The following is a 57,671-nucleotide window of genomic DNA, read 5'->3' on the forward strand; positions in this document are numbered from 1 at the left end:
AGCATCTGCCCAATGGCAAGCCAAGGTCTTCGGTGATGGCGATTACTCGCGAAGAGGCCCGGGCAGACACCAACACCCTTCGCGCCGCCATCTGCGCTACCATGCCGAGCCGGACGCAGCAGCCTGCTGCGCGCAGGAGTCAGCATGGCCCACCCGTTTGAAACCCTCACCCCCGATCTCGTCCTGGATGCCGTTGAAAGCATCGGTTTCCTCAGCGACGCGCGCATTCTGGCGCTCAACAGCTACGAAAACCGGGTGTATCAGGTCGGTATCGAAGACTCCGAGCCGCTGATTGCCAAGTTCTATCGTCCGCAGCGCTGGACCAACGAGGCCATAATCGAAGAGCACCAGTTCACTTTCGAACTGGCCGACATCGACATTCCGGTGGTAGCGCCGCTGATTCATAACGGCGAAACCCTGCATGAGCACGCCGGCTTCCGCTTCACCCTGTTCCCGCGTCGTGGTGGCCGGGCGCCGGAGCCGGGCAATCTTGATCAACTCTATCGCCTTGGCCAGTTGCTCGGGCGCATGCATGCGGTGGGCGGCACCAAGCCGTTCGAGCATCGCGAAGCCCTCGCAGTGCAGAACTTCGGCCATGCCTCGCTGAACACTTTGCTCGAAGGCAATTTCATTCCCAAGAGCCTGCTGCCGGCTTACGAGTCGGTTGCCCGCGACCTGCTCAAACGCGTCGAAGACGTCTACGCCGCCACGCCGCACCAGAACATCCGCATACACGGCGACTGCCACCCCGGCAACATGATGTGCCGCGACGAGATGTTCCACATCGTCGACCTCGACGACTGCCGCATGGGCCCGGCGGTGCAGGACATCTGGATGATGCTCGCCGGCGATCGCCAGGAATGTCTCGGGCAGTTGTCGGAATTGATGGACGGCTACAACGAATTCCATGATTTCGACCCGCGCGAGCTGGCGCTGATCGAACCGTTGCGCGCCTTGCGCCTGATGCACTACAGCGCCTGGCTGGCGCGGCGCTGGGATGACCCGGCGTTCCCGCACAGCTTTCCGTGGTTTGGCACGGAGCGGTATTGGGGCGACCAGGTGCTGGCATTGCGTGAGCAGTTGGCGGCACTGAATGAAGAACCGCTGAAACTCTTCTGATTCAAACCTGAACCCTGTGGGAGCGAGCCTGCTCGCGAAGACGTCATTTCAGGCAACATCGATGTTGAATGTCAGACCGCGTTCGCGAGCAGGCTCGCTCCCACAAGATCGCTGTTCACAATTCTATGAACATTGGTCTACGACATTCGCGGACAAATCTCCTTACAATCCCTCCTTTGTCAGCTGCCTGAGCAAGGATTCTGCATGCAAGCCGCCAACCCGCGTCGCGGGTATATTCTGGGCCTGAGCGCCTACATCATCTGGGGCCTTTTCCCGATCTATTTCAAAGCCATTGCCGAAGTCCCGGCCGTCGAGATCATCATCCATCGGGTGCTGTGGTCGGCGCTGTTCGGTGCGTTGCTGCTGATGGTGTGGAAACACCCGGGCTGGCTGCGCGAGTTGCTCGACAATCCCAAGCGCCTGGCGATTCTTGCCTTGAGCGGCACGCTGATCGCGGCCAACTGGCTGACCTACGTGTGGTCGGTGAACAACGGTCGCATGCTCGAGGCGAGTCTGGGTTATTACATTAATCCGCTGGTCAACGTGCTGTTGGGCATGGTGCTGCTCGGCGAACGACTGCGGCGCATGCAGTGGGTGGCGGTCGGGCTGGCTGCCATCGGCGTGGCGCAGCAGGTGTGGCAGGTCGGCAGTCTGCCATGGGTGTCGCTGGCGCTGGCGCTGACCTTCGGTTTCTACGGCCTGATCCGCAAGCAGGCGCCGGTCAAGGCGCTGCCGGGGCTGGTGGTGGAAACCTGGATGCTGGTGCCGATCGCAATTGCGTGGTTGCTGTTCAATCAGACTGCCACGAGTGTGCAGCCGGCCTTCTGGACCACCTCCGAAGCCTGGTGGCTGGTGGCTGCCGGGCCGGTGACGCTGGTGCCGCTGGTGTGTTTCAACGCCGCCACCCGCCACTTGCCCTATACCACCATCGGCTTCCTGCAATACATCGCGCCGACGCTGGTGTTGCTGCAAGCCGTGCTGCTGTTTGGCGAGCATTTGTCGTCCAGCACGCTGGTTGCGTTCATGTTTATCTGGGCTGGTCTGGCGGTGTACAGCGTCGATGCGTGGATAAGTCTGCGCCGGCGCGCCTGATCAAAAAACGCACAAACCTCCGCAGGCCACGGTTCTCGTGGCCTGCATCGTTCCTTCCCAAGCTTATCCACAGCGTGATCCCCGCCGTTTGTGCGCAAGTCACTGAATGTTGACGGTTTTTTGATCAACCTGCGCAAAGCCACGGCCGGCGTGGCGTGGCGGTCTGTCTCTACAGGTTATCCACAGGCAGGTGCACGTTAAACCTGAATAACCCTGTCTGCGCTAAACCTCTGTGCGTAACACCAGTTCGACCATCAGATCATCGGCCAGGGTTTCCAGGCGCGCCTGCAGAACGTCGAGCGACAAGGTGAGTGGCACCGCCAGAATCGCCTCGGCGTGAAACAGCGGCTCGCTGCTCATCGGCGCCGGGCGCACCTCAGTTACCAGTCGCTCCAGGTTCACACCCTGCTCGCTCAACAGCCGAGTGATATCGCGGACGATACCCGGTCGGTCATTGCCGACCAGTTCCATAGTGATCGGTTTCCACGTGCAGGACTGCTCCACTCCGCTTTCGGCTATCAGTACCCGAATGCCATGGGCCGACAGCGCTTGCAGGGCATCGACCAGTTCGTCGTAAGCCTCCGCCGGCACGCCCACGCGCAGAATCCCGGCGAACTGCCCGGCCATGCGTGACATGCGGCTTTCCAGCCAGTTGCCGCCGTGCTCGGCAATGCATTGGGCGATGCGCTCGACCTGCCCGGGCTTGTCCGGGGCGAAAACGGTGAGTACGAGATGGTCCATGGCGCAGCCCTCTTGTCATGACTTTTGTTATCGAAGGGCAAGTATAGGCAAGCGGATTGATTCAGCCTGACCCAGTGCTGGCAGATGATGACCTGTGGCGAGGGGATTTATCCCCGTCCGGCTGCGCAGCAGTCGTGAGTCCTGCCAATTGGGTCTGCCAGCCGGACCGCAGGGGGCGGCTTCGCCACCCAACGGGGATAAATCCCCTCGCCACAAATCGTTACACCCAAATTGCTCCTTAGCAGGCCCACAGTAATTATGTGTACAACTTTCGATATTTAACTGGAACAATCCAATGCTTTTTTGAGAACATCCCGTTCCGCGACGTGACCGCAATGCGTCATGAGGTCGCAGAACGACGTAATTAGTCTGATTTTCACAAGCGCAACTCATCATGTAGTATGCCGCAGCGCGCACTACATAACGCTGGATCGATGTCTGCCCAAGGCCCTTCGCAATCCTGAAAGCCCCGTCAGCAAGGCCTCCAAGCCGTTGATTGGTCCTAGCCCAGCCGCCAGTAATGGCATGTACTGGTCCGCAGGTTTGCGGTTTAAATGGCCAGAAGCTTCATTGTTAAATTGACGAGCTGAAAAGCGAAATAGCTGAGCAGAGTGAGGCAAGCAATGACTGAACACGTTCAAGTCGGTGGCCTGCAGGTCGCCAAAGTCCTGTTCGACTTCGTGAACAACGAAGCCATTCCCGGTACCGGCCTCACCGCCGAACAATTCTGGGAAGGTGCCGACAAGGTCATTCATGACCTGGCGCCGAAGAACAAAGCCCTACTCGCCAAACGCGATGACTTCCAGGCGCGCATCGATGCCTGGCATCAGCAGCATGCCGGCCAGGCGCACGACGCCGTGGCCTACAAAGCTTTCCTGCAAGAGATCGGTTATCTGCTGCCAGAAGCGGCTGATTTCCAGGCGACGACGCAAAACGTCGACGATGAAATCGCCCGCACCGCCGGCCCGCAACTGGTCGTGCCAGTAATGAATGCGCGCTTTGCGCTCAACGCCTCGAACGCCCGCTGGGGCTCGCTGTACGACGCCCTCTACGGCACCGACGCGATCAGCGAAGACGGCGGCGCGGAAAAAGGCAAAGGCTACAACAAGGTGCGTGGCGACAAAGTCATCGCTTTCGCCCGTGCCTTCCTCGATGAAGCCGCACCACTGGCCGCTGGCTCCCACGTCGATTCGACCGGCTACAAAATCGCTGACGGCAAACTGGTCGTCACTCTGAAGGGCGGCAGCAACAGCGGCCTGCGCGATGACGCTCAGTTGATCGGCTTCCAGGGCGACGCCAACGCGCCGATCGCGGTGCTGCTCAAGCACAACGGCCTGCACTTCGAAATCCAGATCGACGCCAGCACCCCGGTCGGCCAGACCGACGCCGCCGGCGTCAAAGACATCCTCATGGAAGCGGCGCTGACCACGATCATGGACTGCGAAGACTCCGTGGCCGCCGTTGATGCCGACGACAAAGTGGTGATCTACCGCAACTGGCTCGGCCTGATGAAGGGCGACCTCGCGGAATCCGTGTCCAAGGGCGGCCAGACCTTTACCCGCACCATGAACCCGGATCGCACCTACACCGCGCCCAATGGCGGAGAAGTGACCCTGCACGGTCGTTCGCTGTTGTTCGTGCGCAACGTCGGCCATCTGATGACCATTGATGCGATCCTCGACAGCCAAGGCAACGAAGTGCCGGAAGGCATTCTCGACGGTCTGGTGACTTGCCTGGCAGCAATGCACAACCTCAACGGCAACACCTCGCGGCGCAATACCCGCACCGGTTCGGTGTACATCGTCAAACCGAAAATGCACGGCCCGGAAGAAGCGGCGTTCACCAACGAGCTGTTCGGGCGCATCGAAGACGTCCTGCGCCTGCCGCGCAACACCCTGAAAGTCGGGATCATGGACGAGGAGCGCCGCACCACGGTCAACCTCAAGGCTTGCATCAAGGCGGCCAGCGAGCGTGTGGTGTTCATCAACACCGGTTTCCTCGACCGCACAGGCGACGAAATCCACACCTCCATGGAAGCCGGCCCTGTCGTGCGCAAGGCGGACATGAAGACCGAGAAGTGGATCGGCGCCTACGAGAACTGGAACGTCGACATCGGTCTGAGCACCGGCCTGCAAGGTCGTGCGCAAATCGGTAAAGGCATGTGGGCGATGCCGGACCTGATGGCCGCGATGCTTGAGCAGAAGATCGCTCACCCGCTGGCCGGCGCCAACACTGCCTGGGTCCCTTCTCCAACCGCCGCTGCGCTGCACGCCCTGCACTACCACAAGGTTGACGTGTTTGCGCGTCAGGCCGAACTGGCCAAACGTGCCCGCGCCTCGGTGGACGACATCCTGACCATTCCACTGGCAGTGAACCCAAGCTGGACACCAGAGCAGATCAAGAACGAACTGGACAACAACGCCCAGGGCATTCTCGGTTACGTGGTGCGCTGGATCGACCAGGGTGTCGGCTGCTCGAAAGTGCCGGACATCAACGACGTCGGCTTGATGGAAGACCGTGCGACGCTGCGTATCTCCAGCCAGCACATCGCCAACTGGCTGCGCCACGGTATCGTCAGCCAAGAGCAAGTGATGGAAAGCCTCAAGCGCATGGCGCCGGTGGTCGACCGTCAGAACGCCAACGACCCGCTGTATCGCCCGCTGGCACCGGACTTCGACAGCAACATCGCCTTCCAGGCGGCGGTCGAACTGGTGATCGAAGGCACCAGGCAACCGAACGGCTACACCGAGCCGGTGCTGCACCGTCGTCGTCGCGAGTTCAAGGCCAAGAATGGTCTGTGACTTGAGTTGATGGTTGGAATGAAAAAGGCCCTGATCGAGAGATCAGGGCCTTTTTGTTTTTGAGGTGGATTGATCGTTCCCACGCTCTGCGTGGGAACGATCATCTGCTGGGCAACGGGATGTATCTTAAGGCTCGATGCCCAATTCATGCTTCACCAACTCAAGCAGCTTCCCCGTATCAATCGGCTTGAGCAGAAAATCCACCACGCTCAAGTGCATCGCTTCGATCGCATCTTTCACGTCGGCATCGCCGGAGACGATGATGATCGGCATCGCTGCCCGTACCGATTCACGCACCTGGCGAATCAGCTCGAGGCCGTCGACATTGCCCATGCGCAGGTCGGTAATCACAAGGCCGATCGAAGGCTTTTCATCGAGCATTTTCAGCGCGGTTTCACCGCTGGCTGCGGTCATGCAGCGAATGCCGTACAGCGCGAGAATCTCCGACAACAGCTCGCGGGCGTCCTTGTCGTCGTCGACGATCAGGACACGCTGCGGCGGCAGATCAGGTTCGAGCATCACTGCGCTGAGCGCTTCCCGCTCGGCGTCGCTCAAAATATCGTGGTCGGACATGGCGCTCTCTAAATGTTCAAACAATCCCTGGCAAGTCGTCAGACATCACCGGACAGCGCTTCAATGTGCACTTCGTCGGAATTTTTTCCAAGTGGCTAGCGCAAGCTTTTCCGAGCTTTTGCGTAGGTTATTTCCGAAAATCGGCCAATGGTGGCAAAACCTAGACTTACGTCCAATGGGCACCCTGCCCGCCGGGGCCGACCATGGTCGCAACGATCCGACAACAACAATTCGAAAAAGACTGCGGTAATGGTTATGAGCAAAGCGGACGCCTTCACCCAGGCAGGGAAAACCGCGGTGTTGCAGAACATTCAGGGCACCCTGCAATTCCTCCAGCGCTTCCCGCCCTTCAATCAGATGGAACATGCCCACCTCGCCTATCTGGTGGAGCAATGTCAGCTGCGTTTTTTTGCCCAGGGCGAAAGCATCATCAAACCGGCCGACGGCCCGGTGGAACACTTTCATATCGTCAAACAGGGGCGAGTGGTCGGCGAACGCCAGCACATCACCAAACCCGGCACCGAGACCACCTTCGAAATCACCACCGGCGAATGCTTTCCGCTGGCCGCGCTGCTCGGTGAACGCGCCACACGCACCGAGCACCTGGCGGGCGAAGACACCTTTTGCCTGCAACTGAACAAACTGGCGTTCATCAAACTGTTCGCCCTCTCCAGCGCCTTCCGCGACTTCGCCCTGCGCGGAGTCAGCAGCCTGCTCGATCAGGTCAACCAGCAAGTCCAGCAAAAAGCCGTGGAGACCCTCGGCACCCAGTACTCGCTGAACACCCGTCTCGGTGAACTTGCGATGCGCCATCCGGTGACTTGCAGCGCCGAGACGCCGTTGCGTGAAGCGGTGAAGCTGATGCACGAGCAACAGGTCGGCAGCATCGTCGCGGTGGATGAGCACAAGGCGCCGCTGGGGATTTTCACCCTGCGCGATTTGCGCCATGTGGTCGCCGAAGGTGTCGGTGATTTCAGCGACGCCATCGAACAGCACATGACTCGATCACCGTTTTATCTGTCGCCGGATCACAGCGCCTTCGATGCGGCGATCGCCATGACCGAGCGGCACATTGCTCACGTCTGCCTGGTCAAGGATCAACGCTTGTGCGGCGTGGTGTCCGAGCGTGATCTGTTCTCCCTGCAACGGGTCGATCTGGTCCACCTCGCCCGGACCATCCGCAGCGCGCAGCGAGTCGAACAACTGGTGACCTTGCGCGGCGAGATCGGCCAACTGGTCGAGCGCATGCTCGCCCACGGCGCGTCTTCGACGCAGATTACCCACATCATCACCCTGCTCAACGATCACACGGTGTGTCGGGTAATTGAACTGACCCTCGCGGAAAAGGGCGACCCGGGCGTGCCGTTCATCTGGCTGTGTTTCGGCAGCGAGGGCCGACGCGAGCAGACGCTGCACACCGACCAGGACAACGGCATCCTGTTCGATGCTCGCGATGCGGCGCACGCAGCAGAAATACGCGGCAAGCTGCTGCCGATTGCCCAGCAAATCAACCAGAGCCTGGCGCAGTGCGGTTTCACTCTGTGCAAGGGCAACATCATGGCCGGCAATCCCGAGCTGTGTCTGTCGCGGGCCGAATGGGCGCGGCGCTTTGCGGCGTTCATCCGCGAAGCCACGCCGGAGAACCTGCTGGGCTCGAGCATTTATTTCGACCTGCGCGTGGTCTGGGGCGATGAGCAAGGCTGCGAGCAATTGCGCCGGGGCATCCTCGATCAAGTCGCTGACAATCGTCTGTTCCAGCGCATGCTCGCCGAAAATGCGCTGCGCAATCGCCCTCCCGTTGGGCGCTTCCGTGAATTCGTGCTGGCCCGCAAGAACGGTGAGAAGGCCACGCTGGATCTGAAAATCCAGGGCCTGACGCCGTTCGTGGACGGCGCCCGTCTGCTGGCGCTGGCCAACGGCATCGACGCCAACAACACCCTCGAACGCTTTCGCCAACTGGTCGATAAAGAGGTCATCGAGCCGCTCGACGGCGCGGCGTATGAAGAGGCCTATCACTTCATTCAACAAACGCGCATGCAGCAGCATCAGTTGCAAACCCGGGAAAATCAGCCGTACTCCAACCGCGTCGATCCCGACAGCCTCAATCATCTCGACCGGCGCATCCTGCGCGAATCCCTGCGCCAGGCGCAGCGCCTGCAAAGCAGCCTGACCTTGCGGTATCAGCTATGAGCCTGTTCTCCTGGCTACGCCCGGCCAGCCCCGTGGTGTCGGCGGACTCGCAGCAGCGGCTGGCGAAGCTGCCGGCGCTCGCCGAGCTGAACGAATGCAGCCTGCGCGGGCAGCGCTGGGTGGTGCTGGACCTGGAAACCACCGGCCTGAATATGAGCAAGGATCGGGTCCTGTCGATCGGCGCCGTGGTGATCGAGGACGGCGCGATCGATTTCAGTCAGCAGTTCGAGCGCACGCTGCAATGTCGCGAGCTGAAGCTCAGCCCCAGCGTACTGATTCATGGCTTGGGGCCGAATGCGATTGCCGCAGGCAGCGACCCGGCGGAAGCGTTGCTGGAGTTGCTGGAGTTCATCGGCGACAGCCCGGTGCTGGCGTTTCATGCGCCGTTCGATCAGCACATGCTCGGGCGTGCAGTGAAGGAGCACTTGGGGCATAAGCTGCAGCATGTGTTTCTGGATGTGGCGGACATTGCGCCGCTGTTATGTCCGCAGGCGCAGATTCGCGAGGCCGGGCTGGATGAGTGGATCGAGTGGTTCCGGCTTGAAGTGTTCGAGCGGCATAACGCGAGTGCCGATGCGCTGGCCACGGCGGAGTTGGCATTGATTCTGTTCAGCCGGGCGCGGGCGCAGCAGATTTACAGTCCGTTGCAGTTGCAGCAGCGGTTGAGCCAGTGGAAGCGGCGGCAGCAAACTCACTCTTTCTAGCGCTACCCCTGTAGGAGCTGCCGCAGGCTGCGATCTTTTGATTTTATAAACAGCAAGATCAAAAGATCGCAGCCTTGGGCAGCTCCTACAGAGGCATGCAGCCCTATCACCTGACCAGTGGCCAATTGCTAACCATTCCCACCTCTGCCAGAATCGCGAACTATTCTCGTTAGTTAACATTTCCCAATCGGTGATGTCCGGTGTCGTCAGTGCCCAACCCCCACAGTGAGCTCGTCGGTGCGATGTATCGCGACCATCGCGGTTGGCTGCTGGCGTGGTTGCGGCGCAATGTGGCGTGTCCGCAGCGTGCCGAAGACCTGAGCCAGGACACCTTCGTGCGCTTGCTCAACCGCGACGAACTGCTTACGCCGCGCGAACCTCGGGCGTTTCTGGTGGCGATCGCCAAAGGCCTGTTGTTCGACTACTTCCGCCGCGCCGCGCTGGAACAGGCCTACCTCACCGAACTGATGCTGATCCCCGAAGACGAGCAGCCTTCGGTGGAAGAACAGCAAATGATCCTCGACGACCTCAAAGCCATCGATCGCCTGCTCGGCAAGTTGTCGACCAAGGCCCGCGCGGCCTTCCTGTATAACCGCCTCGACGGCCTCAGCCACGCCGAAATCGCAGACAAACTCGGTGTCTCGGTACCGCGCGTGCGGCAGTATCTGGCCCAAGGCCTGCGCCAGTGCTACATCGCCCTGTACGGTGAGCCGACATGACGGCGGCCAGTTCGCGCCCGGTGCCGGCGCATGTGCTGGACGCGGCGATTGCCTGGCAATTGACCCTCGATTCGAGCACCGCGCTGGAGCGTGAAGAATTCGCTAAATGGCATGCCGCCCATGAAGAACATGCCCGTGCCTGGCGTCAGTTGGGCATGCTCGATCAGCGCTTCAGCGTCGCCAAGGGCCCGGCCCGAAGCGCGTTGCTGCAATCGCGCGAAGGCATTCGCCGGCGCGTGCGCAAACTCGGCAGCGGGCTGGCCAGTGTCGTGGTGATGATCGGTCTGGGGCTGTTTGTCAGCGAGCGCTACCTGCCGCTGGATTACTGGCTCGCCGATCAGCGCACCGCCACCGGTGAACAGCGCACCGTGCGCCTGTCCGACGGCACTCTGCTCAACCTCAATACCCACAGCGCGGTCGACGTACGCTTCGATGACGAACGCCGCTTGATCGTGTTGCAGGAGGGCGAAATCCTCGTCGAGACCGGGCATGGCGACGCGCGGCCGTTTATCGTCGAAACCCGCGAAGGCAGCATGCGCGCGCTGGGCACGCGGTTTCTGGTCAAGCGCGAGGACGATGGCACACGCCTGAGCGTGTTGCAGTCGGCGGTCGCGGCCCATGCCCAGGCCAACCCGCAAGAACTGGTTCTGCGCGAAGGCCAGCAGGTGCTGTTGCGCAGTGACGGGCTGGGCTCGATTGCCGCCCTCGCCCCCGGCGCCGATGCCTGGACGCGCGGCATGCTGGTGGTGGACAACGCACGGCTGGGCGATCTGGTGCATGAGCTCGGGCGCTATCGTCGCGGGCATCTGGGCGTGGCGCCGGAAGTGGCCGATCTGCGCATTACCGGCAGTTTTCCGTTGCATGACATCGACAAGGCCCTGAGCGCTTTGCTGCCGACCCTGCCGGTGCAGATCGAGCGGCATACGCCGTATTGGGTCACCGTGGCGAAGGCGGAACCCTCCGCCCCTTGACATGATCGTTCCCACGCTCTGCGTGGGAATGCAGCCCGGGACGCTCTGCGTCCCTGCCGAAGCGGACGCAGAGCGTCCATTGAGGCATTCCCACGCGGAGCGTGGGAACGATCAGTGTGGGAGCGAGCCTGCTCGCGAAGGCGCCATCAGCCGCACAACCATTTCCCGCAAAAAAGAATTTCCACCCAGCCCTATCACTTTTCCAATCTCGTCCGGCACACAGGCAATTGAGAAATATTTCCATTCAGGAGCCGCCGTATGTCCCGTTCGCCAGACACCTTGTTGCGCCCCAGTCTGCTGGCTTTTGCCATCGCTTTCGGCACGCCGCTGATCAGCAGTCCGTTGCTCGCCGCTGAGCAAGCGTCCAGCGTGCGCGCCTACAACCTGCCGGCGGCGCCGCTGTCGACCACCCTGAACCAGATCGCCAGCCAGGGCGGCCTCGCCCTGTCGCTCAATCCTGCGCTGGCCGCCGGCAAAACCTCGGCGCCGGTCAACGGCCAGTACGACGCCGCCGGTGCCCTGCGCGCGGCTTTGCGCGGCACCGGTCTGCAGCTGGAACAGAGCAGCGCCGGCACTTACACCCTGGTGGCCGTGCCGGAAGGCACGCTGGCCCTGCCGGAAACCTCGGTCATCGGCGTGGAAAACTTCGAAAGCGCCTGGGGCCCGGTCGAAGGCTACACCGCGACCCGCACCGCCGCCGGCACCAAGACCGACACCGCGCTGGTCGAAGCACCGCGTTCGATTTCGGTGGCGACCCGTCAGCAAATGGACGACCGCAGCGTGCACAGCCTCGATGATGCCGTGCGCTACATGCCGGGCATCACCGCCAGCAGCTACGGCAGCGACACCCGCGCCGACTGGCTGCGCGTGCGCGGTTTCGAGCCGACCCAATTCCTCGATGGCCTGCCGCTGCCCAAAGGCGTGTACGCCAACCCGAAACAGGAAACCTGGAACCTCGACCGCCTCGCCCTGCTGCGTGGCCCGGCCTCGTCGGTGTACGGCCAGACCCCGCCGGGCGGTTTGCTCGACATGGTCAGCCGCCGCCCGAGCGCTGAAGCCAGCAGCGAAATCCAGTTGCAATACGGCAGCGACAATCACCGCCAGATCAACTTCGCCAGCACCGGCAAGATCGATGACGCCGGGCAGTTTCTCTATGGCCTCAGCGGCGTGGTGCGCGACAGCGGCACCCAGGTCGACCACGTCGACAACAAGCGCTACAACATCGCGCCGAGCCTGACCTGGAACATCGATGACGACACCAAACTCACTCTGCTGAGCCAGTTCACCCGCGACGACACCGGCATCACCAGCCAGTTTCTGCCGATCCAGGGCACGAAGATCAAATCGCCGCTCGGTGATATTTCCCATCACAAGAATCTCGGCGATCCGGATTGGGAATACTACGACCGCACCTACTACGCGTTGGGTTATGCCTTCGAACATCGGTTGAACGATGTCTGGCAGTTCAAACAGAACCTGCGCTACACCAAGTCGGACCTGTCTTTCCAGTCGCTGACACCCGGTTCCTACCCGTTCACCACCGTGGATGCAGAGGGCAACGTCGGCCGCACCAGCACCAGCGTCGACGAAGACATCAGCCAGTTTGCCGTGGACAACAACTTCCAGGCCGACTTTGCCACCGGCGACATTCGCCACACCTTGCTGCTGGGTCTGGATCACCAGCGCAGCAACACCAACTACACCTCGATCTTTGGCGATGGTCTGCAAACCAACGTCATCAACCCGATCTACGGCCAGCCGATCGTACGTCCGGCGCGCTCCACGGCGTTTTACGACTACAACCAGAAGACCTACCAGACCGGTCTCTACGTGCAGGACCAAATGGCTCTCGACCAGTGGCGCCTGACCCTCGGCGGCCGTGAAGACTGGGTCCACACCAGCACCCAATTCATCAACCAGAGCGACGCCACCAACACCCAGCGCGACAAGAAATTCAGCGGCAACGCGGCGCTCAGTTACGTCTTCGATAACGGTTTCGTGCCGTACCTGTCCTACGCCGAATCCTTCCAGCCGACCACGGGTGCCGATGCCACCTCGACCGGCTCGCTCAAGCCAACCGAAGGCAAGCAGTGGGAACTGGGCATCAAATACCAGCCTCCGGGCAGCAAGACCCTGCTGACCGCCGCCGTGTATGACCTGACCCAGAAGAACGTCGCGGTGAACACCTTCGTCAACAACGTCTCGGTGACCAGCCAGACTGGCGAAGTGAAGGTCAAAGGCCTGGAGCTCGAAGCCGTGTCGGATGTGACCGACAACCTCAAAGTCATCGCCGCCTACACCCTGGCCAAGTCCGAAGTGCAGAAAGGCGTCGACAAGGGCAACCGCCTGCAACTGATGCCCAACCAACAAGCCTCGCTGTGGACCGACTACACCTGGCACGCCGGCGTGCTCGACGGTTTCGGTATCGGTGCCGGCGTGCGCTACACCGGCAACACCTACGGCGACAAGGCCAACACCTGGCTGGGCAAGGCCGATGCCTATACCGTGTTCGACGCCAGCGTGCATTATGATCTCGGCCGTCTGGACAACAGTCTCAAAGGTGCATCGCTGGCGGTGAACGCGACCAACCTGTTCGACAAGGACTACATTTCCACCTGCGACAGCTTCTACTGCTACTACGGCGACCAGCGCAGTGTCGTCGCCAGCGCCACTTACAAGTGGTAAGCCAGTGAGCTGAAACAGGCCCTGTTCCCAGGCCGTCCGTACCGGACGGCTTTGGTGTTTTTGAAGGTCATGCAATGAAAAGTAAAACCATCCGCCGCTGGTCGTTCATCCACACCTGGACCAGCCTGATCTGCACGGTGTTTCTGCTGATGCTAGCGCTGACCGGTCTGCCGCTGATTTTCAGCCACGAGATCGATCACGCGCTGGGCAACGCCCCGGAACTGCGCGAGATGCCGGCCGACACGCCGCAACTCGACCTGCAGCAACTGGTCGATGCCGCGCAGAAACATCGCCCGGGCGAAGTCATGCAGTACTTCGGTTATGACGACGAAGAGCCGAACGCGGCGTTCGCGATCATGGCCAGGACGGCCGACACCGAGCCGAATTCTTCGCACACCTTCATGCTCGATGCGCGCACTGGCGAAGCGCTGGAAACCCCTTCGGCCAACGGTGGCTTGATGCTGTTCATCCTGCGCCTGCACGTCGACATGTTCGCCGGGCTGCCGGGCAAGCTGCTGCTGGCGTTCATGGGTCTGTTGTTTGTCGTGGCGATCGTGTCCGGCACGGTGCTGTACCTGCCGTTCATGCGCCGCTTGAAATTCGGCACCGTGCGCCAGGACAAATCGACAAGACTGCGCTGGCTCGACCTGCACAATTTGATCGGCGTCGTCACTTTGACCTGGTGCCTGGTGGTGGGCGTGACCGGAGTGATCAGCGCCTGCGCCGACCTGCTCATCGCTGCCTGGCGCAACGACGCGTTGACCACGCTGATCGCGCCGTATCGCGATGCGCCGCCGCTGACCCAACTGGCGCCGGCTACGCGGCTGCTCGACATCGCCGAGGAAGTCGCACCGGGGATGAAGCCGGATTTCATCGCCTTCCCCGGCACCCGTTTTTCCAGCGAGCACCATTACGCGGTGTTCATGAAGGGCGGCACGCACCTGACCTCGCATCTGCTGACGCCGGTGCTGATCGATGCCACGACGCTGCAAGTCACCGCCGTGGCCGAACGGCCGTGGTACATGGACGCCATGGGCATGTCGCAACCGCTGCATTTTGGTGACTACGGCGGCATGCCGATGAAGATTCTCTGGGCAACCCTGGATGTGCTGACAATCATTGTGTTGGCCAGTGGCGTTTACCTTTGGGTAGTGCGGCGCAAGGCGGCCAAGCCTGTTCTGGAAACGGCGGAGGCCTCGGCATGAAGCCGCGTCAGTCGAGTTTCTGGAAGGTCTTCAGCACACCGATCGTGATCGCCCTGCTCAGTGCGGCGGGGCTGTTTGCGGCGTTGCTGGGGGATGGAATCTGGGATGCCTTGAGCTGGGTCGGGCTTGGCGTGCCGGCATTTCTGGCGATAAGAGGTTTTCTGCCGCGAAGCTGAGAATCCCTTGTGGGAGCGAGCCTGCTCGCGAAAGCGCCCGGACCCTCAACATCAAAGTCGACTGTCACGACGCCTTCGCGAGCAGGCTCGCTCCCACATGGGTTCTGCGCCGGACGCGAGCAGGCTATGCTGCCCGATCATTGTCCTGATCGAGACCTTGCCCATGTCCGCCCCCAGCATGACCCTGTACCACAACACCCTGTCGCCCTTTGTCCGCAAGGTCATGGTGCTGCTGCACGAAACCGGTCAGCAGGATCGTGTCGCGCTGCAGGACTGCGTGCTCAGCCCGGTCAGCCCGAACCCGGAGCTGATCGCCGACAACCCGTTGAGCAAAATCCCCGCCCTGCGCCTGGCCGATGGCAATGTCATCCATGACAGCCGCGTCATCCTCGAGTACCTCGACCAGCAGCACGTCGGCAATCCGCTGATCCCCCGTGAAGGTGCGGCGCGCTGGCGGCGCCTGACCCTGGCGTCGATGGCTGACGGGATCATGGATGCCTCGGTGATGGTGCGTTATGAAACCGTCCTGCGCCCGGTGGAAAAACACTGGGACGAATGGCTCGACGCCCAGCGCGACAAGATCCGCCGCGCCCTCGCCGTGCTGGAGAGCGAAGCGATTGCCGAGCTGACCAGCCACTTCGATGTCGCGGCGATCAGCGTGGCCTGCGCTTTGGGCTATCTGGATCTGCGCTTCCCGGACATGGACTGGCGTGCAGCCAATCCGCAACTGGCCAACTGGTATTTCGAGGTGAGTCAGCGACCGTCCATGGTGGCGACGATGCCCAAGCCTTAGATCTGGGCTGCCTGTTCCGGCCTCTTCGCGAGCAGGCTCGCTCCCACAGTTGACCACATTCCAATGTGGGAGCGAGCTTGCTCGCGAATGCACCAACTCGGTTTCGGAGGTAGTGACGCAATAAGCAGCGTCACCAAAACCTCCGCTTCCCGCTGTTCCTCGCGTAACCCAAGCCACCCGCTCATTGCATCGCCTCCACGTCAAACTCCAGCGGCCTGGCCGGCTTCAAACCAATCCCGTACCAGTCCAGTTTGCGGGTCAGCACCATGAACACCCCGAGCAGACCGAACAACATCAGCGAGCCCATCAACAGCGCGTAATCCTCGGCGCTGAGCAAGCCGTACAGCAGGCCATACAGCGCCGCCAGCCCGGCCGAGAAACTCAAGCCATGCCGCGCGCTGCGCAGGACGTGGCTGACATAGAAACCGATCAACAACACGCAGCCACTCGCCGACAACAGATACGCCAGCGCAAAACCGATGTGTTCCGACAGCGACAACAGCAGCAGGTAAAAGAACGCCAGCGCGACACCGACCAAGGCATATTGCACCGGGTGCACCGCCAGGCTCTTGAGCACTTCGAAGAGGAAGAAACCGGCGAATGTCAGGACGATGAACAGCAGCGCATATTTGATCGCCCGATCGCTTTTCAGGTACTGATCCACCGGATCGATGAAGCTCACGCCGAAGCTGCGGCCGTTGAGTGCATCACAGTCGCCAGCGACGCAGCGCTCCATCGCCTCTTGCAGGTTGGTGGAGAAAAACGAGGTCTGCCAGTCGGCGCTGAAACCCTGATCGTTGATCTCGCGCTTGGCCGGCAGGAAGTTGCCGACGAAGCTGGGGTGCGGCCAATTGGCGGCGAGGCTGACGCTGCTGGTCTTGCCCACCGGCACCACCCGCAGCGAGCCGGTGCCTTGCAGGCGCAGGTCGAAACCGAAGGTCAGTTGCGTGGCTTTGCTGGCGTCCAGTGCCGGTAGCGTCACGTGTACGCCCTCGCCGATCCAGGCCACTTCGCTGCCGGGCACGAAGTCCAGTTGCTGGCTGCCTAGCTCGAGTTTCAGCGCGTTTTCGATGCCGCGAATATCGCTGATACCGACGGCAAGGAACGGCGCGTCGAATTGGTAATCGGCAAAATTCTCCTTGATGCCCAACTGCGCCGGCAGGGAAAAATGCCCATCGATGCGGTTGTCGGCGTGGAACAGCCGTGCCTCGTAAATGCCGCGTTTGCGCAGTTCGGTTTGTACTTGCCCGTCGAGCTCGAAACGCTCCGGCAGAAAGTACAGACGCCCGCGCGCTTCGCTGACTTCTTCGTAGCGCTTGTTGGTTTTCTCGTTGGTTTTCCAGGTGCGCACCACCTTGCGATACGGCACTACCATCACCGGCCCGGTCAGTTGCTGGCTGTAACTGGAGCTGCGCGCGATGTCTTCGAGCACACCGTCGCGCAGTTGCTGACGCTCATCGATGATGCCGTCGATCATCAGCAACGGGATCAGCAACAGCAGGATCAACAAAGCAATCGCGCCGAGTTTGATGGTCAGATTCTTGTTCATGGGACTCTCCCTGTTTGGATGGGAGGAGTCTGCTGATGCGGTGTGGTGGCAGTGTGGGGGGAATATGGAGATTGTGTGGAGAATGCATTCCCTGTGGGAGCGAGCCTGCTCGCGAAGGCAGCAACGGGGTCTCACGGCAAGCGCAATACCACCTCAACCCCGCCCTCGACATTGCCAATGCGCATCACCCCGCCATGCAGCTTGACCACTTCTTCAACGAAGTTCAGCCCCAGCCCGGTGCTCTTACGTCCGCTGTCCGGGCGCGGCAACGAGTAGAAGCGTTCGGTCAAACGCGGCAAGGCGTAATCGGGAATCGGCGCGGTCTGGTTGAACAGGCGGAACTCGATCAGCTCGCCAACCCGCTCGGCGCTCAAGCGCAACAGCCCCGACGTCGGGGTGAAATCGAGTGCGTTTTCCAGCAGATTGCCCAACGCCTGGCGCAGCAGAAACGGCTCGCCAATCAACAGCAGATCCTCGCCGATCAATTGCTCGACACGCAGTTGTCTGCCCTCGATTCGCGCGGCCTGCGCCTTGAGCAGTTCTGCGACCAACGGCGCCAGCGGCACTGCCACCCGTTCTTCCAGCCCTTGGCGTTGTTCGACTTGCGCCAGGTTGAGCAGGCGCTCGATCAACTGCTGCATCCGCGCGCTTTCGCTGTCGATGTTGCTGACAAAGCGCAAACGCTGGACGGCCGGCATATCACTTTGCAGCAGCTCCGCTGCGCCCCGGATCGCCGCCAGCGGACTTTTCAATTCATGGGTCAGGGTGTGCACGTAGCGCTCGACGTAGGCCTTGCCTTCGAGCTGCGTGCGCATCTGCTCCACCGCAGTCGCCAGTTGCTCCAGTTCGCCGCCGCGATAATGCGGCACTTCCACGCGCCGGCCTTCGCTCACCGCTTGGGCATAACCGGTCAAACGGTGCAGCGCGCGGCTCAGCCACCATGAGAGCAAAGCACCGAACAGCAGGCCGAGGCCGATCAGTCCGGCGCCGTAAAACAGCAAGCGCCGCTCGGTGCGATCGACGTAGGGTTGCAGCGAACTGTTGGGCTTGGCCACGGTGACCACGCCGATGATCTTGCCGTTGTCGCGGATCGGCGCGCCGACGTGCATCACTGAAGAGCTCGGATCGTCAGGATCGCTACGGCTGGAGCGCGCGCCGTACTCGCCGCGCAGGGTCAGGTAGACGTCGTTCCAGCGCGAATAATCCTGGCCGACTGCGACGCCGCTGGAGTCGAGCACGACGATGCCCTTGGCGTCGGTGACGTAGATGCGGTGGTTTACCTGGTTTTTCGGCAAGCCCCAGATGGTCGCTTGCGGCTGACGCTCGCCATAGGCACGGAGCAATTGCGGCCAGCGGTTCTCGCTGAGGGTGCCGGCCTTGAAATCGTCGCGCAGGATTTCTGCCATCAGGTTGGCGGTGTCCACCAGCGTCTCTTCGGTGGACTGACGCACGCCGGGGCGGATTTCTTCCATCACCGTGTTGAGGACGAAATAACCGGTCAGGCCGACAAACAGCACATACACCAGAAAGATTCGCAGCCCCAGCGACATCAGCTGTGCCCCGGGCTGTAGCTGTAACCGAGGCCGCGATGGGTCTGGATCGGCTCGGCCTCGGCGCGCACCAGGCGCAACTTGGCGCGCAGGCTTTTGATGTGGCTGTCGATGCTGCGTTCGTAACCGGCGTCTGCCGCTACGCCCAGCGCATCGAGCAATTGCTCGCGGCTGAACACCCGCTCAGGTTGTTCGAGCAGGCATTGCAACAAGCGGAATTCATGGCGGGTCAGGCTCAGCGGCTGGCCGCGATAGCTGATCTGCACGCGTTCAGCATCGATGCGAAACAGCGTTGAGCCTGCTTCCAGGGTTGCGCGCGGCGCCATGCGCTTGAGGATGGCTTTGACCCGCGCCGCCACTTCACGCGGGCTGAACGGCTTGACCACGTAATCGTCGGCACCGATCTCCAGACCCACCACGCGGTCGATCTCGGCGTCGCGGGCGCTGAGAAACAGCACCGGCACTTCCGTGAAGCGCCGCAATTGCTTGCAGGTTTCGAAGCCACTGATGTCCGGCAGACCGATATCGAGAATGATCAGGTCGGCCGGGGTTTGCCGCTGATGCTCCAGCGCCGCCGCGCCGAGGTTCAGCCACGTGATGCTGAACCCCTCGCCCTGCAAGGCAAAAATCAATGTGTCGGCAATCGCCGCTTCGTCTTCGACAATCAGGATGTGCGGCATGGCGTCCGAGCCCGTGGCAGTGAGTGCGCGAACGGTGCCCCAAGCCCGGGGTTACGTCAATCAGACCACTTAGCAGTCAGGCTTGTCGGCGGTGTAACGCCGCGCCGGATTGACCGCCGCGCCGAACTCGCGTAAGGCCTTGGCGCCGATCAGCAGCGGATAGTTGAAGTGGCTGCGGTCGGTCAGGTTGACCTCGACGGTGCGCTTGACGTTGCCCAGGCACAGTTCCAGATCGACCACCGGACGCTTGGCGACATCGCTACTGTCGCGCTCATCATCGTCCTCGTCGGAACGGCTTTTGATCTTGCTGATGCGCGCGACCTTGTGCTCGAAAACCTTGTTGCTGGCATCTTTGGTGGCGAGGCGGAAACGCACCCAGTCTTCGCCATCGCGGGTGAAGGTCTCGATGTCCTTGGCCGACAGCGAGGCGGTCAGCGCGCCAGTGTCCATCTTGGCCTTGAGCACTTCGCCACCGATTTCCGGCAGCGCGATGTATTCGTAGCGACCGTACAGCGTCGGCTCGGCGGCCATGACCGGCAGCGCAACGAGGGCAAACAGAGCAAGGAGGGATTTCACGTAAGGGTTTTCCTTGGGAGGTTGGGCAACGGGATTTTAGACCGTCGCACGGTTGATCGTTCCCACGCTCTGCGTGGGAATGCATCCAGTGACGCTCTGCGTCACAGGGGACGCGGAGCGTCCCGGGCGGCGTTACCACGCAGAGCGGGGGAACGATCAGGTTAACGGGACTGAAGTGAAACATTCGTCAGCGCCGATTTGGCCTGCTGCGCGAAGCTGCTTATCATGGCTCGCCCCTGCCACTTCATAGAGTTGCTTATGCGCCGCCTGCTCACCGGCTGTTTCGTCACCCTGTTGCTGTTGCTCAACACCCTGATCCTGATCGGGCCGTTGATGGTGTTCGCCCTGCTCAAGCTGGTTGCACCCGGGCGCTGGCGGGATTACGCATCGGGGGCGGTGATGTGGATTGCCGAGACTTGGGCCGAGATCGACAAGCTGATCTTCCGGCTGTGCATCCCGACGCAGTGGGACATTCGCGGCGGCGACGATCTGCGCCGCGACACCTCCTATCTGGTGGTCAGCAACCATCAATCGTGGGTCGACATTCCAGCACTGATCCAGACCCTCAACCGGCGCACGCCGTTCTTCAAGTTCTTTCTGAAGAAAGAGCTGATCTGGGTGCCGTTCCTGGGCTTGGCGTGGTGGGCGCTGGATTACCCGTTCATGAAGCGCTACACCAAAGCCTTTCTGGCAAAGAACCCCGAGCTGGCGGGCAAGGATCTGGAAATCACCAAAGCGGCGTGCGAGCTGTTCAAGCGCCAGCCGGTAACGGTGGTGAATTATCTGGAAGGCACGCGCTACACCCTGGCGAAAAGCACCCAGCAGGAATCGCCGTTCAACCACTTGCTCAAACCCAAGGCCGGCGGCGTGGCGTTCGTGCTGGCGGCGATGGGTGAACAACTCGACGCGATGCTCGATGTGACGGTGGTGTATCCGCAGGAAAAAATTCCGGGCTTCTGGGATCTGATCAGCGGCAACGTGCCGCGAGTAATCATCGACATCAGGACCCGCGAACTCGACCCGGCGCTGTGGCAAGGCGATTACGAGAAAGATCCGGCCTTTCGCCAACACGTCCAGAACTGGGTCAACCAGCTCTGGACCGAGAAGGATCAGCGCATCGTCGAACTGCGCAATGAGCGCGGCTGACTCAGGTGCCCGTGCCGACACCCCAGATGCTGCCCAGGCTGCTCAACAGCGAACCGCCGACGCCCTGCTGACCGAGGTATTGCAGCAGCACCGGGGCAAACTGGCCGATCATGCCGCTGTCCATGCCCAGCGCGCTGAACGCGTTGTTCAGATCGTTGGTGTCTTTGACATTGCCCAGTGCATTCTCAAGACCTGCGGACTTGCCGGACGAACCGAGCAACGCCCCGAGCGCCGCCAGATTGCCGCTGCCACCGGACAACTTGTCGATGCCCGGCACTTCCTTGGCCAGTTGCGAATAGTCGGTGCTGCTCAACTGATTCTTCGCCAGCCCAAGCATCGCGCTGGTGCCGCCAACGGCCTGCTCCGGCGTGACGTCCAGCGCACTCAGCGCACTCAACAAACCAGCGGTCTCCGAGGTCGGCGCCGCAGCGGCCGCCTTGTCACCACCCTGCATCCCCGCTACCGCACCGGCCACGTCGTTCAAACTGAAACCGGCAAACACCGGCCCGGCGGCCAGAGTCAGGAGCGATGCCAGGGCAAAACCGCGTGAAATCTTCATTCAGACATCCTCTTATTTCTTGGGCTCCATCAACAGGCGGAGCTGCGCCTTTTGACCGGAGACTCAATGAGCTGTTCCAGAACCGGGAAATGATATTAGTCCGGCCGACCACTGCTCGCGATAAAACCCACCCGATTCATTCCTAATGGTTCTCATAAACTGTCATATATGACAGTAGTCGTCGCAATTCTTCCGGGGCATGGTTGACCTTCAACTCGCCAAGGAAATGGAATCATGCGTATCGCAAGACTATTCACGCCGCTCTGTTTAGCAGTTACTGCAGGCCTCGCACAGGCAGACACCTGCCCCGTGCTTTCAGGCATGCAAGAGGCCAGGGATGGTTCTGAGCTCAAGGACAGCTTCGGTAGAATCTGGAAGGTGGCGAATCCGAACGAGCTGAAAATCAACAGGGGCACTGAGTTTGAAAGCGTTACGCACATTACCGAAGACGAAGACGAAACCGGTCCAATCCTGGTCAATCAGATAAGTTGCCGTTATGGAAACATTGCCTTGGTAGCAGATGTCGCTCACTTCGAATCGACATCCAGCGATTGGACGAAAACCGGTCAATGCACTGTTTCGTTAACTCAGTGCTCCTTTAGCACGAATGAATAACGATTAGCGGAAATGAAAAAGGCGGCATTTCGGCCGCCCTTTTTGTCACCTTGATCCGTTACGCCGCACTGAACAACTTATGCGGATCAATCACAAACTTCTTCGGCACACCCGCATCGAACTCGCCGTAACCTTCCGGCGCCTGATCGAGGCTGATCACTTGCACGCCGACCACTTCGGCGATGTTGATGCGGTCCCACATGATTGCCTGCATCAACTGGCGGTTGTACTTCATCACTGGAGTCTGCCCAGTGTGGAAGCTGTGGGATTTGGCCCAGCCCAGGCCGAAGCGGATGCTCAGGCTGCCCATTTTCGCCGCGGCGTCGACGGCGCCCGGATCTTCGGTGACGTACAGGCCCGGGATACCGATCTTGCCGGCAACGCGCACCACGCCCATCAGTGAGTTGAGCACCGTGGCCGGGGCTTCGGCCTTGACGCCGTCGTGGCCGTGGCCGCGTGCTTCGAAACCGACGCAGTCCACCGCGCAATCAACTTCCGGCTCGCCCAGCAGCGCGGCGATCTGTTCGTGCAGCGGGGTGTCCTTGGACAGGTCGACGACCTCAAAGCCCTGTGCCTTGGCGTGGGCCAGGCGGATGGTGTTGACGTCGCCGACGATCACCACCGCAGCACCGAGCAAGCGTGCGGAAGCGGCAGCGGCGAGGCCGACCGGACCGGCGCCAGCGATGTACACGGAGCTGCCCGGGCCAACGCCGGCAGTGACGGCGCCGTGGTAACCGGTCGGGAGGATGTCGGAGAGGCAGGTCAGGTCGCGGATTTTCTCCATGGCCTTGTCGCGATCCGGCAGTTTCAGCAGGTTGAAGTCGGCGTACGGCACCAGCACGTATTCGGCCTGGCCACCGGTCCAGTCGCCCATGTCGACGTAACCGTATGCGCCGCCGGCACGGGCCGGGTTGACGGTCAGGCAGACGCCGGTGTGTTGCTCCTTGCAGGAACGGCAGCGCCCGCAAGCCACGTTGAACGGAACAGAGACCAGATCGCCGATCTTCAGGTTTTCGACGTCGGAGCCCTTTTCGATCACCTCGCCGGTGATTTCGTGACCCAGCACCAGACCGGTCTGCGCCGTGGTCCGACCGCGCACCATGTGTTGGTCGGAGCCGCAGATGTTGGTGGAAACCACTTTAAGAATGACCCCGTGCTCGATCTTGCGACCACGCGGGTCCTGCATTTTCGGATAGTCGATTTTCTGTACTTCGACCTTGCCAGCGCCGAGATACACCACACCACGATTGCCAGACATGCCATCACCTCTATATTTGTTGTTGGGTAGAGAGTTGATTGAGCTTCAAGCGGCAAGCTACAAGCCGCAAGAAGTGTGCTGACCGCTTGTTCTTGCGGCTTGGAGCTTGGAGCTTGCGCTAAAGAACGACAGTTCTGTTGGCGTTCAGGAACACCCTTCTTTCGATGTGATACCCGACCGCCCGCGCCAAGGTCAGGCCTTCGATATCCCGGCCCTTGGCAATCAAGTCTTCGGGATAATGACTGTGATCCACCGCCTCGACGCCCTGGGCGATGATCGGTCCTTCATCGAGATCGTTGTTGATGTAGTGCGCCGTCGCGCCCACCAGTTTCACGCCCTTGTTGTAGGCTTGGTGATACGGCTTGGCGCCCTTGAAGCCCGGCAGCAGGGAGTGATGAATGTTGATCGCCTTGCCGTCGAGCTTGCGGCACAGCTCCGGCGACAGCACCTGCATGTAGCGGGCAAGGATCACCAGTTCGGCGCCGGCCTCTTCGATCACCTGCCAGACCTGACGCTCCTGCGCCGGTTTGTCGTTGGGGTCGAGAGGGAAATGGTAGTAGGGAATCTGATGCCAGTCGGCCAACGGCTTGAGATCCGGATGGTTGGACACTACCGCCGCGACGTCCATAGACAACTGGCCGATGCGCTGGCGATAGAGCAAGTCGTTGAGGCAGTGATCGGCCTTGGAGACCATGATCACCACTTTCGGCCGGTAGTTGGGCGCGGTCAGCTCGAAGAGCATGCCGAACGCCTGTCCGCGCTCGGCCAGCCCGGCGCGGAAAGATTGTTCGTCGAAACCATCAGGCTGACGGAATTCCACGCGAATGAAGAAGCGCCCCGAGAGGCGGTCATCGAACGAGTGGTGCTCGGTGACATAGCAGCCCTGCTCGAACAGAAAACGCGTGACCGCGTCCACCGTGCCGAGGACGCTGGGGCAGTCGGCGGTCAGAATCCATGTGTCTGGGGCGCGGCTCATATTTTTTCCTCTGATCGTTCCTACGCTCTGCGTGGGAATGCCGCCATGGACGCTCTGCGTCCGCTCTTGGGACGCGGAGCGTCCCGGGATGCATTCCCACGCGGAGCGTGGGAACGATCATCTATCTGCTCCCTTTCCCCTCTCCCCCTTGGGGGAGAGGGCTGGGGTGAGGGGGTAGCTTTTGATCTTTCAGGCCTGAACGCTGAGGCCGTACTCGGCCGAAGCATCCTGCAACCACAACCACCAGTAATCCGAGAAGCTGCGACGGATCAGCAGTTCCCAGGTGTCTTCGGCGGTATGGCGAATCATCAGCTGCGACTTGGCGAACACCGTGCCCACCGCTTTACCGACCGGGAAGTTGTTCGGGTGCACGTCATAGCTGGTGGATTTCATCAGCACCTGACGCACGTTCGGCCCGCTCAGCTCGAGGATCTGCTGGCCGCCGCTGACGTTGACGATGGCAATGTGCAGATCACCCAACGCTTCGCGCAGTTTCTGCTCGGCGGCGAATTCTTCGCCGCTTGGCACGATCAGCAGCCACTCGTCCGGGCCCATCCATTGCAGGCTGGTTTCGCCTTTGACGATCACGCTGAGGGCGCCGGGCAATTCAATGCCCAACGCTTTGTGCACACCGGCCGCGAAGGCTGCATCGTGGCCATCGCCTCGAATGGTCAGGTGGCCGAGGAGTTTTTTCTCACGCACGATCACGCCGGCGTTTTTGCGGCCCTTGCCGACCATGCTGGCGAGGTCGGCATGGTGCAGCGACGACTCGGCACGGGCACCGGTGGTCGGGCGTTGCTGGTAAACATTGGCTGTGGTCATAAAGCACCTTCTGAATTCTGTTGGTTCCTGTGGTTGCTGTGCCGCCGCCTTCGCGAGCAGGCTCGCTCCCACAGGGGAACGCGATCGAATGTGGGAGCGAGCCTGCTCGCGAATAGCCGCCCGCCCACCGCTCACGAGGTTGTCAGATGTTCTGGCGATCACCCTTCGGATCGAAGAACACCGAAGACACGATTTCCGCCTCGATCACGCTGCCATCGGCCAGCGGTGCGAACACCCGCTCGCCCATGCGCTTGAGACCGCCCTTGACCACACCCATGGCAAACGAATAACCGAGGGAGTTGTGCGCGTAGCTGGAGGTCACGTGGCCGACCATGGTCATCGGGATCGCCTGCTTGGTGTTGAACACCAGTTGCGCGCCTTCCGGCAGCCATTTGGTCGGATCGATCGGCTTGAGACCCACCAGTTGCTTGCGCTGATCTTTCACGCAATCTTCGCGGTTCATGCCGCGCTGGCCGATCCACGAGAACGGTTTGGTGCGACCGACACACCAGCCCATGTTCAGGTCGTCCGGGGTCATCGAGCCGTCGGTGTCCTGGCCGACGATGATGAAACCCTTCTCGGCCCGCAGCACGTGCATGGTTTCGGTGCCGTACGGCGTCAGGTTGTACTGCTTGCCGGCCTCGACGATTTTCTCCAGTACGCCCATCGCATAATCGGCCTGCACGTTGACTTCGTACGACAGCTCACCGGTGAACGAGATACGGAACACCCGCGCCGGCACATCGCCGACCAGACCTTCTTTCCAGGTCATGAACGGGAACGCTTCGTTGCTCAGATCGATGTCAGTCACGGCGCTGAGCAGCTTGCGGCTGTTCGGCCCGGAGAGGGTCATGGTCGCCCAGTGGTCGGTGACCGACGTGAAGTACACCTTCAGGTCCGGCCATTCGGTCTGGTGGTACAGCTCCAGCCATTGCAGTACGCGCGCGGCGCCGCCGGTGGTGGTGGTCATGACGAAATGGTTGTCGGCCAGACACGCGGTCACACCGTCGTCGAAGACCATGCCGTCTTCCTTGCACATCAGACCGTAGCGAGCCTTGCCCACGTCGAGCTTGGTCCAGGCGTTGGTGTACACGCGGTTGAGGAACTCGCGGGCATCCGGGCCTTGGATGTCGATCTTGCCGAGGGTCGAGGCATCGAGCAGGCCGACGCTGTCGCGCACGGCTTTGCATTCGCGCTTGACCGCCGCGTGCAGGTCTTCACCGTTTTTCGGGAAGTACCAGGGACGCTTCCACTGACCGACGTCTTCAAACTCGGCGCCGTTCTTCACGTGCCAGGCATGCAGCGCGGTGTAGCGCACCGGTTCGAAGATGTGCCCGCAATGCCGACCGGCCACGGCGCCGAAGGTCACCGGCGTGTAGTTCGGACGGAACATGGTGGTGCCCATCTGCGGGATGGTCACGTTCAGCGAACGGGCGGCAATGGCCAGACCGTTGACGTTGCCGAGCTTGCCCTGATCGGTGCCGAAGCCCAGCGCGGTATAGCGCTTGACGTGCTCGACCGACTCGAAACCTTCGCGGGTCGCCAGTTCGATGCCACCGGCGGTGACGTCGTTCTGGAAGTCGACGAATTGCTTCGGTGCACGCGCCGAGTTTTTCTCGTGCGGCACCTGGAACAGCGCCAGGGTCGGCTCTTCGAGACGGCTCAGGGCTTTCGGCAACACGCCTTCGACGGTCTGGAAACCGGCTTCGGCAGCAGCGCGCACGCCACCTTCAAAACCGTCGGCCAGCGAATCGCCGAGCGCGTAGACGCCATTGATGCCACCGACGCACACGCGTTTCTGCGGTGCCTCGCCCGGTACGAAACCGAGAATGTCTTCGCGCCACACTGGTTTGCCACCGAGGTGCGAAGCCAGGTGAACCACCGGGCTGTAACCGCCGGAGCTGGCGACCAGATCGCAGTCGAGCCATTCGCCCGGACTGGTCACGGCGTGGGCCTTTACGTCAATCGCGGCGACGCGTGCAGCGGTCACTCGCTTGCTGCCACGCACCTCGATGACGGCGCTGCCGGTGAGGATGCGAATGCCTTTGGCGCGCGCTTCTTCGACCAATGCACCGCGCGGATTGCTGCGGGCGTCAGCGATCGCCACCACTTGCAGACTGGCATCGAGCCAATCCAGAGCGACGCGATAGGCGTGATCGTTGTTGGTCGACAGCACCAGTTTCTTGCCTGGCGCTACGCCATAACGACGCACGTAAGTCGACACCGCACCGGCGAGCATGTTGCCCGGCACATCGTTGTTGCCGTAGACCAGTGGACGCTCGTGGGCGCCGGTCGCCAGCACCACGCGCTTGGCGCGGACACGGTGGATGCGCTGACGCACCTGTCCGATCGGCGCGCGGTCACCGAGGTGATCGGTGAGGCGTTCGTGAATGGTCAGGAAGTTGTGGTCGTGGTAGCCGTTGACCGTGGCGCGCGGCAACAGCAGCACGTCCGGGGTGTTCTTCAATTCAGCGATGACGCTGGCAACCCATTCCATCGCCGGTTTGCCGTCGAGGCTTTCGCGGGAATCAAGCAGGCTGCCGCCGAACTCTTCCTGCTCATCGGCCAGAATCACGCGGGCACCGCTGCGCGCAGCCGCCAGGGCAGCGGCGAGACCGGCCGGGCCAGCGCCGACGATCAGCACGTCGCAGTGCTGGTTCATGTAGTCGTAGGTGTCCGGATCGTTCTCGGTCGGCGAACGGCCGAGGCCGGCAGCCTTGCGGATGTACTTCTCGTAAGTCATCCAGAACGATTGCGGGTACATGAAGGTTTTGTAGTAGAAACCCGGCGGCATCAGCTTGCCGCCGACCTTGCCGAGAATGCCCATCATGTCGTTGTTGACGCTCGGCCAGCCGTTGGTGCTGGTGGCGACCAGGCCCTGATACAACGCCTGTTGCGTGGCGCGCACGTTGGGAATCTGCGTAGCTTCGGTAGCACCGATCTGCAACACCGCGTTCGGCTCTTCGGAACCGGCAGCGAAGATGCCGCGAGGACGCGAATACTTGAAGCTGCGACCGATGATATCGACGCCGTTGGCGATCAGGGCAGCGGCCAGCGAGTCGCCTTCATAGCCTTTGTAGGTCTGGCCGTTGAAGGTGAAGCTCAGCACTTTGTTACGGTCGATCCGTCCACCGTTGGACAGGCGATTGGTCTGGCTCATACCTTCTCTCCCAGCGCCGTCGTGGCTGTTTTCGCAGTGCCAGCCTTGTCGGTGAATTGCGGCTTCTCGCCGATCTTGTAGCTCTCGAGAATCTCGTAGGTCACGGTATCGCGAGTGACGTTGAAGTACTGGCGGCAACCGGCAACGTGGTCCCACAACTCGTGGTGCAGACCGCGCGGGTTATCGCGGAAGAACATGTAGTCGCCCCACTCTTCATCGGTGCAGGCGTTCGGATCCAGCGGACGCGGGATGTGCGCCTGACCGGATGCGTGGAATTCCTCTTCAGAGCGCAGTTCGCCGCAGTGAGGACAGAAGATATGCAACATGGGGATTTCTCCTGTTAGTGGGCAACCGCAGCAGCGCCGTGTTCATCGATCAACGCACCGTTGTGGAAACGGTCGATGGAGAAAGGTGCAGCCAATGGGTGCATTTCACCCTTGGCCAGACTCGCGGCAAACACGTTGCCCGAGCCGGGTGTGGCCTTGAAGCCACCGGTGCCCCAACCGCAGTTGAAGAACATGTTCGGTACTGGCGTCTTGGAAATGATCGGGCAGGCATCCGGAGTGGTGTCGACGATGCCGCCCCACTGGCGGTTCATACGTACGCGGGACAACACCGGGAACATCTCGACGATGGCCTGGATGGTGTGTTCGATCACCGGGTACGAACCACGCTGGCCGTAGCCGTTGTAGCCGTCGATACCGGCGCCGATCACCAGGTCGCCCTTGTCGGACTGGCTGATGTAACCGTGTACGGCGTTGGACATGATCACGCTGTCGATAATCGGTTTGATCGGCTCGGACACCAGCGCTTGCAGCGGGTGGGATTCGATCGGCAGGCGGAAACCGGCAAGCTTGGCCATGTGCCCGGAGTTACCGGCAGTGACCACGCCGACGCGCTTGGCGCCGATGAAACCCTTGTTGGTTTCAACGCCGATGCACACGCCATTTTCCTTGCGGAAACCGATCACTTCGGTCTGCTGGATCAGGTCCACACCCAAGGCATCGGCGGCACGGGCGAAGCCCCACGCCACGGCATCGTGACGGGCGACGCCGCCGCGACGCTGCACGGTGGCGCCCATGATCGGGTAGCGGGTGTTTTTCGAGCAGTCCAGGTACGGAATCTCGTCCGCCACCTGCTTGGCGTCGAGCAGTTCGCCGTCGACGCCGTTGAGGCGGTTGGCGCTGACCCGACGCTCGGAATCACGGATGTCCTGCAGGGTGTGGCACAGGTTGTAGACGCCACGCTGGGAGAACATCACGTTGTAGTTGAGATCCTGCGACAGGCCTTCCCACAATTTCATCGCGTGTTCGTAGAGGTGCGCCGACTCGTCCCACAGGTAGTTGGAGCGCACGATGGTGGTGTTGCGCGCGGTGTTACCGCCGCCCAGCCAGCCTTTCTCGACCACGGCGACATTGGTGATGCCGTGCTCCTTGGCCAGATAGTAGGCCGTCGCCAGGCCGTGCCCGCCGCCGCCGACGATGACCACGTCGTAGACTTTTTTCGGGGTGGGCGTGCGCCACATGCGCTGCCAGTTTTCGTGGTGGCTGAGCGAGTGTTTGAACAGGCCGAAGCCGGAATAGCGTTGCATAGTCATTACTCCAAAACCGACTCAGCGATAAACCGGGAAGTCTGCGCACAGGGCCGAGACCTGCTGGGCGACATTGGCCTCGACATCGGCGTCGCCGAGGTTGTCGAGGATGTCGCAGATCCACCCGGCGAGGGTTTCGCACTGGCTGACCTTGAAGCCGCGCGTGGTCACCGCCGGGGTGCCGATGCGCAGGCCCGAGGTCACGAACGGCGACTGCGGGTCGTTCGGCACGGCGTTCTTGTTCACCGTGATGTGCGCGCGGCCCAGCGCGGCATCGGCGTCCTTGCCGGTCAGGCCCTGACGGATCAGGCTGACCAGGAACAGATGGTTGTCGGTGCCGCCGGAGACCACATCGTAGCCACGCTTGATGAACACGCTGGCCATCGCCTGGGCGTTGTCGATCACTTGTTGCTGATAGGCCTTGAAGCCAGGCTCCAGCGCTTCCTTGAAGCACACCGCCTTGCCGGCGATGACGTGCATCAGCGGACCGCCCTGGGCGCCGGGGAAAACGGCCGCGTTGAGCTTTTTCTCGATCTCTTCGTTGGACTTGGCCAGGATCAGCCCGCCACGCGGACCGCGCAGGGTTTTGTGCGTGGTGGTGGTGACCACATCGGCGTACGGCAGCGGATTCGGGTACAGGCCCGCAGCGACCAGACCGGCGACGTGAGCCATGTCGACGAACAGCAGCGCGCCGACCTTGTCGGCGATCTGACGGAAGCGCGGGAAGTCCAGAGTTTTCGAGTAAGCAGAGAAACCGGCAACGATCATTTTCGGTTTGCACTCGACGGCCAGACGCTCGACTTCGTCGTAGTCGATCAGCCCGGTGTCGGTGTTGATGCCGTACTGCACAGCGTTGTAGAGCTTGCCCGAGGACGACACTTTCGCGCCGTGGGTCAGGTGACCGCCGTGGGCCAGGCTCATGCCGAGGATGGTGTCACCCGGCTGGATCAGCGCCAGGTACACGGCGCTGTTGGCCGAGGAGCCGGAGTGCGGCTGGACGTTGGCATAGTCGGCACCGAACAGTTGCTTGGCGCGTTCGATAGCCAGCGCTTCGACTTTATCCACATGCTCGCAGCCGCCGTAGTAGCGCTTGCCCGGATAGCCTTCGGCGTATTTGTTGGTCAGGCCGCTGCCTTGCGCCTGCATGACGCGCTTGCTGGTGTAGTTCTCCGACGCGATCAGCTCGATGTGATCTTCCTGACGTTGCTCCTCGGCATTCATCGCCGCCAGCAGTGCATCGTCGTAACCCTGGATCTGGTCTTGCTTGCTGAACATCGCGTCTCTCCCAGCGGCATCTGTGCGCCATTCGTCTCGGTAAGGCACTGGCAATGATGGCAGTGCCCTTTGATGCGATGGTATGACCGGCACAGACAGCTCAAATGCCTGCGGACGCCACGCAAAGGTGCGTTTACGACATGGCTGGAAATGACCCGAAGAATGCACTCCCCCTGTAGGAGCTGCCGAAGGCTGCGATCTTTTGACTTTGACTTTGAAGATCAAAGGATCGCAGCCTTCGGCAGCTCCCACAGGGGTCAGGCGATGATTTGGCGGATGGCAAGCAGCAGGAGGAAATGCGCGGGATACAGCGCATACGCCCACCGCCGCATCGGTGGTGGCTGCAGATGTCGCCCATGTCGCAACAAGAACATTCCCAGCATCGGCGCAAACAGACATGTCGCCAGGCCGAGAATCGCCACGCTGTTGCCGAAACGCGCCGATTCGAGCAGCACCTGCCATTGGTTCGCCGCCAGACACACCAGCCCCGGCAACGGGCTGAAATACCAGGGTCGGCGGAAAACCAGCAACATCGCCAACGGCAACAATACGCCGAAGAAACCAAACATCAGTCGTTCTGAAAAAACCGCCGCAACCACCAGCGCGGCCAGTGCGAGCAATCGCGCCACCAATGCTGAATCCTGCCAGCCACGCGCCACCAGCAAGCCCAGCGCCAGCGTCGGCATCACGTTGAACGTGTCAGGGTCGGGGATATAAAAGCGATAAGGGACTTCGCTGATTGCACTGAACAGCAACAGCCAGCCCAGATAGCGCCATTCCATCTTGCGCGAATCGTCTCGCGCCAGATTCGCCGCCATCGCCAGGCAAAACCATGGAAACGCCAATCGCCCGGGCACATACAACCAATCGGCGGAGAAGCCGACATATCGCAGGTGATCGAGCAACATGCTCAGCAGCGCCAGCCACTTGAGCAGATCCAGGGCACCGTCGCGTTGGCTCAGGTGCATAATCGGCCCATAAACTGGTAATTTTCCCCACCAGACATCGCATGTGCTCCCCGGAAGATCTTCGGTAAAGTGCGCATCCTCATTGACCACGAGCCTTCACAAGAGTCTCGATTACGGAAGCCGGCCATGACCGACAAGAGCCAACAATTCGCCAGCGACAACTATTCCGGTATCTGCCCGGAAGCCTGGGCTGCCATGGAACAGGCCAACCACGGCCACCAGCGCGCTTACGGCGACGATGAATGGACCGCCCGCGCGGCCGATCATTTCCGCAAACTGTTCGAAACCGACTGCGAAGTGTTCTTCGCCTTCAACGGCACCGCCGCCAACTCGCTGGCCCTGTCGTCGCTGTGCCAGAGTTACCACAGCGTGATCTGCTCGGAAACCGCCCACGTCGAAACCGACGAATGCGGCGCCCCGGAATTCTTTTCCAACGGCTCGAAGCTGCTGATCGCTGGCACTGAAAACGGCAAGATCACCCCGCAATCGATCCGCGAAGTCGCGCTCAAGCGTCAGGACATCCACTACCCGAAACCGCGCGTGGTGACCCTGACTCAAGCCACTGAAGTCGGCAGCGTCTACACCCCGGAAGAAGTCCGCGCCATCAGCGCAACCTGCAAGGAGCTGGGCCTGCATCTGCACATGGACGGCGCGCGGTTCTCCAACGCCTGCGCATTCCTCGGCTGCTCGCCCGCCGACCTGACCTGGAAGGCCGGCGTTGATGTACTGTGCTTCGGCGGCACCAAGAACGGCATGGCGGTGGGTGAAGCGATCCTGTTCTTCAACCACAAACTGGCCGAAGACTTCGACTACCGCTGCAAGCAGGCCGGGCAACTGGCGTCGAAGATGCGCTTTTTGTCGGCACCGTGGGTCGGCATTCTGGAAAACGACGCCTGGCTCAAATACGCCCGCCACGCCAATCACTGCGCGCAACTGCTGGCAGAACTGGTCAGCGACATCCCCGGCGTCGAACTGATGTTCCCGGTGCAGGCCAACGGCGTGTTCCTGCAACTGTCCGAGCCGGCCATCGCTGCGTTGACTGCAAAGAACTGGCGTTTCTATACCTTCATCGGCAAGGGCGGCGCACGTTTCATGTGCTCCTGGGACACCGAAGAAGAACGCGTGCGCGAACTGGCGCGCGATATTCGCGAGGTCATGTCGGCCTGATCCCGCCCATGATCATTCCCACGCGCAGCAAAGGAATGTCTCCCGGGACGCTCCGCGTTCCAGCCTCACCATTATCGACAAGGTCAAGACCGCTATGACGCAGAGCGTCAGTGGCTGCATTCCCACGCAGAGCGTGGGAACGATCTTTATCTCCACATCTGCCCCACCCTGATCGTTCCCACGCTCCGCGTGGGAATGTCTCCCGGGACGCTCCGCGTTCCAGCTTCACCCTTGGCGACAGGCTGAAAACCGCTATGACGCAGAGCGTCAGTGGCTGCATTCCCACGCGGAGCGTGGGAACGATCTTAGGTCGGGAATGACTTTTCCCACTGTAGTTGCAGACGTCTCTTCTAGCACGTTCCCTACTCCGGCCTCACCCTGATCGTTCCCACGCTCTGCGTGGTAATGCATCTCGGGACGCTCCGCGTTCCATCTCATTCGCACCGCAAGATTCAAGGATCGAATCCCATGGGCCGCAACCGCTATACGATTACCGAAAGCGACAAACCGCATTTCCTGTCCTGCACCGTAATGGAGTGGTTGCCGTTATTCATTCGCCCGTACATCGTTGAGCACCTGCTCAACTGCTGGCGATATCAACAGGCTCATCATGACTTGAAGCTATACGGCTACGTGATTCTGGAAAACCACCTGCACTTCGTCGCCCAAGCACCCGATCTGAGCAAATGCCTCAGCCAGTTCAAGTCCTTCACCGCGCGACAAATCATCAATGACTTGCAAACAAAAGGCGCCGACAAAGCCTTGCAGCGCCTGCGCTTCAGCAAACGCGCGCATAAGCAGGACCGGGTGTATCAACTGTGGCAAGAAGGCACGCACGCGGAAATGGTCTACAGCGAATCGGTGATGCGCCAGAAACTTGAATACATCCACAACAACCCGGTGAAACGCGGATATGTGGATTTACCGGAGCATTGGCGTTATTCGAGTGCCAGGGACTACGCGGGAATCGAGGGTATGATCGAGGTTCAGCGCTGGTATTGAAAGGGGACGCGGAGCGTCCCGGGCGGCATTCCCACGCGGAGCGTGGGAACGATCATAAAAGCCTCAGAACTCAATCCGCACATCCCCCTTCGGCACGCTGCAGCACGACAGGATAAATCCTTCCGCCTCATCGTCCTCGGTAATCCCGCCGTTGTGCTCCATCTCCACTTCGCCGCCCAGTTTCATCACCTTGCACGTTCCGCAGATACCCATGCCGCAGGCTTTCGGGATCATCAGACCGAGCTTGGCGGCGGCTGCGTGGACGGTTTCGCCCGGGCCGACGCGGATGCTCTTGCCGGACGCGGTGAATTCAACCTGATGCAGATCCGCGGCGTCGATTTCCGGCGCATCGGCGGCTTGTTCGGCCTGTTCCACCGCGTCGGCGCGGGCCTCGGGTGGCGTGGCGCCGAAGGATTCTTCGTGATAGCGCGACATGTCGTAGCCGGCCGCTTCCAGCAGGCGTTTGACCGCGGTCATGTACGGCGTCGGGCCGCAGCAGAACACTTCGCGTTCGAGGAAGTCCGGGACCATCAGTTCGAGCATCTTGTGGTTCAGGTAACCGCGATAACCGGCCCATGGCTCACCGAGGCCGTGTTTTTCGCAGATCAGGTGCAGGCTGAAGTTGTCGATCCGCGACGCCATGTGCTCGAGTTCGCGGTGGTAAATGATGTCTTTCGGCGAGCGCGCGCTGTGCACGAACGTCATGTCAACGTTGGCGTTGGTGTCGTAGAACCAGCGCGCCATCGACATGCACGGGGTGATGCCGACGCCGCCGCTCAAATACAGAACCTTCGGGCTCGGGAAGTCGATCGCGTTGAACAGCCCGACCGGGCCGTGCACCGCCAGCTCCTGACCTTCATGCAAAGTGTCGTGCAACCAGTTGGAGACCTTGCCGCCCGGCACGCGTTTGATCGTCACCGAAAAGCTGTACGGCACCGACGGCGAGCTGGAAATCGTGTACGAGCGCATGATCGGCTGGCCTTCGATTTCCAGCTCCAGCGTGACGAACTGCCCCGGCTTGAAGAAGAACAGGATCGGCTGGTCGGCCATAAAGCAGAAGGTGCGCACATCCCAGGTTTCCTGGATGACTTTGACGCAACGGACAATGTGTCGGCCATTGGCCCAGGTCTGGGTGGTGACCGGATTCAGGAAGCTGTTGGACATGCTGTTCTCCACGGCCGACTGTCGGCCTCTTGTCGGCGATTCTGCGTATAGCGCAGACCGTGCGTTTACCTATCCGCGACATTGACATACTTATCGCGACCAGCCCTTGAACACCGGGGCTTGCGCGTCGGGAACAGATTGCGCCATGTCGCGCATGGATAAGGTTCCCCCCAGCGCCGGCCCCACACTCGCCCCAACACAAGACGACTTCTTTACACCTTGCGTAGCAACCGTTTTGCAGCACACCTGATCAGCCACTTTCGCCGGCCACGCAGAGGGCCATGAGGATTACATCGATGGACGTCACCGCAAAAATCAGCCTGGGCGATCCGCTGGAACCCGCACGCAAGGCCACCGCACAAATGCTCCAGGAGCGCGAGCGCACTTTTTCGCTGCCACAGCCGTTCTACAGCGACGAGCGCCTGTTCGATATCGATATGCAGGAGATCTTCCAAAAGGAATGGTTGATCGCCGGCATGACCTGCGAGATCCCGGCCAAGGGCAACTACCTGACCCTGCAGGTCGGCAAGAACCCGATCATCGTCATTCGCGGCGCCGAGGGCGTGGTGCACGCGTTCCACAACGTCTGCCGCCACCGTGGCTCGCGCCTGTGCACCAGTGAAAAAGGCAAAGTTGCCAAACTGGTCTGCCATTACCACCAGTGGACTTACGAACTGGACGGTCGCCTGTTGTTCGCCGGCACCGAGATGGGCGCCGACTTCGACATGAAGCAGTACGGCCTCAAACCGGTGAACGTGAAAACCGCTGGCGGTTACATCTTCATCAGCCTGGCAGAGAACCCGCCGGCCATCGATGACTTCCTGTCGACGCTCAACCATTACATGGAACCGTACGACATGGAGAACACCAAGGTGGCGATTACCACCACCTTGATGGAAAAGGCCAACTGGAAACTGGTGCTGGAAAACAACCGTGAGTGCTACCACTGCAACGCGTCGCACCCGGAACTGTTGAAAACCCTGCTGGAGTGGGACGACGTCACCGACCCGCGCGCCGATCAGGCGTTCAAGGATCACGTCGCCGCCTCCGCCGCGGCCTGGGAAGCGGAAAAGATCCCTTACGCTCACGCCAGTTTCGGCTTGCGCAACCGCATCGTGCGCATGCCGCTGCTCAAGGGCACCGTGTCGATGACCCTCGACGGCAAACAGGGCTGCGCGAAACTGATGGGCCGGATCAAGAACCCGGACCTGGGCTCGATGCGCATCCTGCACCTGCCGCACTCGTGGAACCACTGCATGGGCGACCACATCATCGTCTTCACCGTGTGGCCGATCAGCGCTCAGGAAACCATGGTCACTACCAAGTGGCTCGTGCACAAGGATGCGGTGGAAGGTGTCGATTACGACGTCGAGCGCATGCGCCAGGTGTGGGACGCGACCAACGATCAGGACCGGCGTCTGGCGGAGGAAAACCAGCGCGGGATCAACTCCACCGCTTACCAACCGGGGCCTTATTCGAAGACCTATGAATTCGGCGTGGTCAACTTCGTCGATTGGTACAGCGAGCGGATGTTGAACAACCTCGGGGCAGAGCCTGCGCCTTACCTCAAAGGTGTACCGGTTCAGGGCTGATCAGGAGCATAAGATCGCAGCCTGCGGCGGCTCCTACAGGTGGAATGCATCCCCTGTGGGAGCGAGCCTGCTCGCGAAGGCGTCCTGACCCACGCTACATCTTTCAGTTGATCAATTTCCGACCAATCACCTCCGCCCCCATACCCACCAAGCCCTCCAGCCTTCCGCAAACAAGTTATCCACATACCCGCCCACAGCAAATGGGGGTAACTGTGGATGAGTCAAAAAATATCTTGCTGATTTGCAAAGAAAAATCGTGACTTATCCATAAGCATGGTTTCTGAAAACGATTGGTTGTTTTTTGATCGAATCGCTGTAGACCTAGTATTTAAAGGCCTCTAGCAGATAGCAAACACGTTATCCACAGAAGCGCCAACAGAGATCGGGGGTAACTTTGGCTGGCCTGTGGAAAAAACCGTGCGGACGGGGAAAAGTGCTCTTGCGGGACGCTTTCTTTGCTTGGATAGCTCATTTGATCAGGAAATGATCAACCTTCCGTAAGCCTTGTTCCATATGGCCTACAGCTGATAGCGAACATCTTATCCACAGAAGCGCCAACAGAGATTGGGGGCAAGTTCTCGATTTATACCGAGGGAAAAGCCTCACAAATCCGTGAGTTACGCTGATCGTTTTTTGATCTTATGGCTGGAAGGCTTGAATGGCGTGGGGTGCGCGGAAGGGCGAACACGTTATCCACAGCTTCGCCAACAGGGAATGTGGGTAAGCCGCTTCCCCTCACCCCAACCCTCTCCCAGAGGGAGAGGGGGCCGACCGCGTCGACTGGTGAGGTTACATCGACCTGAAACATTGTATTGATCTCAGGCTTGGCCAGACCAAGGCCACCGCCATGTCGCAGGTCGGTGTACTTGGCCAATTCGCCGCGGTAGGTCCCCTCTCCCTCTGGGAGAGGGCTAGGGTGAGGGGCTTTTCAGCGGACAACGCCTTCTTCAATCAGCAACTTCAGAATCGCTTCAGCCCCAGCCTGCGCGGTAACGCCCTTAAGCACCTGCCCCCCGCCGCCACTGGCCTTGGCCGTCGCTGCTTTCATCCGGTCGGCGCCGCTCTTGGCCTTGATCACCTTCAAGCGCTTGGGCCGTGGCTTGGCCGGTTGCAGCGTGGCGACGGCCAACAATTGGTCCTCCACCACTTCAACGTCATCGGCGGCCAATTCGCCCCGTCGTGCCGGGCCGTACGCGCTCTGCCGAGGCTTTGGCGCGGCGTTATCCACAGTGGCCAGAAACGGCAGTTTGACCTTCAAGCGGCGTCGCTGCCCGCGCGGCAACGCTTGCAGGACCAGCGCCGACCCGTCATTGATCGATTCGACCTGCGCCAGGCCCACCACCAGCGGCCAGCCCAGACCTTCGGCCAGCAGGAACGGCAACATCCCCGAACCTTCCCCGGTTTCTGCCTGACTGCCGGTCAGCACCACTTGCGCCCCGGCATCGCGCAGGTATGCGGTCAGCGCCGGCAAGGCATCGGCGCCGGCGGGTTGTTCCAGCACATGCAGCTGTTCCAGGCCCATGCCCAGATAGGCACGCAGTGCCGGTTCGGCAACATCACCGGCGTGCAGCACTTGCAGGTTATCCCCAGCCAGTTGCAGGCCCAGTTCCACCGCGCGCGCATCCTGATCGGCGCGCCGTGGCCGACCCGAGGTCGGGTGAGCGCCGATTGAAACCAGACTGATAACGTTCGTGTTCATAGGGTTTCCTTACGCCGCATCGCGCTTGGCTTCGTTGCGGTAAGCCGCGACCGCTTCGATCAACGCTTGCAGAATCTCTGCGCTTTCGCCGATCACCGAAAGGTCGGCACGCTTGATCATGTCGCAACCCGGATCGTGGTTGATCGCCACCACCTTGTCGCAGGCGCCAATGCCTTGCAGGTGCTGGATCGCGCCGGAGATACCCACAGCCACATAGACCCGCGCAGTGACCCAGGTGCCGGACGCGCCGACCTGGCGATCCCGGGCCATGAAGCCATCGTCCACCGCAACCCGCGAAGCGCCTTCGGTGGCGCCGAGGGCTGCGGCGGTTTCGTGGAACAACTGCCAGTCCTTGACGCCGTTACCGCCGGAGAAGATGAACTCGGCTTCGGCCATCGGAATCGCCGCCGGATCTACCGCCACTGCGCCGAGATCTTCGATGCGCGACAAGCTGCGCGCAACGCTTGTGGATAACTCCACTGGCAACGCTTCGTGACGAGTTTCGCTGACCGGTTCTGCGCATTCGGCAGCGGCGAGAATCAACCGCGCCACTGGACGCGCCAGGTCTTGCAATCCGGCCCCGGCGCGGCCGATGCACTCCTGATCCTTGACCTGCCAGACCCGCGTGGCCGGGCGCTCACCCAACGCTGCAGCAAAGCGCCGGCCGAGTTCGCCGCCACCGCTGCGGCTGTCCGGCAGCAACCAGTGACGCGGGTTGAATTGGTTATCCACAGCGCGCAAGCCCTGCACCCGTTGTTCCGGTGCATAACCGCTGAATTCCTCGCCTGCCAGCACCAGCAGGCGATCGACGCCAGCAGTTTCGAAAGCGCTTTCCTTGTGCTCGCCGAACACCACAGCAAGCACCGCACCATCGCTGCCGGCCAGTTGGTGAGCGAGGCCGAGCAGATCGCGGTCGTGGCTGCTCAGGCGACCACCGACCATATCCGGCACCACACTGATGTAGAACGCCGGGGCCGGTACCTGATGCAGCGGCAACTGCACTTCAACAGCAGCCGAGCGTTTGACCGCCCCACCCTGCTGCGCACCGCTGCGGTCAATGCGTTTGATGCCGTTGGGGCCGATAAAACCCATGCCGTGCAGATTCTTGCGGATGACGCCATTGGGCCCCATCCAGCTGTGCTGCGCCGGTTGCATCGCCGCGTGCAGTGGGTGCAAACGGTTACGGGCAATCCATTCGGCGCGCGGGTCGCGGCGGATAATGTCGCTCATCAGTGCACCTCCGCAGGTTCACGTTTGGCCGGCGTGGCAGGCTTGCTTGGCGCGGCGTCCTCGAGCAACGCGTCGGCGACCAGTTCGGCGATGTCCTTGATCAGCGGACGCGGTTCGACCACGCCTTCGAGCATCGCCGTGCACTGTGGACAACCCACCGCCACCAGTTCGGCGCCGGTTTCGCGGATGTCTTCCATGCGCATGTCGGGGATGCGCTGCTTGCCCGGAATGTCAGTGATCGGCGCGCCGCCGCCACCGCCGCAGCAGCGCGAGCGGAAGCCGGAACGTTGCATCTCTTTGACTTCGATGCCGAGGGCACGCAGCACTTCGCGCGGCGCTTCGTACTCGCCGTTGTAGCGGCCCAGGTAGCACGGATCGTGATAGGTCACGCTGTTGCCTTTGTGCTGGCCGAGGTTGAGCGCGCCGGCCTGAATGATCTCGGCCATGTAGCTGCTGTGGTGCTGCACCAGGTAGTTGCCATCGAAGGCGCCGTACTCGTTTTTCAGCACATGGAAACTGTGCGGATCGCAGGTGACGATGCGGTTGAAGCTGTATTTGGCCAACGTCTGGATGTTGCGCTTGGCCAGCAACTGGAACGTAGCCTCGTCGCCGAGACGCCGCGCCACATCACCACTGTCGCGCTCTTCGAGGCCGAGCACGGCGAAGTCGATGTTTGCCGCTTTCAGCACTTTGACGAACGCGCGCAGGGTGCGCTGGTTGCGCATGTCGAAGGCGCCGTCGCCGACCCAGAACAGCACGTCGGTGGATTTCTTCTCACTGAGCAGATTGAGGTTCAGATCCGCCGCCCAGTTCATCCGCCCGCCCGGGGCGAAACCGCCGGGGTTATCGGTGGCGATCAGGTTTTCGAGGACTTCGGCACCCTTGTTCGGCGTCGCACCTTTTTCCAGGGTCAGATGCCGGCGCATGTCGACGATCGCATCGACGTGCTCGATCATCATCGGGCACTCCTCGACGCAGGCACGGCAGGTGGTGCAAGACCACAGGGTTTCGGCGTCGACCAGACCGTTGACGATCGGTTGATGCGGACTGCCGCCATGCTCGCCGATCGGTTTGCCTGGATACGGGCTGCCGGCGAACTTCGCGTCGGTGCCGCCGGCGAGGCCAACGACCATGTCCTGAATCAGTTTTTTCGGGTTCAGCGGCTGGCCGGCGGCGAAGGCCGGGCAAGCCGCTTCGCACTTGCCGCACTGCACGCAGGCGTCGAAACCGAGCAACTGGTTCCAGGTGAAATCCTTGGGTTTTTCCACGCCCAGCGGCGCATCGGGATTGTTCAGGTCCAGCGGTTTCAAACCGGTCGAGCGCCCGCCGCCGAAGCGTTCCGGGCGACGGTGCCAGGCCAGGTGCAGCGCACCGGCAAAGGCGTGCTTCATCGGCCCGCCCCAGGTCATGCCGAAGAACAGCTCCGCCACGCCCCACAGCACGCCAACACCGAGGATGGCGGCGAGCAGCCAGCCGCCGAAGTTTTCCGGCAGGATCCCGGCGACCGGAAGGGTCACCAGGAAAAACGACGCGGAGAAGGCCAGCAGGCTTTTCGGCAGGCGCATCCACGGGCCTTTCGACAGACGTGCAGGCGGATTGACACGGCGCAGATACATGAAGATCGCGCCGACAAACATCACCGCCGACATCAGCAGCAAGGCGTAGCCGAGGATGCGGTTATGCAGGCCGAAACCGTGCACCAGAATGGCCAGCACAATCGACGCCACCGCACCGCCCGCCGTGGCGACGTGGGTGTTGGCAATGTATTTGTCCCGCGCGACGACGTGGTGCAGGTCGACCATGTAGCGCTTGGGCATGGCCAGCAGACCGCCGAGCAGATCGACCTTCGCCGCCCGCCCCCGGCGCCACATGTTCATCCGCCGCAACGCGCCGAGGACCGCAAGGCCCAGCGCTGCGAACAACAGGATTGGAAGAAGGGTGTTCAACATGGTGAAGCTCCCACCAGACAGCCTGGAGAAACACGGCGTTCGATGATCGTTCCCACGCTCTGCGTGGGAATGAATCCCGTGACGCTCTGCGTCACAAAGGACGCGGAGCGTCCCTGGTTGCATTCCCACGCGGAGCGTGGGAACGATCAGTTAACGTGTCTTAGAAATCCTTGCAGAGTCGCAGGGCGTCATAGATCGCGGCGTGGGTATTACGCTGCGCCACACAGTCGCCGATGCGGAACAGCAAGTAGCCGTCGCCCGCCTCGCTCAGCGAAGGTTGCGGCTGGATCGCGAACAGCGCTTCGACGTCGATCTGGCCCTTGTTGCGCGAGCCGTCCTTGAGGGCGTAGTAGATTTCCTCGTCCGGGCGCACGCCGTTTTCGACGACCACCTGATCGACCACCCGTTCCTCTTTCGCGCCGGTGTATTCGTTCTCCAGCACCGCGATCAGCTTGTCGCCTTCGCGGTAGACCTTCTCCAGCATCATGTCGCCGGTCATGATCACTTCTTTCGGATACATGCTGCGGTAGTAGGTCGGGAACGATGTGCCGCCGATGGCCACGCCAGGTTTGATGTCGTCGGTGACGATCTCGACCTGGCTGCCCTTGTCGGCGAGGAAGTCGGCGACCGACATGCCGGTGAACTCGCAAATGGTGTCGTAGACCAGCACGTTCTTGCCCGGCGCAACCTTGCCGTCGAGCACGTCCCAGCTGCTGACCACCAGCCCTTCGGCCGCGCCCCAGTGTTCGTTCTGCTCAAGGTACGGATGACCGCCAACCGCCAGCACCACCACGTCCGGACGCAGGTCCATGATGGTGTCGGCATCCGCCGCCGTGCCCAGGCGCAGATCGACTTTCAGCCGCGCCAGTTCCAGCTGGAACCAGCGGGTGATGCCGGCGATCTGGTCACGCTGCGGTGCTTTCGATGCGGTGGTGATCTGCCCGCCGATGAATTCTTTCTTCTCGAACAGCGTGACGTCGTGGCCACGCTCGGCAGCCACGCGCGCGGCTTCCATCCCGGCCGGGCCGGCACCGACGATCACCACCTTGCGTTTCGGCCCGGTGGATTTCTCGATGATGTGCGGCACGCCCATGTATTCACGGGAGGTCGCGGCGTTCTGGATGCACAGCACGTCCAGACCCTGATACTGACGGTCGATGCAATAGTTGGCGCCGACGCACTGCTTGATCTGGTCGATCTGGCCCATCTTGATCTTGGCGATCAGGTGCGGGTCAGCGATGTGCGCGCGGGTCATGCCGACCATGTCGACGTAACCGCCCTCAAGGATGCGCGTGGCCTGGTTCGGGTCCTTGATGTTCTGCGCGTGCAACACCGGCACCTTGACCACTTCCTTGATCCCGGCAGCCAGGTGCAGGAACGGCTCCGGTGGATAACTCATGTTCGGAATAACGTTGGCCAGGGTGTTGTGGGTATCGCAACCCGAGCCGACCACGCCGATGAAATCGAGCATGCCGGTGTCGTCGTAATACTTGGCGATCTGCTTCATGTCCTCGTGGGACAAGCCGTCCGGGTGGAACTCGTCACCGCACAGGCGCATGCCCACGCAGAAGTCGTCACCGACCTCGGCGCGCACGGCTTTCAGCACTTCCAGGCCGAACTTCATCCGCCCTTCGAAGGTGCCGCCCCATTCATCGGTACGCTTGTTGACGCGCGGGCTCCAGAACTGGTCGATCATGTGCTGGTGCACTGCCGACAGTTCGACGCCATCGAGGCCACCGGCCTTGGCCCGGCGCGCGGCCTGGGCGTAGTTGCCGATCACTCGCCAGATCTCTTCCGGCTCGATGGTTTTGCAAGTGGCGCGGTGCACCGGTTCACGGATGCCCGAGGGCGACATCAAGGTCGGCCAGTTGAAACCGTCCCAGCGCGAGCGCCGGCCCATGTGGGTAATCTGGATCATGATCTTGGCGCCATGCTTGTGCATGGCGTCGGCCAGATTCTGGAAGTGCGGAATGATCCGGTCGGTGGACAGATTGACCGAACTCCACCATTCCTGTGGGCTGTCGATCGCCACCACGGACGAACCGCCGCAGATGGCCAGGCCGATACCGCCCTTGGCTTTCTCTTCGTAGTATTTGACGTAGCGGTCGGTGGTCATGCCACCGTCAGTCGCGTAGACCTCGGCGTGCGCGGTGCTGAGCACGCGGTTGCGGATGGTCAGTTTGCCGATCTGGATCGGCTGGAACATTGCTTCGAAAGCCATGGCACGGTCCTCGGCTTACAACGGCTTGACGATGAACAAGCCGTCATCGTGGCCCTCTTCGGAGCCTCCGTAGACTTGTTCGGCGACAGTACGGATCTTGCTGCCACGGGCTTCGAGAATCTGGTCCATGGCGCCGGCGAACCAGCCGGTGAACATGTAATCGACCTTGCGCCCGACCTTGCCGTAGACATAGACGAATGCCGAGTGCTCGAGCTTGACGCTGGCGGTGCCTTTGTCGAGGTCGATGTCCTGGATCTTGAACAGACCCCAGCCGCGCTGCGACAGGCGCTTCATGTAGTGTTCGAACACCGCGACGCCCTCCAGGCCGTGGCATTCGGCTTCCTTTTCACACCAGTGCCAGGCGGATTTGTAGCCGGCCTTGTAGAGGATCTCGGCATAGGCTTCAGCGCCGAGCACTTCCTCGATGCCCATGTGGTTGTTGACGAAAAAGTGACGCGGCACATACAGCATTGGCAGGGCGTCGGAGGTCCAGACACCGGTCTCGCTGTCGACTTCGATAGGCAATTGCGGGGCGATCTTGGCCATGGAAACTTAACTCCAGAAAAATGATGGTTCAGTGTTGGCCGCGGCCCTCACCCCAACCCTCTCCCGCAGGAGAGGGGGCAGATCGGCGGCGGTCTTGAGAAAGCGTTATTCGCCCCAGACGTTCTTAAGAACGCTTACCCAGTTCTCGCCCATGATCTTGCGCACCACGCGCTCGGAATGGCCGCGCTTGAGCAGGGTTTCGGTGAGGTTGGGGAATTCGCCGACGGTGCGGATGCCCAGGGGGTTGATGATCTTGCCGAAGCTGGTCAGGCGGCGGGCGTAACCCTTGTCGTGGGTCAGGTATTCGAAGAAGTCCTGGCCGTGACCCTGAGTGAAATCGGTGCCGATACCGATGGCGTCTTCGCCAACGATGTTCATGGTGTATTCGATCGCTTCGGCGTAATCGTCGATGGTCGAATCGATGCCCTTGGCGAGGAACGGCGCGAACATGGTCACGCCGACAAACCCGCCGTGGTCGGCAATGAACTTCAGCTCGGCATCGGACTTGTTGCGCGGGTGCTCTTTGAGACCCGACGGCAGGCAGTGCGAGTAGCAGACCGGTTTTTTCGATTCGAGAATGACTTCTTCAGATGTCTTGGAACCGACGTGGGACAGGTCGCACATGACGCCGACGCGGTTCATCTCGGCAACGATCTCGCGACCGAAACCTGACAGGCCGCCATCACGCTCGTAGCACCCGGTGCCGACCAGATTCTGGGTGTTGTAGCACATCTGCACGATGCCAACGCCGAGCTGCTTGAACACCTCGACATAGCCGATCTGGTCTTCGAAAGCGTGGGCATTCTGGAAGCCGAAGAGGATACCGGTCTTGCCCTGCTCCTTGGCCCGACGGATGTCGGCGGTGGTGCGCACCGGCATCACCAGATCGCTGTTCTCACGGATCAGTTTCTGGCTGGCAGCAATGTTGTTCACGGTCGCCTGAAAGCCTTCCCACACCGACACAGTGCAGTTCGCCGCCGTCAGACCGCCCTTGCGCATGTCTTCGAACAGCTCGCGGTTCCATTTGGCAATGATCAGACCGTCGATAACGATGCTGTCGGCGTGTAATTCGGCTGGGCTCATCAGGCGTCCCCTTATTGGCGATTCATGCGCCGAATCGTCTGCCGGCGCTTTGGGGCCAGCATATGCCTCGGTGCCGGGGCGCCCGGGTGCAAAAACGACAGGGGAATTGCCGAAAGCGTCAATCCGCGACAAAGGGTCGTCAGCCGCCCTCCTCGGCTGGCTGTTCAAGCCCGCGCGCTTGCGCCAGAATCTGCCGCAGCCTGCACCTACCAACGGATTAGAGCGACCCCAATGAAATCGATCTTCCTCGCCCTGGCACTGATTGCGACCGGCGCCCACGCCGCCGAAGAATCCGAGAACAACCCGTGCGACGCGGTGGAAAACGACATCCAGACCCTGGAATGCTCCGCCTACAGCCGCAGCACCGCCGAAGACCTGCTCAAAGACAACTACGCCAGCCTCAGCGAACGCATGCAGACCGCCTACGGCAAGAACCCGACGCAACTGGCCGACATCACCGCCAAACTGAAAACCGCCCAGCAACAATGGTTGAAGACGCGGGATGCGGATTGCGCGGTGGAAGCGTTCCCGGCAACGGCGGGGAGCAAGGCGTTCACCATTGCGCAGAATGATTGTGTCGCGCGGATGAGTGATGAACGGTCGGAGTTTTTGGAGTCGATCGGGCAGGAGTGAGTGTTTGAGCTGTAAGCTGAACCTCTTAAGCCAGTCTAAGGATTCCCATGAACATCTGCGGCATTGAAATCAAAGGCAGCGAAGCGATCATCGCCGTGGCGGCGCTCGACGGTTCGACGTTGAGCCACGTCCCTCTCGCCACGAAGAAGATTGCTCTGGATGACGATGACGAGGCGGCGAACGTGCGGCGGTTTGCGGCGCAGGTGGCGTCGTTTGTGCGGGAAAACTCGGTGGACCGAATCGCGATCAAAAAGCGCAGCAAAAAGGGCGAGTTTGCCGGTGGGCCGACGACGTTCAAGATCGAGGGCGTGTTTCAGTTGCTTGATGGTTGTGAGGTGACACTGCTGTCGCCACAGACGATCAACGCGCAGGCCAAGAAGCACAATTTCGAACTGCCCGGGACGTTGAACAAATATCAGCATGAGGCTTACAAGGCGGCGTGTTCGGCGTTGGTGAAGAAATAACCCGATTCCCGAAATCACCTTCGAACCTGTGAGAGCGGGCTTGCCCGCGATGGCGGTGTGTCCGGCAATAACAATGTTGGATGTGCTGGCCTCATCGCGGGCAAGCCCGCTCCCACAGGGTTCTAGGGTGTTGCTGAAACCATTCACGCCTGCGCGGTACGCCGGTCTTCGCGGGGGCAGCGGGCGAAACGCGCGCGATAACTGCGGGTGAAATACGACGGTGATTCAAACCCGCAGGCAATGCTGACTTCGAGCACGCTCATGTCGGTCTGGCGCAACAGTTGCCGGGCCTTTTCCAGCCTCAACCGCAGATAGAAGTTGCTCGGCGTATCGTTCAGGTGCAGCCGGAATAACCTCTCCAGTTGCCGCCGGGTCACCTTGATCGACTCCGCCAGTTGCAGCGTGGTCAGCGGCGGTTCGCTGTGCTGTTCCATCTCGCCGATCACCTGCACCAGTTTCTTGTTGTTGATCCCGTAACGCGTGGCGACTTCCATGCGCTGGTGATCCTTGCGCGGGCGGATGCGCCCGAGCACAAACTGCTCGCTGACCTGAATCGCCAGTTGCGCGCCGTGGGCCTGGGCGATCAGGTCGAGCATCAGATCAATCGAGGCCGTACCTCCCGCCGAGGTGATCCGCCGCCGGTCGATCTCAAACAGTTCCTGGGTCACGCTGAGCTGTGGATAAGACTCCTTGAACGCATCGATCGCCTCCCAGTGCAGGGTCAGGCGATGGCCATCGAGCAGGCCCGCTTCGGCGAGGACGAAGCTGCCGGTGTCGATGGCGCCGAGGGTTACGCCGTCCTTGTCCAGCCTGCGCAACCAGTGCTCCAGCGTCGGCGTGATGAACTTCAGCGGTTCGAAGCCGGCCACCACCAGCAAGGTCGCGCCTTTCTTCAGCGGCTCCAGTGCCGCATCGGCGTTGACCGACATGCCGTTGCTCGCCAGTACCGCGCCGCCATCGGCGCTGAGCACATGCCAGCGGTACAACTCGCCGCGAAAGCGGTTGGCCACGCGCAACGGTTCGATCGCGGAAATAAAGCCGATGGCGGAGAACCCCGGCATCAGCAAAAAGTAGAAATCCTGGGGCATGGGCGCACTCGGTTGGCGGGTCGCGTGGCTCGTTGATACGCCGATTATCGGCGGCGTTCAAGCGTGCAGGTCGCTACAGTGCAAATGCCAGTCGCCGCAGTGCGCTTTCACGGGTGCATAGCTGCGTAACTTGGCCTCACCGGCGCGCAGATGCCGGGAACCACAATAATCGAACTGCCGAGGAACCCGACATGAAACGACTGATCAGCAGCTGCGTTCTTGCACTCAGCGGTACCGCTTTCTTCAGCACCGGCGTGATGGCGGCCGAACCGGCCTCCTGCAAGAACGTACGCATGGGCGTGGTCAACTGGACTGACGTGATCGCCACCAGTGCCATGACCCAGGTCCTGCTCGACGGCCTCGGCTACAGCACCAAACAGACCAGCGCCTCGCAGCAGATCATCTTTGCCGGGATTCGCGATCAGCGCCTGGACTTGTTCCTCGGCTACTGGAACCCGCTGATGACCCAGACCATCACGCCATTCGTCGAGGCCAATCAGGTCAAAGTGCTCGAAGCACCGAGCCTGAAAGACGCCCGCGCCACCCTCGCCGTGCCGACCTATCTGGCTGACAAGGGCCTGAAAACCTTCGCTGACATCGCCAAATTCGAGAAGGAATTGGGGGGCAAGATCTACGGCATCGAGCCAGGCTCAGGTGCCAACACGCAGATCAAAGCGATGATCGCCAAGAACCAGTTTGGTCTGGGCAAATTCCAGCTGGTCGAATCGAGCGAGGCCGGCATGCTCGCCGCCGTCGATCGCGCCGTGCGCCGCAAGGAAGCCGTAGTGTTCTTCGGCTGGGCGCCGCACCCGATGAACGTCAATATCCAGATGACCTATCTGACTGGTAGCGAAGACGCCCTCGGCCCGAACGAAGGCATGGCCACGGTGTGGACGGTCACGTCACCGAAGTACGCCGAGCAATGTCCGAACATCGGCCGCCTGCTGACCAACCTGACGTTCACCGCTGAATCCGAGAGCCGGATGATGCAGCCGCTGCTCGATCACAAGGATGCCTTCGAGTCGGCGAAGCAGTGGCTCAAGGATCACCCCGAAGACAAACAGCGCTGGCTTGAAGGTGTGACGACTTTCGATGGCAAACCGGCTGCTGAAAACCTCCAGCTGACCAGCAAATAACCCTTTTTTGAACCCCCTCTCCCAGATGGGAGAGGCCACTGAACCACGCTTCGCATCCCCGCCACGGGCTGCGGACAGACCCATCACGCCTGAAGGAAACGCACCATGAACCACGACGTCATCATCACCTGCGCACTCACCGGTGCTGGCGACACGACCGCCAAGAGCCCACACGTGCCGGTCACCCCGAAACAGATTGCCGCTGCTGCGGTGGAAGCGGCCAAGGCCGGCGCCACCGTCGTGCACTGCCATGTGCGCGACCCGCAGACCGGCAAGTTCAGCCGTGACGTGGCGCTGTACCGCGAAGTGATGGAGCGCATCCGCGAGGCGGACGTCGACATCATCGTCAACCTCACCGCCGGGATGGGCGGCGACCTGGAAATCGGCCCTGGCGAGAAGCCGATGGAGTTCGGCCCGAACACCGATCTGGTCGGTCCGCTGACCCGTCTCGCCCACGTTGAAGAACTGCTGCCGGAAATCTGCACCCTCGATTGCGGCACGCTGAACTTCGGCGACGGCGACACCATTTACGTCTCTACCCCGGCGCAACTGCGCGCCGGCGCCAAGCGCATCACCGAACTGGGGGTGAAGGCCGAGCTGGAGATTTTCGATACCGGGCATCTGTGGTTCGCCAAGCAGATGATCAAGGAAGGCTTGCTCGACAACCCGCTGTTTCAACTGTGCCTGGGCATCCCGTGGGGCGCGCCGGCCGACACCACCACGATGAAAGCCATGGTCGACAACCTGCCCGCCGACGCGGTGTGGGCCGGCTTCGGCATCGGCCGCATGCAGATGCCGATGGCGGCGCAAGCGGTGCTGCTGGGCGGCAACGTGCGGGTCGGGCTGGAGGACAACCTGTGGCTGGACAAAGGCGTGCTGGCGACCAATGGCCAATTGGTTGAACGCGCCACGGAAATCCTCAGCCGCCTCGGTGCCCGCGTGCTGACGCCGGCCGAAGGTCGCAAAAAAATGGGCCTGACCCAGCGCGGCTGAACCTCACCTTATTTCCCTGTGAACATAAATTTTGTGGTGAGGGGATTTATCCCCGATGGGTGGCGAAGCCGCCCCAAAACCTGACAACCCGGGGCATCAGATAGACCGAGAGCACAGGTTTTACGACTGCTTCGCAGCCGATCGGGGATAAATCCCCTCGCCACGAGAACAGAGTTTCCACAGGGATCACCGAACTCTCTCCAGGAAATCGTCATGCGCTTTATCACCGAAATCAAAACCTTCGCCGCTCTCGGCAGTGGTGTCATCGGCAGTGGCTGGGTCGCCCGCGCCCTCGCCCACGGACTTGATGTAGTGGCCTGGGACCCGGCGCCCGGCGCCGAGGCGGCATTGCGCCAACGCGTGGCCAATGCCTGGGGCGCGCTGGAAAAAAACGGCCTGGCGCCGGGTGCTTCGCAGGATCGTCTGCGCTTTGTCGCAACCATCGAGGAATGTGTGCGTGACGCCGATTTCATCCAGGAAAGCGCCCCGGAACGGCTGGAACTGAAGCTCGACCTGCACAGCAAGATCAGCGCCGCCGCCAAGCCCGATGCGCTGATCGGCTCCAGCACTTCAGGCCTTTTGCCCAGCGAGTTCTATGAGAGTTCGACGCACCCTGAACGCTGCGTGGTCGGGCATCCGTTCAACCCGGTTTATCTGTTGCCGCTGGTGGAAGTGGTCGGCGGCAGAAACACCGCGCCGGAGGCGGTGCAAGCGGCGATGCAAGTCTACCAATCCCTCGGCATGCGCCCGCTGCATGTGCGCAAGGAAGTGCCGGGTTTCATCGCCGACCGATTGCTCGAAGCGCTGTGGCGCGAAGCGCTGCACCTGGTCAACGACGGTGTCGCGACGACTGGCGAAATCGACGATGCGATTCGCTTTGGCGCCGGTCTGCGCTGGTCGTTCATGGGCACTTTCCTGACTTACACCCTGGCCGGCGGCGATGCCGGCATGCGCCACTTCATGTCGCAATTCGGCCCGGCGTTGCAGTTGCCGTGGACGTATCTGCCGGCACCGGAGCTGACCGACAAGTTGATCGATGATGTGGTCGATGGCACCACCGATCAGCTCGGTCGGCACAGCATTTCGGCGCTGGAGCGCTATCGTGATGACTGTTTGCTGGCGGTGCTCGAGGCGGTGAAAACCACCAAGGAAAAGCATGGAATGAGTTTCAGCGAGTAATGCGTATGACATGGCACCGCTGCCCTCACCCTAACCCTCTCCCGGAGGGAGAGGGGACTGACCGAGGTGTTTTTGCAAGCTACGCCGACTTGACCACTGCGTCGAACTCTGGACTTGAAAGGCTCGAAAATCGGCTCCCTTTCCCCCTCGCCCCCTTGGGGGAGAGGGCTGGGGTGAGGGGGTTGCTCTTGATCTTCACCCATCAACTGCGGAAACCGAAACCATGCCCCACCTCACCACCTACCAAACCACCATCATCCCCGACTGGGTCGACTACAACGGCCACCTGCGCGACGCCTTTTACTTGCTTATCTTCAGCTACGCCACCGACGCGCTGATGGACCGCCTCGGCATGGACAGCAGCAACCGCGAGGCCAGCGGCCACTCGCTGTTCACCCTCGAACTGCACCTCAATTATCTGCACGAAGTGAAACTCGACACCGAGGTGGAAGTGCGCACGCAAATCATCGGCTATGACAGCAAGCGCCTGCACCTCTATCACAGCCTGCACAAGGTCGGCGATGAGCAAGAGTTGGCCGGCAATGAACAGATGCTTTTGCACGTCGACCTCGCCGGCCCGCGCTCGGCTCCGTTCAGCCCCGATACGTTGCATCGCTTGCAGGCCATCGTCGCGGATCAGACCGACCTGCCCGCTCCCGCTTACATCGGCCGCGTGATCGCGCTGCCACCCGCTCGGTAAATCCCCACTGCCAAGGAGCCGCCATGAACACCGCCGTTGCTGTTGCCGATTTTCGTACTTATCCGTTGATCAGCGCGCTCGGTGGCGTGCAGGGTTTGGCGGATCGCGTTGTCATCGAATGGGCTGACGGGCGTGTCAGCCCGTTTCACCACGTATGGCTGCGCGACAATTGCCCGTGTGATCAATGTGTCTACAGCGTCACTCGCGAGCAGGTTTTCGAGAGCGTCGATGCCGCAGAGGATTTGCGACCGCTGGCCACGCGCATCGACAGCGATGGTTGCCTGCGCATCGACTGGCAGGATGGTCACCTGAGCCGCTTCGATCCGGGCTGGTTGCGCGCACATGCCTATGACGATGAATCCCGCGCCGAACGCCTGGCCGGCAAACCGCAGCCCCATTTGTGGCACAGCGATCTGCAGTTGCCGGTGTTCGACTACATCGCGCTGATGAACGACAACGCCGCGCTGCTGCAATGGTTGCTCGCCTTACGCGACATCGGCCTGACCCAAGTGCGCGGCGTGCCCACCGAGCCGGGCTCGCTGAAGCTCATCGCGCAGCGGATTTCCTTCATTCGCGAAAGCAATTTCGGCGTGCTGTTCAATGTGCAATCCAAAGCCGACGCCGACAGCAACGCCTACACCGCCTTCAACCTGCCATTGCACACGGATTTGCCGACACGAGAGCTGCAACCGGGGCTGCAATTTCTGCATTGCCTGGTGAATGATGCCGAGGGTGGCGAAAGTATTTTCGTCGATGGTTTTGCGATCGCCGACGCCTTGCGTCAGGAGGAGCCGCAGCTGTTTGAGGCTCTGTGCGAAATCCCTGTGGAATTTCGCAACAAGGACCGGCACAGCGACTATCGCTGCCTGGCGCCGATCATCGCTGTGGATGCGCTGGGCCGGGTGGCGGAGATTCGCATGGCCAACTTTCTGCGCGGGGCGTTCGATACGTCGGTGGCGCAGATGCCGCTGCTGTATCGAGCCTATCGGCGCTTTATTGCGATGACCCGCGAGCCGCGGTTTCGGCTGATGCAGCGGCTCAAGCCGGGCGAGTTGTGGTGCTTTGACAACCGCCGCACGCTGCATGCGCGCAATGCCTTTGACCCAGCGACCGGGGCGCGGCATTTTCAGGGCTGCTATGTCGACCGGGATGAGTTGTTGTCGCGGATTCTGGTGTTGCAACGTTGAACCGCGTCATCGTTCTTCGCGAGCAGGCTCGCTCCCACATTGGAATGCATTTCAACTGTGGGAGCGAGCTTGCTCGCGAAAGCGTCAGTCCAAACAACGCGCTACTAACTGAATCACAGGCAAAAAAAACTCCGATCAAGCCGTGACAGGATCGGAGCTGAGGAGGGTACTGTTGAGGAGCTGCCAGGCGAGGGTGACCAAACCTTCGTGAAGCGAGCTGGAGCCAGTGTGCCTAGTCGCCCATCCAGTCGGTTAGCCGAAAACGACCTGTTCATAGTCGTCCCGGCCACCGCGACAAAACGCCCTTGCCGCGTCCGGTCGGGGCCACCAGAATCGAGCCAAGACCTCCGTTGCCACAGAAGGATTTGCGTAATGATGTACGCCGATTTGATTGACCAGGAAGATCTGTTGGGCCAGCTCAAGGCCTTGGGTATTCAGGTGCCGAGCGGTACCACCGCCGAGCAGGCCTGCGAGTGTGCGGTGCGCGGCCTGGACAATGTTCGCGCATTTGAACTGCGCAAGATGGTCAAGGACATGTACACCAGCGGCGCCAGCATTCAGCCGGCGGTGCGTCAGGCGATCGACAAGCAATTGTTGCCGGCCCTCTCGGATTACCAGCAGTCCCACAGCGCCTGAGAAACCCCTTCGCGAGCAGGCTCGCTCCCACCTGACCGTTCCCACGCTCTGCGTGGGAACGGTCAGACTCGGTCTACAGCCTTACGCTGGCAAACGTCGACTCATTGCGCGCCTGACTCAGCGCCGACATCGGCCCCGAGAGCGGCGACATCACGATGGCCTGCGGCAGCGGCAGCATCGCTACCTGCTGGGTGGTGTTGGAGCCCACGCGTTCGTCACGCGGCGGGATGCCGAAGTATTCGCGGTAGCACTTGGAGAAGTGCGGCGTGGAGACGAAACCACACACCGACGCCACTTCGATGATCGACATCGGCGTCTGCTTGAGCAGTTGCCGGGCGCGGATCAGGCGCAGCTTCAGGTAATAGCGTGACGGCGAGCAGTGCAGGTATTTCTGGAACAACCGCTCCAGCTGTCGACGCGACACCGCGACATACACCGCCAGTTCATCCAGATCGATCGGCTCTTCAAGATTGGCTTCCATCAGCGCGACGATTTCCTGCAACTTCGGCTGGTTGGTGCCGAGCATGTGCTTGAGCGGCACGCGCTGGTGATCCTGTTCGTTGCGGATGCGCTCGTAGACGAACATTTCCGAGATCGCTGCCGACAGTTCACGACCGTGATCGCGACTGATCAGGTGCAGCATCATGTCCAGCGGCGCGGTGCCGCCGGAGCTGGTGAAGCGGTTACGGTCGAGGGTGAACAAACGTGTGCTCATGGCCACGCGCGGGAAGGCTTCCTGCATCGCCGCCAGACATTCCCAGTGCACGCTGCAATCGAAGCCGTCGAGCAGACCGGCGCAGGCCAGTGCCCAACTGCCGGTGCACACCGCGCCAAGGCGCTTGGACTGGCGCGCCTGGCTTTGCAGCCACGAGACGTGTTCACGGGTTACGGTACGTTGAATGCCGATGCCGCCACAGACGATCACCGTGTCCAGGGGCGGGGCTTTGTGCATGGAGGCATCAGGAGTGATCTGCAGACCGTCACTGGCCCAGACCTGGCCGCCATCGACGGTGAGGGTGCTCCAGCGATACAGCTCGCGACCGGACAACTGGTTGGCCATGCGCAGCGGCTCAACGGCGGACGCCAGGGAAATCAGCGTGAAATTGTCCAGCAGCAGAAAGCCGATGGATTGAGGCGCACGGTTCTGGGGTTGGGCCCCGGAGTTGAACGACGTCATCGCGGTATCTCCTCACACAAAGCGGGTGGCGGCCTCAGGCGGAGGCTCTTGTTATTGCCCGCGTCTCACAGAGAAAGCAGGCTTTGTTATGACAGAGCAATTGCCGTGCCTGAAATTGGACGGCCATTCAATAACTCCTGAAAACGACCTCGCGACGCGTCTATACGAGACCTCGGAACACGCCATTTCGAAGTGCCATCAGGCGCCGCCAGAGCCCTGCCGCGCAGCCTGTGAGCAGATCGGTAGCACTTGTGGGAACTGGCCTGCAGCGGATTTGCACAGAGTGTCACCGCAAGCACGGACGACGGACGGTCGAGTAACGACCGACAAGTCACGACTGACAGTGACGCTTGTCTGATTGCGACGCGCCAAAAGGTGGCGTGGCTGGATCGGGGTGTTCTTTTGTCGAGCAGTTTTGACTGGTCTGGCACTCCACTCTGCCAGATCAACCTGTGGCGAGGGGATTTATCCCCTATCGGCTGCGCAGCAGTCGTAAATCCATTCACCAAAGTGTGTCAGGCAAAACTCGATTGCAGGATTTGGGACTGCTTCGCAGCCCAGCGGGGATAAATCCCCTCGCCACGGGTTCACGGTCAGCACTCAACCGCACTGACCGCCAAGCCACCGCGCGAAGTCTCTTTATATTTGTCATGCATATCGGCGCCGGTATCGCGCATGGTGCGGATCACCCGGTCCAGCGAGATAAAGTGCTGGCCGTCGCCGCGCAGGGCCATTTGCGCCGCGTTGATGGCTTTCACTGCCGCGATTGCATTGCGCTCAATGCACGGCACTTGCACCAGCCCGCCGACCGGGTCGCAGGTCAGACCAAGGTTGTGCTCCAGGCCGATTTCCGCCGCATTGCACAGTTGTTCAGGGGTGGCGCCAAGAATCTCCGCCAGCCCCGCCGCTGCCATGGCGCAGGCCGAACCGACCTCGCCCTGACAACCGACCTCGGCGCCAGAGATCGAAGCGTTCTTCTTGCACAGAATGCCGACCGCCGCCGCGCCGAGGAAATAGTCGACGACGTTGGCGTCTGTGACTGCCTCGCTGAATTTCATAAAGTAGTGCAGCACCGCCGGGATGATCCCCGCCGCGCCGTTGGTCGGCGCGGTAACCATGCGCCCGCCGGCGGCATTCTCTTCATTGACGGCCAGGGCGAACAGGTTGACCCACTCCATCGCGCTCAGGGTCGAGCCGATGACGTTCGGTTTGTTCAGCTCTTGCAGGCTGCGGTGCAACTTCGCCGCACGCCGCCGCACGTTCAGGCCGCCGGGCAGAATGCCTTCGTGCTTGAGGCCTTGCTCGACGCAATCCTGCATCGCTCGCCACAGTTTCATCAGCCCGGCGCGGATTTCTTCTTCACTGCGCCAGACCTTTTCGTTGGCCATCATCAGTTCAGCGACGCGCAGGTTGTGCGTTTTGCACAACTGCAGCAGCTCGACCGCGCTGGAGAAGTCGTAGGGCAATTCGGTGCGATCCAGATCGACCACACCACTGGACGCTTGCGCCTCATCAACGACGAAGCCGCCGCCGACCGAATAGTAGGTGTCCCGGTGCAGCTCAGCGAACTCGCCTTCGGCCACCAGCGTCATGGCGTTGGGATGGAATGGCAGGTTTTCATCGATCAGGCGCATGTCCCGCGCCCACACAAACGGCACCGACAGGCGACCATCCAATAACAACGTATGGGTTTCCCGCAGCGCCTGAATGCGCGGGCCGATCTGCGCCGGGTCGATTGCGTCCGGCCACTCGCCCATCAGGCCCATGATCACTGCGTTGTCGCTGCCGTGACCGATGCCGGTGGCGGAAAGCGATCCGAACAACTGCACCTCGATGCGCCGCACCTGTTCCAGCTGATGCTTGCCGCGCAGCGACTCGACGAACAGTGCGGCGGCGCGCATCGGCCCGACGGTGTGGGAACTGGAAGGGCCGATGCCGATTTTGAACAGGTCGAAAACGCTGATAGCCATTGCTGCGAAGCTCCTGAGAATACCGGTCCGGGCGGCAAAAGCGCCCGCTGGCGGAGCTGCTACGCTCAAGCTGCGATCCGCCGAATGCCGGCATCATCGGGCTTTTGTCGGCGCGCTCGGCGTCTGACACCGACGCAGTCATGTCCAGCAGCGTCGTTACGTTTTCGCCCCGCAAATACGCCGTTTTTATGCAGTCGAGCAGGTCATCGGGGGCGGAAAAAAGCTGTAAGCGACGTCACCGACACTGGAAGCGACCATCCCTGTACTGGATACGACCCTCCCTGTAGGCGTCAGATTTTCACTGGTACATGATCGGGATGACTCGATTGCAAGGCGCTGCGGTAGAGCTGTCGTCAGAACG

The 57,671-nt window shown here is 61.3% G+C and carries 49 protein-coding genes; 24 read left to right on the forward strand and 25 right to left on the reverse strand.

Annotated elements, in window-relative coordinates; all coding sequences use genetic code 11:
- The first annotated feature begins 144 nt into the window (after positions 1-144).
- Positions 145-1,119: a serine/threonine protein kinase gene (locus tag D8U71_RS16800; protein ID WP_130888261.1), complete on the forward strand. Its 975-nt coding sequence runs from the start codon at positions 145-147 to the stop codon at positions 1,117-1,119.
- Positions 1,120-1,323: 204 nt separating this feature from the next.
- Positions 1,324-2,211 (forward strand): EamA family transporter RarD, encoded by an 888-nt coding sequence (gene rarD / locus D8U71_RS16810; RefSeq protein WP_016772855.1) that lies wholly within the window; start codon positions 1,324-1,326, stop codon positions 2,209-2,211.
- Positions 2,212-2,433: 222 nt separating this feature from the next.
- On the opposite strand, the gene D8U71_RS16815 is transcribed toward rarD, so the two are convergent.
- Positions 2,434-2,952 (reverse strand): glycine cleavage system protein R, encoded by a 519-nt coding sequence (locus D8U71_RS16815; protein ID WP_130888262.1) that lies wholly within the window; start codon positions 2,950-2,952, stop codon positions 2,434-2,436.
- 623 nt (positions 2,953-3,575) lie between these two features.
- Between D8U71_RS16815 and D8U71_RS16820 the strand changes: the two genes are divergently transcribed.
- Entirely contained in the window at positions 3,576-5,753 is a 2,178-nt protein-coding gene (locus D8U71_RS16820; RefSeq protein WP_130888263.1) for a malate synthase G, read from the forward strand.
- Positions 5,754-5,879: 126 nt separating this feature from the next.
- On the opposite strand, the gene D8U71_RS16825 is transcribed toward D8U71_RS16820, so the two are convergent.
- The gene (locus D8U71_RS16825; RefSeq protein ID WP_130888264.1) at positions 5,880-6,326 is read right to left on the reverse strand and encodes a response regulator; all 447 of its coding nucleotides are present in this window, start codon (positions 6,324-6,326) and stop codon (positions 5,880-5,882) included.
- Between the two features lie 255 nt (positions 6,327-6,581).
- On the opposite strand from D8U71_RS16825, the gene D8U71_RS16830 reads away from it, so the two are divergent.
- From D8U71_RS16830 to D8U71_RS16870, 8 genes are all read left to right on the forward strand, one after another.
- The gene (locus D8U71_RS16830) at positions 6,582-8,516 is read left to right on the forward strand and encodes a putative nucleotidyltransferase substrate binding domain-containing protein (protein WP_307845062.1); all 1,935 of its coding nucleotides are present in this window, start codon (positions 6,582-6,584) and stop codon (positions 8,514-8,516) included.
- Positions 8,513-9,220, forward strand: coding sequence for a 3'-5' exonuclease (locus tag D8U71_RS16835; protein ID WP_130888266.1), 708 nt, complete (start codon positions 8,513-8,515; stop codon positions 9,218-9,220). Before D8U71_RS16830 ends, D8U71_RS16835 begins: the two co-directional genes overlap by 4 nt.
- Positions 9,221-9,462: 242 nt before the next feature.
- Positions 9,463-9,939, forward strand: coding sequence for an RNA polymerase sigma factor (locus tag D8U71_RS16840; RefSeq protein ID WP_189691481.1), 477 nt, complete (start codon positions 9,463-9,465; stop codon positions 9,937-9,939).
- Positions 9,936-10,910, forward strand: coding sequence for a FecR family protein (locus tag D8U71_RS16845; protein ID WP_130888267.1), 975 nt, complete (start codon positions 9,936-9,938; stop codon positions 10,908-10,910). Before D8U71_RS16840 ends, D8U71_RS16845 begins: the two co-directional genes overlap by 4 nt.
- A gap of 258 nt (positions 10,911-11,168) precedes the next feature.
- Complete coding sequence (locus D8U71_RS16855; protein WP_125925483.1) at positions 11,169-13,595, forward strand: TonB-dependent siderophore receptor; 2,427 nt, start codon at positions 11,169-11,171, stop codon at positions 13,593-13,595.
- A gap of 74 nt (positions 13,596-13,669) precedes the next feature.
- Positions 13,670-14,800, forward strand: coding sequence for a PepSY-associated TM helix domain-containing protein (locus tag D8U71_RS16860; protein WP_130888269.1), 1,131 nt, complete (start codon positions 13,670-13,672; stop codon positions 14,798-14,800).
- Entirely contained in the window at positions 14,797-14,976 is a 180-nt protein-coding gene (locus tag D8U71_RS16865) for a hypothetical protein (protein WP_016772844.1), read from the forward strand. The genes D8U71_RS16860 and D8U71_RS16865 overlap by 4 nt, the downstream gene beginning before the upstream one ends.
- A 163-nt stretch (positions 14,977-15,139) precedes the next feature.
- A complete protein-coding gene (locus D8U71_RS16870; protein ID WP_051600799.1) occupies positions 15,140-15,769 on the forward strand; it encodes a glutathione S-transferase in 630 nt (209 codons plus the stop codon).
- Between the two features lie 181 nt (positions 15,770-15,950).
- On the opposite strand, the gene creD is transcribed toward D8U71_RS16870, so the two are convergent.
- The 4 genes from creD to D8U71_RS16895 all read right to left on the reverse strand — a co-directional run bounded on the left by creD (position 15,951) and on the right by D8U71_RS16895 (position 20,124).
- Positions 15,951-17,318, reverse strand: coding sequence for a cell envelope integrity protein CreD (creD, locus tag D8U71_RS16880; RefSeq protein WP_125925482.1), 1,368 nt, complete (start codon positions 17,316-17,318; stop codon positions 15,951-15,953).
- Positions 17,319-17,449: 131 nt separating this feature from the next.
- On the reverse strand, positions 17,450-18,868 hold the full coding sequence (gene creC / locus D8U71_RS16885) for a two-component system sensor histidine kinase CreC (protein ID WP_130888270.1): 1,419 nt from the start codon (positions 18,866-18,868) through the stop codon (positions 17,450-17,452).
- Positions 18,868-19,548 (reverse strand): two-component system response regulator CreB, encoded by a 681-nt coding sequence (gene creB, locus D8U71_RS16890; protein ID WP_130888271.1) that lies wholly within the window; start codon positions 19,546-19,548, stop codon positions 18,868-18,870. Before creB ends, creC begins: the two co-directional genes overlap by 1 nt.
- A 69-nt stretch (positions 19,549-19,617) precedes the next feature.
- Complete coding sequence (locus D8U71_RS16895) at positions 19,618-20,124, reverse strand: ATP-dependent zinc protease (protein WP_125925481.1); 507 nt, start codon at positions 20,122-20,124, stop codon at positions 19,618-19,620.
- Positions 20,125-20,382: 258 nt separating this feature from the next.
- Between D8U71_RS16895 and D8U71_RS16905 the strand changes: the two genes are divergently transcribed.
- On the forward strand, positions 20,383-21,270 hold the full coding sequence (locus tag D8U71_RS16905; protein ID WP_130888272.1) for an acyltransferase: 888 nt from the start codon (positions 20,383-20,385) through the stop codon (positions 21,268-21,270).
- Position 21,271: 1 nt separating this feature from the next.
- Here D8U71_RS16905 and D8U71_RS16910 read toward each other — a convergent pair whose 3' ends face one another.
- Complete coding sequence (locus tag D8U71_RS16910; protein ID WP_130888273.1) at positions 21,272-21,829, reverse strand: DUF2780 domain-containing protein; 558 nt, start codon at positions 21,827-21,829, stop codon at positions 21,272-21,274.
- 234 nt (positions 21,830-22,063) lie between these two features.
- On the opposite strand from D8U71_RS16910, the gene D8U71_RS16915 reads away from it, so the two are divergent.
- Entirely contained in the window at positions 22,064-22,444 is a 381-nt protein-coding gene (locus D8U71_RS16915; RefSeq protein ID WP_125925478.1) for a hypothetical protein, read from the forward strand.
- Between the two features lie 58 nt (positions 22,445-22,502).
- On the opposite strand, the gene fdhA is transcribed toward D8U71_RS16915, so the two are convergent.
- The 8 genes from fdhA to D8U71_RS16960 all read right to left on the reverse strand — a co-directional run bounded on the left by fdhA (position 22,503) and on the right by D8U71_RS16960 (position 32,494).
- The gene (gene fdhA / locus D8U71_RS16920; RefSeq protein ID WP_016772834.1) at positions 22,503-23,702 is read right to left on the reverse strand and encodes a formaldehyde dehydrogenase, glutathione-independent; all 1,200 of its coding nucleotides are present in this window, start codon (positions 23,700-23,702) and stop codon (positions 22,503-22,505) included.
- A 118-nt stretch (positions 23,703-23,820) separates the two neighbouring features.
- A complete protein-coding gene (gene purU / locus D8U71_RS16925; RefSeq protein WP_039757644.1) occupies positions 23,821-24,678 on the reverse strand; it encodes a formyltetrahydrofolate deformylase in 858 nt (285 codons plus the stop codon).
- 189 nt (positions 24,679-24,867) lie between these two features.
- Entirely contained in the window at positions 24,868-25,500 is a 633-nt protein-coding gene (gene soxG, locus D8U71_RS16935) for a sarcosine oxidase subunit gamma family protein (protein ID WP_130888274.1), read from the reverse strand.
- A 142-nt stretch (positions 25,501-25,642) separates the two neighbouring features.
- Complete coding sequence (locus D8U71_RS16940) at positions 25,643-28,660, reverse strand: sarcosine oxidase subunit alpha (RefSeq protein WP_110646293.1); 3,018 nt, start codon at positions 28,658-28,660, stop codon at positions 25,643-25,645.
- Positions 28,657-28,986, reverse strand: coding sequence for a sarcosine oxidase subunit delta (locus D8U71_RS16945; protein ID WP_016772830.1), 330 nt, complete (start codon positions 28,984-28,986; stop codon positions 28,657-28,659). Before D8U71_RS16945 ends, D8U71_RS16940 begins: the two co-directional genes overlap by 4 nt.
- A 14-nt stretch (positions 28,987-29,000) precedes the next feature.
- On the reverse strand, positions 29,001-30,251 hold the full coding sequence (locus tag D8U71_RS16950; protein ID WP_016772829.1) for a sarcosine oxidase subunit beta: 1,251 nt from the start codon (positions 30,249-30,251) through the stop codon (positions 29,001-29,003).
- A 21-nt stretch (positions 30,252-30,272) separates the two neighbouring features.
- Positions 30,273-31,526, reverse strand: coding sequence for a serine hydroxymethyltransferase (gene glyA / locus D8U71_RS16955; protein ID WP_024014589.1), 1,254 nt, complete (start codon positions 31,524-31,526; stop codon positions 30,273-30,275).
- A 257-nt stretch (positions 31,527-31,783) separates the two neighbouring features.
- Complete coding sequence (locus D8U71_RS16960; RefSeq protein WP_130888275.1) at positions 31,784-32,494, reverse strand: TraX family protein; 711 nt, start codon at positions 32,492-32,494, stop codon at positions 31,784-31,786.
- Positions 32,495-32,620: 126 nt separating this feature from the next.
- Between D8U71_RS16960 and D8U71_RS16965 the strand changes: the two genes are divergently transcribed.
- Both D8U71_RS16965 and D8U71_RS16970 read left to right on the forward strand, forming a co-directional pair.
- Entirely contained in the window at positions 32,621-33,661 is a 1,041-nt protein-coding gene (locus tag D8U71_RS16965) for a low specificity L-threonine aldolase (RefSeq protein ID WP_016772826.1), read from the forward strand.
- Between the two features lie 468 nt (positions 33,662-34,129).
- The gene (locus tag D8U71_RS16970; protein WP_130888276.1) at positions 34,130-34,663 is read left to right on the forward strand and encodes a transposase; all 534 of its coding nucleotides are present in this window, start codon (positions 34,130-34,132) and stop codon (positions 34,661-34,663) included.
- Positions 34,664-34,726: 63 nt separating this feature from the next.
- On the opposite strand, the gene gbcB is transcribed toward D8U71_RS16970, so the two are convergent.
- A complete protein-coding gene (gene gbcB, locus D8U71_RS16975; protein WP_016772824.1) occupies positions 34,727-35,827 on the reverse strand; it encodes a glycine-betaine demethylase subunit GbcB in 1,101 nt (366 codons plus the stop codon).
- Between the two features lie 296 nt (positions 35,828-36,123).
- Between gbcB and gbcA the strand changes: the two genes are divergently transcribed.
- A complete protein-coding gene (gene gbcA, locus D8U71_RS16985; protein ID WP_016772823.1) occupies positions 36,124-37,419 on the forward strand; it encodes a glycine-betaine demethylase subunit GbcA in 1,296 nt (431 codons plus the stop codon).
- A gap of 928 nt (positions 37,420-38,347) precedes the next feature.
- Here gbcA and D8U71_RS16990 read toward each other — a convergent pair.
- From D8U71_RS16990 to D8U71_RS17015, 6 genes are all read right to left on the reverse strand, one after another.
- Positions 38,348-39,118: an electron transfer flavoprotein subunit beta gene (locus D8U71_RS16990; RefSeq protein WP_024014592.1), complete on the reverse strand. Its 771-nt coding sequence runs from the start codon at positions 39,116-39,118 to the stop codon at positions 38,348-38,350.
- 9 nt (positions 39,119-39,127) lie between these two features.
- On the reverse strand, positions 39,128-40,348 hold the full coding sequence (locus tag D8U71_RS16995) for an electron transfer flavoprotein subunit alpha/FixB family protein (protein WP_130888277.1): 1,221 nt from the start codon (positions 40,346-40,348) through the stop codon (positions 39,128-39,130).
- Positions 40,348-42,297 (reverse strand): dimethylglycine demethylation protein DgcB, encoded by a 1,950-nt coding sequence (gene dgcB / locus D8U71_RS17000; protein WP_130888278.1) that lies wholly within the window; start codon positions 42,295-42,297, stop codon positions 40,348-40,350. The genes D8U71_RS16995 and dgcB overlap by 1 nt, the downstream gene beginning before the upstream one ends.
- Before the next feature lie 160 nt (positions 42,298-42,457).
- Entirely contained in the window at positions 42,458-44,518 is a 2,061-nt protein-coding gene (gene dgcA / locus D8U71_RS17005; RefSeq protein ID WP_122699693.1) for a dimethylglycine demethylation protein DgcA, read from the reverse strand.
- A gap of 15 nt (positions 44,519-44,533) precedes the next feature.
- Positions 44,534-45,064: a 4-vinyl reductase gene (locus tag D8U71_RS17010; RefSeq protein WP_039757633.1), complete on the reverse strand. Its 531-nt coding sequence runs from the start codon at positions 45,062-45,064 to the stop codon at positions 44,534-44,536.
- 105 nt (positions 45,065-45,169) lie between these two features.
- A complete protein-coding gene (locus tag D8U71_RS17015; RefSeq protein ID WP_024014597.1) occupies positions 45,170-46,147 on the reverse strand; it encodes a dipeptidase in 978 nt (325 codons plus the stop codon).
- Between the two features lie 231 nt (positions 46,148-46,378).
- Between D8U71_RS17015 and D8U71_RS17020 the strand changes: the two genes are divergently transcribed.
- Positions 46,379-46,780, forward strand: coding sequence for a lysozyme inhibitor LprI family protein (locus D8U71_RS17020; protein ID WP_125925563.1), 402 nt, complete (start codon positions 46,379-46,381; stop codon positions 46,778-46,780).
- A 47-nt stretch (positions 46,781-46,827) separates the two neighbouring features.
- Entirely contained in the window at positions 46,828-47,244 is a 417-nt protein-coding gene (locus D8U71_RS17025) for a DUF3010 family protein (protein ID WP_016772815.1), read from the forward strand.
- A gap of 143 nt (positions 47,245-47,387) precedes the next feature.
- Here the strand turns inward: D8U71_RS17025 and D8U71_RS17030 are convergent, their stop codons facing one another.
- Positions 47,388-48,332 (reverse strand): GlxA family transcriptional regulator, encoded by a 945-nt coding sequence (locus tag D8U71_RS17030; protein WP_123443797.1) that lies wholly within the window; start codon positions 48,330-48,332, stop codon positions 47,388-47,390.
- Between the two features lie 191 nt (positions 48,333-48,523).
- Here D8U71_RS17030 and D8U71_RS17035 point away from each other — a divergent pair, with 191 nt between their 5' ends.
- The 6 genes from D8U71_RS17035 to D8U71_RS17060 all read left to right on the forward strand — a co-directional run bounded on the left by D8U71_RS17035 (position 48,524) and on the right by D8U71_RS17060 (position 54,163).
- Positions 48,524-49,468 carry a choline ABC transporter substrate-binding protein gene (locus D8U71_RS17035; protein WP_016772813.1) on the forward strand — a complete coding sequence of 315 codons (945 nt, stop codon included), beginning with the start codon at positions 48,524-48,526 and terminating at the stop codon, positions 49,466-49,468.
- Positions 49,469-49,573: 105 nt separating this feature from the next.
- The gene (locus tag D8U71_RS17040) at positions 49,574-50,461 is read left to right on the forward strand and encodes a 3-keto-5-aminohexanoate cleavage protein (RefSeq protein WP_024014602.1); all 888 of its coding nucleotides are present in this window, start codon (positions 49,574-49,576) and stop codon (positions 50,459-50,461) included.
- 213 nt (positions 50,462-50,674) lie between these two features.
- Entirely contained in the window at positions 50,675-51,640 is a 966-nt protein-coding gene (locus tag D8U71_RS17045) for an L-carnitine dehydrogenase (RefSeq protein ID WP_016772811.1), read from the forward strand.
- Between the two features lie 223 nt (positions 51,641-51,863).
- Positions 51,864-52,340, forward strand: a complete 477-nt coding sequence (locus D8U71_RS17050) for a thioesterase family protein (protein ID WP_130888279.1) — start codon at positions 51,864-51,866, stop codon at positions 52,338-52,340.
- Between the two features lie 23 nt (positions 52,341-52,363).
- A complete protein-coding gene (locus D8U71_RS17055) occupies positions 52,364-53,527 on the forward strand; it encodes a gamma-butyrobetaine dioxygenase (RefSeq protein ID WP_130888280.1) in 1,164 nt (387 codons plus the stop codon).
- Between the two features lie 372 nt (positions 53,528-53,899).
- The gene (locus D8U71_RS17060) at positions 53,900-54,163 is read left to right on the forward strand and encodes a hypothetical protein (RefSeq protein ID WP_016772808.1); all 264 of its coding nucleotides are present in this window, start codon (positions 53,900-53,902) and stop codon (positions 54,161-54,163) included.
- A gap of 73 nt (positions 54,164-54,236) precedes the next feature.
- On the opposite strand, the gene D8U71_RS17065 is transcribed toward D8U71_RS17060, so the two are convergent.
- Both D8U71_RS17065 and D8U71_RS17070 read right to left on the reverse strand, forming a co-directional pair.
- On the reverse strand, positions 54,237-55,340 hold the full coding sequence (locus D8U71_RS17065; protein WP_007949927.1) for a GlxA family transcriptional regulator: 1,104 nt from the start codon (positions 55,338-55,340) through the stop codon (positions 54,237-54,239).
- A 593-nt stretch (positions 55,341-55,933) separates the two neighbouring features.
- Complete coding sequence (locus D8U71_RS17070) at positions 55,934-57,310, reverse strand: L-serine ammonia-lyase (RefSeq protein ID WP_024014604.1); 1,377 nt, start codon at positions 57,308-57,310, stop codon at positions 55,934-55,936.
- Positions 57,311-57,671: the final 361 nt, after the last annotated feature.

It is taken from the genome of Pseudomonas sp. Sample_21, assembly GCF_004307525.1.
GTDB classification, from domain to species: Bacteria; Pseudomonadota; Gammaproteobacteria; order Pseudomonadales; family Pseudomonadaceae; genus Aquipseudomonas; species Aquipseudomonas atacamensis.

What these genes read in the sequence shown, in the direction of transcription:
- gbcB (WP_016772824.1), bottom strand. Translation starts at nt 35,827, where the DNA reads ATGTCCAACAGCTTCCTGAATCCGGTCACCACCCAGACCTGGGCCAAT.
- D8U71_RS16800 (WP_130888261.1), top strand. Translation starts at nt 145, where the DNA reads ATGGCCCACCCGTTTGAAACCCTCACCCCCGATCTCGTCCTGGATGCC.
- creB (WP_130888271.1), bottom strand. Translation starts at nt 19,548, where the DNA reads ATGCCGCACATCCTGATTGTCGAAGACGAAGCGGCGATTGCCGACACA.
- D8U71_RS16845 (WP_130888267.1), top strand. Translation starts at nt 9,936, where the DNA reads ATGACGGCGGCCAGTTCGCGCCCGGTGCCGGCGCATGTGCTGGACGCG.
- fdhA (WP_016772834.1), bottom strand. Translation starts at nt 23,702, where the DNA reads ATGTCTGGCAATCGTGGTGTGGTGTATCTCGGCGCTGGCAAGGTCGAA.
- D8U71_RS16990 (WP_024014592.1), bottom strand. Translation starts at nt 39,118, where the DNA reads ATGAACACGAACGTTATCAGTCTGGTTTCAATCGGCGCTCACCCGACC.
- D8U71_RS17055 (WP_130888280.1), top strand. Translation starts at nt 52,364, where the DNA reads ATGAACACCGCCGTTGCTGTTGCCGATTTTCGTACTTATCCGTTGATC.
- gbcA (WP_016772823.1), top strand. Translation starts at nt 36,124, where the DNA reads ATGGACGTCACCGCAAAAATCAGCCTGGGCGATCCGCTGGAACCCGCA.
- D8U71_RS17045 (WP_016772811.1), top strand. Translation starts at nt 50,675, where the DNA reads ATGCGCTTTATCACCGAAATCAAAACCTTCGCCGCTCTCGGCAGTGGT.
- glyA (WP_024014589.1), bottom strand. Translation starts at nt 31,526, where the DNA reads ATGTTCAGCAAGCAAGACCAGATCCAGGGTTACGACGATGCACTGCTG.
- D8U71_RS16825 (WP_130888264.1), bottom strand. Translation starts at nt 6,326, where the DNA reads ATGTCCGACCACGATATTTTGAGCGACGCCGAGCGGGAAGCGCTCAGC.
- purU (WP_039757644.1), bottom strand. Translation starts at nt 24,678, where the DNA reads ATGAGCCGCGCCCCAGACACATGGATTCTGACCGCCGACTGCCCCAGC.
- D8U71_RS16910 (WP_130888273.1), bottom strand. Translation starts at nt 21,829, where the DNA reads ATGAAGATTTCACGCGGTTTTGCCCTGGCATCGCTCCTGACTCTGGCC.
- D8U71_RS16940 (WP_110646293.1), bottom strand. Translation starts at nt 28,660, where the DNA reads ATGAGCCAGACCAATCGCCTGTCCAACGGTGGACGGATCGACCGTAAC.
- D8U71_RS16915 (WP_125925478.1), top strand. Translation starts at nt 22,064, where the DNA reads ATGCGTATCGCAAGACTATTCACGCCGCTCTGTTTAGCAGTTACTGCA.
- D8U71_RS16860 (WP_130888269.1), top strand. Translation starts at nt 13,670, where the DNA reads ATGAAAAGTAAAACCATCCGCCGCTGGTCGTTCATCCACACCTGGACC.
- D8U71_RS16830 (WP_307845062.1), top strand. Translation starts at nt 6,582, where the DNA reads ATGAGCAAAGCGGACGCCTTCACCCAGGCAGGGAAAACCGCGGTGTTG.
- D8U71_RS17030 (WP_123443797.1), bottom strand. Translation starts at nt 48,332, where the DNA reads ATGCCCCAGGATTTCTACTTTTTGCTGATGCCGGGGTTCTCCGCCATC.
- dgcA (WP_122699693.1), bottom strand. Translation starts at nt 44,518, where the DNA reads ATGGCTTTCGAAGCAATGTTCCAGCCGATCCAGATCGGCAAACTGACC.
- D8U71_RS17065 (WP_007949927.1), bottom strand. Translation starts at nt 55,340, where the DNA reads ATGACGTCGTTCAACTCCGGGGCCCAACCCCAGAACCGTGCGCCTCAA.
- D8U71_RS16820 (WP_130888263.1), top strand. Translation starts at nt 3,576, where the DNA reads ATGACTGAACACGTTCAAGTCGGTGGCCTGCAGGTCGCCAAAGTCCTG.
- D8U71_RS17015 (WP_024014597.1), bottom strand. Translation starts at nt 46,147, where the DNA reads ATGAGCCCAGCCGAATTACACGCCGACAGCATCGTTATCGACGGTCTG.
- creC (WP_130888270.1), bottom strand. Translation starts at nt 18,868, where the DNA reads ATGTCGCTGGGGCTGCGAATCTTTCTGGTGTATGTGCTGTTTGTCGGC.
- soxG (WP_130888274.1), bottom strand. Translation starts at nt 25,500, where the DNA reads ATGACCACAGCCAATGTTTACCAGCAACGCCCGACCACCGGTGCCCGT.
- D8U71_RS17025 (WP_016772815.1), top strand. Translation starts at nt 46,828, where the DNA reads ATGAACATCTGCGGCATTGAAATCAAAGGCAGCGAAGCGATCATCGCC.
- D8U71_RS17070 (WP_024014604.1), bottom strand. Translation starts at nt 57,310, where the DNA reads ATGGCTATCAGCGTTTTCGACCTGTTCAAAATCGGCATCGGCCCTTCC.
- D8U71_RS16870 (WP_051600799.1), top strand. Translation starts at nt 15,140, where the DNA reads ATGTCCGCCCCCAGCATGACCCTGTACCACAACACCCTGTCGCCCTTT.
- D8U71_RS17010 (WP_039757633.1), bottom strand. Translation starts at nt 45,064, where the DNA reads ATGGCCAAGATCGCCCCGCAATTGCCTATCGAAGTCGACAGCGAGACC.
- D8U71_RS16995 (WP_130888277.1), bottom strand. Translation starts at nt 40,348, where the DNA reads ATGAGCGACATTATCCGCCGCGACCCGCGCGCCGAATGGATTGCCCGT.
- D8U71_RS17060 (WP_016772808.1), top strand. Translation starts at nt 53,900, where the DNA reads ATGATGTACGCCGATTTGATTGACCAGGAAGATCTGTTGGGCCAGCTC.
- D8U71_RS16815 (WP_130888262.1), bottom strand. Translation starts at nt 2,952, where the DNA reads ATGGACCATCTCGTACTCACCGTTTTCGCCCCGGACAAGCCCGGGCAG.
- D8U71_RS16945 (WP_016772830.1), bottom strand. Translation starts at nt 28,986, where the DNA reads ATGTTGCATATCTTCTGTCCTCACTGCGGCGAACTGCGCTCTGAAGAG.
- D8U71_RS17020 (WP_125925563.1), top strand. Translation starts at nt 46,379, where the DNA reads ATGAAATCGATCTTCCTCGCCCTGGCACTGATTGCGACCGGCGCCCAC.
- D8U71_RS16960 (WP_130888275.1), bottom strand. Translation starts at nt 32,494, where the DNA reads ATGCACCTGAGCCAACGCGACGGTGCCCTGGATCTGCTCAAGTGGCTG.
- D8U71_RS16865 (WP_016772844.1), top strand. Translation starts at nt 14,797, where the DNA reads ATGAAGCCGCGTCAGTCGAGTTTCTGGAAGGTCTTCAGCACACCGATC.
- D8U71_RS16970 (WP_130888276.1), top strand. Translation starts at nt 34,130, where the DNA reads ATGGGCCGCAACCGCTATACGATTACCGAAAGCGACAAACCGCATTTC.
- D8U71_RS16950 (WP_016772829.1), bottom strand. Translation starts at nt 30,251, where the DNA reads ATGCAACGCTATTCCGGCTTCGGCCTGTTCAAACACTCGCTCAGCCAC.
- D8U71_RS17050 (WP_130888279.1), top strand. Translation starts at nt 51,864, where the DNA reads ATGCCCCACCTCACCACCTACCAAACCACCATCATCCCCGACTGGGTC.
- rarD (WP_016772855.1), top strand. Translation starts at nt 1,324, where the DNA reads ATGCAAGCCGCCAACCCGCGTCGCGGGTATATTCTGGGCCTGAGCGCC.
- D8U71_RS16835 (WP_130888266.1), top strand. Translation starts at nt 8,513, where the DNA reads ATGAGCCTGTTCTCCTGGCTACGCCCGGCCAGCCCCGTGGTGTCGGCG.
- D8U71_RS16840 (WP_189691481.1), top strand. Translation starts at nt 9,463, where the DNA reads ATGTATCGCGACCATCGCGGTTGGCTGCTGGCGTGGTTGCGGCGCAAT.
- D8U71_RS16965 (WP_016772826.1), top strand. Translation starts at nt 32,621, where the DNA reads ATGACCGACAAGAGCCAACAATTCGCCAGCGACAACTATTCCGGTATC.
- D8U71_RS17035 (WP_016772813.1), top strand. Translation starts at nt 48,524, where the DNA reads ATGAAACGACTGATCAGCAGCTGCGTTCTTGCACTCAGCGGTACCGCT.
- D8U71_RS16855 (WP_125925483.1), top strand. Translation starts at nt 11,169, where the DNA reads ATGTCCCGTTCGCCAGACACCTTGTTGCGCCCCAGTCTGCTGGCTTTT.
- dgcB (WP_130888278.1), bottom strand. Translation starts at nt 42,297, where the DNA reads ATGTTGAACACCCTTCTTCCAATCCTGTTGTTCGCAGCGCTGGGCCTT.
- D8U71_RS17040 (WP_024014602.1), top strand. Translation starts at nt 49,574, where the DNA reads ATGAACCACGACGTCATCATCACCTGCGCACTCACCGGTGCTGGCGAC.
- creD (WP_125925482.1), bottom strand. Translation starts at nt 17,318, where the DNA reads ATGAACAAGAATCTGACCATCAAACTCGGCGCGATTGCTTTGTTGATC.
- D8U71_RS16905 (WP_130888272.1), top strand. Translation starts at nt 20,383, where the DNA reads ATGCGCCGCCTGCTCACCGGCTGTTTCGTCACCCTGTTGCTGTTGCTC.